Annotated in this window: 41 protein-coding genes, 1 pseudogene and 1 CRISPR repeat array (2 of these 43 running past the window's edge); of the genes and pseudogenes, 28 read left to right on the top strand and 14 right to left on the bottom strand. The window is 45.5% G+C overall.

All coding sequences use genetic code 11. From position 1 onward, the window contains the following. The 5 genes in view from kdpB to AC5YB3_RS05910 are tightly spaced (at most 49 nt apart) and all read left to right on the top strand, a layout consistent with a single transcriptional unit that may run on beyond the window. A protein-coding gene (gene kdpB, locus AC5YB3_RS05930) for a potassium-transporting ATPase subunit KdpB (RefSeq protein ID WP_169459007.1) crosses the window boundary here: on the top strand, positions 1 to 156 show its final stretch. Its footprint begins 1,863 nt before the window's first position; the window shows 156 of its 2,019 coding nt (coding positions 1,864–2,019); the start codon falls outside the window, past its left edge; it ends in the stop codon at positions 154 to 156. A 9-nt stretch (positions 157 to 165) separates the two neighbouring features. Continuing rightward, positions 166 to 765, top strand: coding sequence for a potassium-transporting ATPase subunit KdpC (kdpC, locus tag AC5YB3_RS05925; RefSeq protein WP_413472580.1), 600 nt, complete (start codon positions 166 to 168; stop codon positions 763 to 765). Positions 766 to 799: 34 nt separating this feature from the next. After that, on the top strand, positions 800 to 1,561 hold the full coding sequence (locus tag AC5YB3_RS05920) for a TorF family putative porin (RefSeq protein ID WP_263166409.1): 762 nt from the start codon (positions 800 to 802) through the stop codon (positions 1,559 to 1,561). A 2-nt stretch (positions 1,562 to 1,563) separates the two neighbouring features. Further along, on the top strand, positions 1,564 to 4,224 hold the full coding sequence (locus AC5YB3_RS05915; protein ID WP_494526744.1) for an ATP-binding protein: 2,661 nt from the start codon (positions 1,564 to 1,566) through the stop codon (positions 4,222 to 4,224). Between the two features lie 49 nt (positions 4,225 to 4,273). Next, a complete protein-coding gene (locus AC5YB3_RS05910; RefSeq protein ID WP_169459003.1) occupies positions 4,274 to 4,957 on the top strand; it encodes a response regulator in 684 nt (227 codons plus the stop codon). Positions 4,958 to 5,015: 58 nt separating this feature from the next. Here AC5YB3_RS05910 and AC5YB3_RS05905 read toward each other — a convergent pair. Both AC5YB3_RS05905 and AC5YB3_RS05900 read right to left on the bottom strand, forming a co-directional pair. Further along, positions 5,016 to 5,165: pseudogene (locus AC5YB3_RS05905) on the bottom strand (transposase); the annotation flags it as partial. A gap of 94 nt (positions 5,166 to 5,259) precedes the next feature. After that, positions 5,260 to 5,607 (bottom strand): helix-turn-helix domain-containing protein, encoded by a 348-nt coding sequence (locus AC5YB3_RS05900; RefSeq protein ID WP_494526743.1) that lies wholly within the window; start codon positions 5,605 to 5,607, stop codon positions 5,260 to 5,262. Positions 5,608 to 7,257: 1,650 nt separating this feature from the next. Between AC5YB3_RS05900 and cas1f the strand changes: the two genes are divergently transcribed. The 14 genes from cas1f (at position 7,258) to deoD (ending at position 29,985) form a co-directional block, all read left to right on the top strand. Next, complete coding sequence (cas1f, locus tag AC5YB3_RS05895; protein ID WP_494526742.1) at positions 7,258 to 8,235, top strand: type I-F CRISPR-associated endonuclease Cas1f; 978 nt, start codon at positions 7,258 to 7,260, stop codon at positions 8,233 to 8,235. A 12-nt stretch (positions 8,236 to 8,247) separates the two neighbouring features. Beyond that, positions 8,248 to 11,184, top strand: coding sequence for a CRISPR-associated endonuclease Cas3'' (locus AC5YB3_RS05890; RefSeq protein WP_494526741.1), 2,937 nt, complete (start codon positions 8,248 to 8,250; stop codon positions 11,182 to 11,184). A 3-nt stretch (positions 11,185 to 11,187) separates the two neighbouring features. After that, positions 11,188 to 12,135, top strand: coding sequence for a type I-Fv CRISPR-associated protein Cas7fv (gene cas7fv / locus AC5YB3_RS05885; protein ID WP_494526740.1), 948 nt, complete (start codon positions 11,188 to 11,190; stop codon positions 12,133 to 12,135). Positions 12,136 to 12,143: 8 nt separating this feature from the next. Beyond that, entirely contained in the window at positions 12,144 to 13,154 is a 1,011-nt protein-coding gene (gene cas5fv, locus AC5YB3_RS05880; protein WP_494526739.1) for a type I-Fv CRISPR-associated protein Cas5fv, read from the top strand. Between the two features lie 8 nt (positions 13,155 to 13,162). After that, positions 13,163 to 13,714, top strand: a complete 552-nt coding sequence (gene cas6f / locus AC5YB3_RS05875; RefSeq protein WP_494526738.1) for a type I-F CRISPR-associated endoribonuclease Cas6/Csy4 — start codon at positions 13,163 to 13,165, stop codon at positions 13,712 to 13,714. Between the two features lie 130 nt (positions 13,715 to 13,844). Continuing rightward, positions 13,845 to 19,813: a CRISPR direct-repeat array (repeat unit 28 nt; unit sequence GTTCACCGCCGCACAGGCGGCTTAGAAA). Positions 19,814 to 20,006: 193 nt separating this feature from the next. After that, the gene (prfC, locus tag AC5YB3_RS05870; protein ID WP_012089881.1) at positions 20,007 to 21,578 is read left to right on the top strand and encodes a peptide chain release factor 3; all 1,572 of its coding nucleotides are present in this window, start codon (positions 20,007 to 20,009) and stop codon (positions 21,576 to 21,578) included. 90 nt (positions 21,579 to 21,668) lie between these two features. Next, positions 21,669 to 21,872 carry a DUF5363 family protein gene (locus tag AC5YB3_RS05865; protein ID WP_494526737.1) on the top strand — a complete coding sequence of 68 codons (204 nt, stop codon included), beginning with the start codon at positions 21,669 to 21,671 and terminating at the stop codon, positions 21,870 to 21,872. Positions 21,873 to 21,882: 10 nt separating this feature from the next. Further along, positions 21,883 to 22,647 (top strand): TatD family hydrolase, encoded by a 765-nt coding sequence (locus tag AC5YB3_RS05860; protein WP_012089879.1) that lies wholly within the window; start codon positions 21,883 to 21,885, stop codon positions 22,645 to 22,647. A gap of 176 nt (positions 22,648 to 22,823) precedes the next feature. After that, positions 22,824 to 24,083, top strand: a complete 1,260-nt coding sequence (locus tag AC5YB3_RS05855) for a NupC/NupG family nucleoside CNT transporter (protein WP_006086933.1) — start codon at positions 22,824 to 22,826, stop codon at positions 24,081 to 24,083. 352 nt (positions 24,084 to 24,435) lie between these two features. Then, complete coding sequence (locus AC5YB3_RS05850; RefSeq protein WP_220775709.1) at positions 24,436 to 25,251, top strand: nucleoside-specific channel-forming Tsx family protein; 816 nt, start codon at positions 24,436 to 24,438, stop codon at positions 25,249 to 25,251. 421 nt (positions 25,252 to 25,672) lie between these two features. Further along, a complete protein-coding gene (deoC, locus tag AC5YB3_RS05845) occupies positions 25,673 to 26,443 on the top strand; it encodes a deoxyribose-phosphate aldolase (RefSeq protein WP_006086931.1) in 771 nt (256 codons plus the stop codon). 184 nt (positions 26,444 to 26,627) lie between these two features. Continuing rightward, on the top strand, positions 26,628 to 27,959 hold the full coding sequence (deoA, locus tag AC5YB3_RS05840; RefSeq protein WP_494526736.1) for a thymidine phosphorylase: 1,332 nt from the start codon (positions 26,628 to 26,630) through the stop codon (positions 27,957 to 27,959). Between the two features lie 9 nt (positions 27,960 to 27,968). After that, on the top strand, positions 27,969 to 29,183 hold the full coding sequence (locus AC5YB3_RS05835) for a phosphopentomutase (RefSeq protein WP_494526735.1): 1,215 nt from the start codon (positions 27,969 to 27,971) through the stop codon (positions 29,181 to 29,183). Between the two features lie 91 nt (positions 29,184 to 29,274). Continuing rightward, positions 29,275 to 29,985, top strand: a complete 711-nt coding sequence (gene deoD, locus AC5YB3_RS05830) for a purine-nucleoside phosphorylase (protein WP_006086929.1) — start codon at positions 29,275 to 29,277, stop codon at positions 29,983 to 29,985. 161 nt (positions 29,986 to 30,146) lie between these two features. Here the strand turns inward: deoD and AC5YB3_RS05825 are convergent, their stop codons facing one another. Next, positions 30,147 to 31,181 carry a YtjB family periplasmic protein gene (locus AC5YB3_RS05825; RefSeq protein WP_494527168.1) on the bottom strand — a complete coding sequence of 345 codons (1,035 nt, stop codon included), beginning with the start codon at positions 31,179 to 31,181 and terminating at the stop codon, positions 30,147 to 30,149. A 79-nt stretch (positions 31,182 to 31,260) separates the two neighbouring features. Here AC5YB3_RS05825 and serB point away from each other — a divergent pair, with 79 nt between their 5' ends. Together serB and AC5YB3_RS05815 are read left to right on the top strand one after the other, a co-directional pair. Beyond that, positions 31,261 to 32,241: a phosphoserine phosphatase SerB gene (serB, locus tag AC5YB3_RS05820; RefSeq protein ID WP_494526734.1), complete on the top strand. Its 981-nt coding sequence runs from the start codon at positions 31,261 to 31,263 to the stop codon at positions 32,239 to 32,241. A 128-nt stretch (positions 32,242 to 32,369) separates the two neighbouring features. Then, on the top strand, positions 32,370 to 33,365 hold the full coding sequence (locus AC5YB3_RS05815) for an alpha/beta fold hydrolase (RefSeq protein WP_037391385.1): 996 nt from the start codon (positions 32,370 to 32,372) through the stop codon (positions 33,363 to 33,365). On the opposite strand, the gene AC5YB3_RS05810 is transcribed toward AC5YB3_RS05815, so the two are convergent. After that, the gene (locus tag AC5YB3_RS05810; RefSeq protein ID WP_006086925.1) at positions 33,362 to 35,743 is read right to left on the bottom strand and encodes a PilZ domain-containing protein; all 2,382 of its coding nucleotides are present in this window, start codon (positions 35,741 to 35,743) and stop codon (positions 33,362 to 33,364) included. The two genes, AC5YB3_RS05815 and AC5YB3_RS05810, sit on opposite strands and share 4 nt — an antisense overlap. A 100-nt stretch (positions 35,744 to 35,843) precedes the next feature. Between AC5YB3_RS05810 and radA the strand changes: the two genes are divergently transcribed. After that, positions 35,844 to 37,208 carry a DNA repair protein RadA gene (gene radA, locus AC5YB3_RS05805; protein WP_006082696.1) on the top strand — a complete coding sequence of 455 codons (1,365 nt, stop codon included), beginning with the start codon at positions 35,844 to 35,846 and terminating at the stop codon, positions 37,206 to 37,208. A gap of 167 nt (positions 37,209 to 37,375) precedes the next feature. Here the strand turns inward: radA and AC5YB3_RS05800 are convergent, their stop codons facing one another. After that, a complete protein-coding gene (locus AC5YB3_RS05800; protein ID WP_006086924.1) occupies positions 37,376 to 37,747 on the bottom strand; it encodes a PilZ domain-containing protein in 372 nt (123 codons plus the stop codon). A 199-nt stretch (positions 37,748 to 37,946) separates the two neighbouring features. On the opposite strand from AC5YB3_RS05800, the gene torR reads away from it, so the two are divergent. Next, positions 37,947 to 38,657, top strand: a complete 711-nt coding sequence (gene torR, locus AC5YB3_RS05795) for a two-component system response regulator TorR (protein WP_012587046.1) — start codon at positions 37,947 to 37,949, stop codon at positions 38,655 to 38,657. On the opposite strand, the gene torT is transcribed toward torR, so the two are convergent. Then, the gene (gene torT / locus AC5YB3_RS05790; RefSeq protein ID WP_226059606.1) at positions 38,641 to 39,732 is read right to left on the bottom strand and encodes a TMAO reductase system periplasmic protein TorT; all 1,092 of its coding nucleotides are present in this window, start codon (positions 39,730 to 39,732) and stop codon (positions 38,641 to 38,643) included. The two genes, torR and torT, sit on opposite strands and share 17 nt — an antisense overlap. Positions 39,733 to 39,790: 58 nt before the next feature. On the opposite strand from torT, the gene torS reads away from it, so the two are divergent. Next, positions 39,791 to 42,883, top strand: a complete 3,093-nt coding sequence (gene torS, locus AC5YB3_RS05785; protein WP_494526733.1) for a TMAO reductase system sensor histidine kinase/response regulator TorS — start codon at positions 39,791 to 39,793, stop codon at positions 42,881 to 42,883. A 61-nt stretch (positions 42,884 to 42,944) separates the two neighbouring features. Here torS and torD read toward each other — a convergent pair whose 3' ends face one another. From torD to torE, 4 genes are all read right to left on the bottom strand, one after another. Beyond that, positions 42,945 to 43,574: a molecular chaperone TorD gene (gene torD, locus AC5YB3_RS05780; protein WP_494526732.1), complete on the bottom strand. Its 630-nt coding sequence runs from the start codon at positions 43,572 to 43,574 to the stop codon at positions 42,945 to 42,947. Between the two features lie 90 nt (positions 43,575 to 43,664). Further along, a complete protein-coding gene (gene torA, locus AC5YB3_RS05775; protein WP_107404001.1) occupies positions 43,665 to 46,154 on the bottom strand; it encodes a trimethylamine-N-oxide reductase TorA in 2,490 nt (829 codons plus the stop codon). Positions 46,155 to 46,169: 15 nt separating this feature from the next. Then, entirely contained in the window at positions 46,170 to 47,348 is a 1,179-nt protein-coding gene (gene torC / locus AC5YB3_RS05770) for a pentaheme c-type cytochrome TorC (protein WP_494526731.1), read from the bottom strand. 43 nt (positions 47,349 to 47,391) lie between these two features. Continuing rightward, entirely contained in the window at positions 47,392 to 47,568 is a 177-nt protein-coding gene (gene torE, locus AC5YB3_RS05765; RefSeq protein ID WP_006082688.1) for a trimethylamine N-oxide reductase system protein TorE, read from the bottom strand. A gap of 525 nt (positions 47,569 to 48,093) precedes the next feature. On the opposite strand from torE, the gene AC5YB3_RS05760 reads away from it, so the two are divergent. After that, positions 48,094 to 49,446 (top strand): NCS2 family permease, encoded by a 1,353-nt coding sequence (locus AC5YB3_RS05760; RefSeq protein WP_063882613.1) that lies wholly within the window; start codon positions 48,094 to 48,096, stop codon positions 49,444 to 49,446. Positions 49,447 to 49,525: 79 nt separating this feature from the next. Here the strand turns inward: AC5YB3_RS05760 and AC5YB3_RS05755 are convergent, their stop codons facing one another. The 3 genes from AC5YB3_RS05755 to AC5YB3_RS05745 all read right to left on the bottom strand — a co-directional run bounded on the left by AC5YB3_RS05755 (position 49,526) and on the right by AC5YB3_RS05745 (position 53,037). Further along, the gene (locus AC5YB3_RS05755; protein WP_006082686.1) at positions 49,526 to 49,957 is read right to left on the bottom strand and encodes a CBS domain-containing protein; all 432 of its coding nucleotides are present in this window, start codon (positions 49,955 to 49,957) and stop codon (positions 49,526 to 49,528) included. 115 nt (positions 49,958 to 50,072) lie between these two features. After that, positions 50,073 to 51,848, bottom strand: coding sequence for a bifunctional ornithine lipid synthase OlsF (gene olsF / locus AC5YB3_RS05750; protein WP_459178796.1), 1,776 nt, complete (start codon positions 51,846 to 51,848; stop codon positions 50,073 to 50,075). Positions 51,849 to 51,978: 130 nt separating this feature from the next. Further along, positions 51,979 to 53,037 carry a UDP-2,3-diacylglucosamine diphosphatase gene (locus AC5YB3_RS05745; RefSeq protein ID WP_494526730.1) on the bottom strand — a complete coding sequence of 353 codons (1,059 nt, stop codon included), beginning with the start codon at positions 53,035 to 53,037 and terminating at the stop codon, positions 51,979 to 51,981. A 546-nt stretch (positions 53,038 to 53,583) separates the two neighbouring features. Between AC5YB3_RS05745 and AC5YB3_RS05740 the strand changes: the two genes are divergently transcribed. Both AC5YB3_RS05740 and AC5YB3_RS05735 read left to right on the top strand, forming a co-directional pair. Continuing rightward, positions 53,584 to 53,916 (top strand): hypothetical protein, encoded by a 333-nt coding sequence (locus tag AC5YB3_RS05740; protein ID WP_494526729.1) that lies wholly within the window; start codon positions 53,584 to 53,586, stop codon positions 53,914 to 53,916. A 2-nt stretch (positions 53,917 to 53,918) separates the two neighbouring features. Further along, complete coding sequence (locus AC5YB3_RS05735) at positions 53,919 to 54,875, top strand: IS1595-like element ISSod11 family transposase (protein ID WP_494525734.1); 957 nt, start codon at positions 53,919 to 53,921, stop codon at positions 54,873 to 54,875. 690 nt (positions 54,876 to 55,565) lie between these two features. Here the strand turns inward: AC5YB3_RS05735 and AC5YB3_RS05730 are convergent. Next, the gene (locus AC5YB3_RS05730; protein ID WP_494525734.1) at positions 55,566 to 56,522 is read right to left on the bottom strand and encodes an IS1595-like element ISSod11 family transposase; all 957 of its coding nucleotides are present in this window, start codon (positions 56,520 to 56,522) and stop codon (positions 55,566 to 55,568) included. 483 nt (positions 56,523 to 57,005) lie between these two features. Here AC5YB3_RS05730 and AC5YB3_RS05725 point away from each other — a divergent pair, with 483 nt between their 5' ends. Further along, positions 57,006 to 57,671: the 5' portion of a transposase gene (locus AC5YB3_RS05725; RefSeq protein ID WP_494526728.1), read on the top strand. 369 nt of this gene lie beyond the right edge of the window; 666 of the gene's 1,035 nt are visible here — the first part of the coding sequence; the start codon lies at positions 57,006 to 57,008; its stop codon lies off the right edge, out of view.

The following is a 57,671-nucleotide window of genomic DNA, read 5'->3' as shown; positions in this document are numbered from 1 at the left end:
GCCTTAATTCCATTGGCATTAAAAGGCATCAAGCTCAGACCTATAAGTGCAGAAAAATTACTGCGAAATAACATGCTGATTTATGGCTTGGGTGGGGTGATTTTACCCTTTGTCGGCATTAAAGCGCTCGACTCAATCATTGCACTTATGCTCTAGGAGACAGTAATGAATTCAATCGTATATCCCACTAAAACCCAACATGTTGTTATGGGATTGAGAGCCAGTCTCGCCCTATTATTTGTGTGCGGTGTTGTTTACACCGGCACTGTGACTCAGCTCGGTGGCGCTTTATTTCCCGTACAAGCTAAGGGCAGTGTGATCCACAGGGATAATGTCGCGATGGGTTCTGAGTTCATCGCTCAGCCCTTTGTTAATCCAGCCTATTTTTATAGTCGGCCGAGCGCTGTCGGTTACGATCCAATGGGGACAGGTGGTAGTAACCTTGCGCCGAGTAACCCGGCGTTACGTGAACGTGTGATGGCAACGAGCCAAGAAATTCAAGCCAGAGAATCCGTTCAGGCCGCAGATATTCCTGTGGATTTACTCGCCACATCGGGGGCGGGACTGGATCCTCATATTTCACCCGCTGCAGCCAAACTGCAAGTCGCACGCGTGGCTAAGGCTCGACAGTTAGCCGAACCACAAGTGTTGACCTTAGTGGCGCAATTTATTGAACCACCGCAGTGGGGCATTTTTGGGCAAGAGCGCGTCAATGTGCTCAAGCTCAACCTCGCTCTTGACCAGATTGCTAAACACGCTCAATAAAACAATATTCTACTGAATTTAAGGATAAATTTTTATGTTACCGATTAAGTCTGCTCCTTGTTCGCGCCTCTGTGCGGGTGTGATGATGGCATTATCTTCACTATCTATGGGCGCGCTTGCCAGCACTGAGACTCATGGGGGCAATGCCTCTTGGCAGAGTCAAGGAAGTGTGATGCTCATCAGTGATTATGCGTTTCGCGGTATTTCTCAAACTGATGAAGGACCTGCAGTTCAAGCAGGGTATACCTTAAGTCATGATTCTGGCTGGTATGGCTCGCTTTGGGGCAGTAACATCGAATTTGGGGATGGAAGTTTAGAACTCGACTTGTCCGCTGGTTGGGCTAAGGATTGGGATAATGGCTTAACAACGGACCTAGGCGTGATACGTTACCAATACTCGCAGGACGATACCGACCTGAGTTATAACGAAATTTATGCTGTGGTAAGCTACGCCGATGCTAAGTTAGGGCTGGTTTATTCTCCTGATTATTTTGGCGAGAATGTGGACGATTTTCAGTATGTTTACGCCAGTTATGAGCCGCAACTGTTCTCTAACGTAAGCCTAGTACTGCATCTTGGGAGCAATTTTTTTGCTTCTCAGCAAGATATGGCATTGTTTTTAGGTTCTATGGCCGCAAGCAATAGCCACTATTTAGATTGGCGAGTTGGGCTGAACCTCAATATGACTGAGCAGGATGTGTTGAGTGTCGGTTATGTCGATACGGATTTATCGCAGAGTCAGTGCCAGTCCCTGTGTGATGCGCGCTGGATAGTGAGTCTTTCAAGGAGTTTCTAATCGTGGTACCAATCAGTCAAACACAGCAAGCCAATGCGCTCTTAAGTCAGATACAGCAAAATGATAAAGGTAAACTGACGGTTTTTCTTGGGGCGGCACCTGGCGTAGGCAAGACTTATGCAATGCTCAGTGCTGCAAGGGAAATAGCTCAACAAGGTGTAGATTTGCTGGTTGGACTGGTTGAAACCCATGGTCGTGCCGATACCGAGGCTATGTTAGCGGGTTTTGAGGTATTGGCGCGTAAACCCATTGATTATCATAATAATCGTTTAACGGAATTTGATTTAGATGCGGCGCTGCTTCGCAAGCCGAAGCTCATCTTGGTCGATGAATTGGCCCATACGAATATCCCCGGTAGCCGCCATAAACGGCGCTACCAAGATGTCGCTGAATTATTAGCTGCAGGAATAGATGTCTATACCACAGTTAATATTCAGCATTTGGTCAGTTTGAATGATCTGGTGTTGCAGATTACTCAAGTGCGGGTACGGGAGACCGTACCTGATCGCTTCCTTGATGAAGCCCATGAAATTATATTTGTCGATTTACCGCCATCAACACTCATCGAACGCTTGCAGCAAGGCAAAGTTTATCTGCCGGAGTATGCTCGCTCAGCCTTGGATGCTTTTTTTTCGGTATCGAATTTGACGGCTCTGCGCGAACTGGCAATGAAAAAAGTCATAGAGCGAGTCGATGCAAAACTGATTTGTGAGCTCGATGCAAAAGCGCAGGGAACCGATTTTGTTCTTAAAGACAGATTGTTGGTTTTAGTGAGCAATAACAGTGATCATCAATACTTGATCCGCATTGGTCGGCAGATTGCTGAGCGGCGGCAAATTCCATGGTTAGTGCTGTGGGTTGATACCGGCAAAGCGCTGGGGCTTTATCAGAGAAAAAGGCTAAATGAGGCCTTTGCCTTAGCTAAAGAACTTGGTGCGCAGACCGAAGTATTACGCGGCACAAGCAGTTATCAGGCCATTTTACCTTACGTTGCACTACATCGAATTAACACTGTATTGGTCGGCGCAGGCGTGAAGCGCACTTATCCTTGGTGGCGTAAGCGACTCTATCAACGTTTGATCGAATCTGGTTTGCCTGTTGAAGTAAGTGTATATCACGCCCCCGACAACCAAGTACAAGTACGAGATCCCATTACGCCTAAAGCCAGTTTCGGTGATTTACGTGGGCATCTCCTAGGGCTCATAGGTGTTGTCGCTATTTTTCCGATTGTGGCATTTTTAGATGCCTGGCTCAGCAATGGCAATCTCGTGCTCTTGTATGTTTTCTTGATAGTTGGTATTGGCTTAACCTATGGAGCTAGGCCCGCTATGGCAACTGCGGTGTGGTCATTTTTTAGTTTTAATTTCTTTCTTACAGACCCCAAATTTACATTTAATGTTAATAGCCAAGATGACATCGCCACCTTAATTTTTTTAGTTTGTATAGGGCTCATCAGTGGTCCTGCAGCCTCCAGAATTAGACATCAGTTTATTTTATTACGTGAATCAAATCGTTATGCAGAAACGTTAAAGGATGTTGCCCAAGAATTATCAGTTGCTGATGATGAAAAAGCCCTTTGGCAAGCGATAGGGCGCAAGATTGCGGCTTCAGTTAATGCCGATTGTTATATTGTCCTACAACATAAAGATGGTCAGCGGTCCTATTTACCCATACTTAATACGCCATTCAATGATCTCGATTTAGCCGCCATTGATTGGACGTTACGGCATGGGCAGGCAGCGGGGCGTTTGAGTGATACCTTGAGTGCTTCGGGTGTGAGTGTGTTCCCTATTGAACTTGAAGGGACGACGATTGGCGCGGCGATTTTAGATTGGCAACCCACAGTCAACGAACTCAGTCCGTTTGATCGAGAGCTTATTCTGGCCATGTTACAGCAAGGCGCAAATACTTGGCGGCGTATTCAGTTGGTGTCAGATTTAGAATCTGCACGGGTAAAAACTGAGATAGAGCAATTACGTTCAGCATTATTATCGTCAGTATCCCACGATCTAAAATCGCCACTCTCAGCCATGATGGGGGCAGCGGAGAGCCTCAAGTTACTGAATAAGCAATTGCTAGAATCTGACCGCAACGAGTTACTCGATACTATCTTGCAGGAAAGTCGGCGTTTAGACAGTTATATTCAAAATTTACTCGATATGACTCGCCTTGGTCATGGCACTTTGAGTATTGAGCGTGATTGGGTTTCGGCAGATGACATTATTGGCAGTGTACTCGGTAGACTCAAACGCTATTTTCCTCGGGCTATCGTTGAATACCACAGGGAAAAAGAACCACCACTCCTATTTGTCCATGCGGCGCTAATTGAACAAGGATTATTTAACATTCTTGAAAATGCTGTTCGATTTTCACCACCAGAAGAGCCTATTAGTATTGAATTATCCATCTCAAATCATCGCTGTTGTATTGCAATAGAAGACAGAGGGCCGGGGATCCCTGCAAGTCATAGGGATCAAATTTTCGATATGTTTTATGTGGTTGCCGATGGAGATCAGAAGAAACAGAACACGGGTATGGGGCTGGCTATTTGTAAAGGCATGATAGCTGCACACGGCGGGAGTGTTCGCGTTACCGATTGCCTACAGGGGCAAGGCACTCGTTTTGAAGTTGAATTGCCGTTAGACTATCCCGTTCCTGGCTAATCATTTTTAGCCAAAATATGTTTAATAAACCACAGAATGGACTAGATACGTGGCAATAAAAATCGTGGTTATCGATGATGAGACCCAAATTCGCCGTATGTTGCGTATAGCCCTCACTAGTGAAGGCTATGACGTTACTGAAGCAGAAAATGGTCAGCAAGGACTTGCAGCTGTTGCTCGCCAGCAACCTGAATTAGTCATTTTGGATTTAGGCTTGCCGGATATGGAAGGCCATCAAGTGCTGCAAGAGTTGCGGGGGTGGTCCGACGTTGCTGTGATTGTATTGTCGGTTCGCAATCAAGATAGAGAAAAAGTGGCTGCATTAGATGCAGGCGCACAGGATTACGTGACCAAACCCTTTAGTGTTGAAGAGTTACTGGCTAGGGTGCGGGCGATTTTAAGGGATCATATCAAACCTGAAAAACTCCCTATATTAGATGACGGTAAATTACAGATTGATTTAAGTCGTCGGTTAGTAAAAGTTGATAACCAAGTTGTCGAACTCACACCGAAGGAATATGCAGTATTGTCTAAACTGGCCTCATCACCCAATTGTGTGGTTACTCAGACTCAATTGCTTAAGGAGATATGGGGGCCAGGTCATATAGAGGATACTCATTACTTGAGAATTGTGGTCAGCCACTTAAGGCAAAAGCTAGGCGACTCTCCCAGCGAGCCCAAATATGTACGAACTGAGCCTGGAGTTGGCTATCGTTTATATGTCGATCTATAAATAATTCCCGATAAACACATTATTCTTACTAACATAGAACTGCAAACAATTGTCTATTTTTTAACTGTCTCACCCATTTACCCATAGTGGACTTACCTACGTTCATCGCCTTTGCAGCTTCGATGATGTTATGGTTTTTATCGAGGACTAATTGGGCTGCTTCAAGTTTGAATTCAGCACTAAATGTTTTTCTGGTTGTCGATCTCATGTGTTCACCTAAAGTCATCTACGAGGCAATAATATCACCTCTATTTAGGTGGCCAAAATTAGTGTGCCACTATACTCTACTGATTCAGCTGGTTTCATAGATTTTCTTCTTTATCATCAACTGAATGTAAGACCTTTTCCCAAGATGTGCCTGTCTCAGTCGTTAAATTGTTAGGCGAATGACGGTCAATTTCTGGATCTGAAGTTGCTTGGTTAATGAGTGCTTTTACTGCACTTATGTGCTGTTTAGGAACGATCATCATTTCAAGATTTAATCCTTCCAAGACTCTTAGTAATGTCGATAAGCGAGTATCACTGCCACTTTCTATTCGTTGGTATTGTTGCTGTGACATACCAATGTTCAGCAGCATGTCTTTCTGACTTAGTGCCAATTTTTCTCGGTAGTGCTTGAGTTCTGCGGCTAATTCACTGAGGTGCTTCATGGTGTTGGCTCGGTTATCTTTTACTCATAAACATCATATTAGTTGTTATTCGCTGTTAATTACAACTAATACGATGTTATTTTATATAAATACAATCAATTTGTTGTTTATGTGTATGAATACAGCATATTCGTTGTATATGTGGCGTTGATGTTGTATTGGCTTTTGTCACAGATGAGGCGGTTGTCGTGGGCTACGTTATAGCCGCGCTGGAGAGTGTGTGATTAGGCCTGCTTTGCTGTGTATGAGAGACCGTTATTTAATATTGGCAATGTTATTTATTTGTTGTTTTAAGGCGGTAATATTTGTTTATAGTAAACCAATTTGATTTGCTTACACTTCAATGCGGCCTAGATAATCCCTAGATAGCCTCAAAAAGTTGGGAGCACTCAAACCCATGCAGCAGTAAGGCTACAGGCGAGTCGTTGCATCAACCCTAGAGGAGGATGCAACGACTCGCTTTTGTTGCTTTTGTGTTAACGCTTGAGGGGCGTAAAGGGTAGGGCAAAAGGTGAGTTTTTTGGCAGTTCTGGGTGAATTGATGGCGCCCAAATGGATCCTTCTATTCGGCTCACGGTTTCGGTCGTTGCCTCATCCTGCTTGGGTGCTATCCGCTCGCCGTTTTTGGTCATTAAAAGCAGGCAAAGTGGGATGATCTGCACACTGTTTCTGAGTGATTGAACGCGTTTTTAGGCTCATGCTGCCTTAGTTTGAATTGTTACTGATATGTTTCTATTCAATGGGTGTTGTTCAGTGTGTTGCACCAATATGGTTCAACCGTTTTTTGATGCGGCCTAGATAATCCCTAGATAGCCTCAAAAAGTTGGGAGCACTCTAGCCCAAGCAGCAGTAGGGCTACAGACGAGTCATTGCATCAACCCTAAGGAAGGATGCAATAGCGTGTGTTTGTTGCCTCAGTGTTAAATGTTGACGATAGGGTGAAGAGGGTAAAAGCCAAGGTTTTAAACGGTTTTAGACGGTTTTACGTGAACAGTAGCTGTCTAGGCCTAGGCTTACTTTAGCCGAGTGCCAGGCTCGTTCTCTTTACCTATATTAGTCATCCTGCATGTATGGGAATGGAGCGATGATCATGTGAAATTATGATGAATTTAGATTTTCAGATGGGCGGATTTTGTGTCTCGCCGATGCTCACGGTTTGATTGAAGCCGAACGCGACACCTTATGATGATGAGAATCACTCTCAACTCAGTGTAGATGCGAACTATTATCATCACGGGTCCTTCTGGCGCGGTTGATTGCGGGGGCAGCGACACGCAGTGCTTCACTACATATGAGGATTTTAGAGGGCTTGGTTGTTGTTTTATTAACGGGCTTTTATGGGGGCGTTCATAATTTTGAACGCTATATATAATGTTGATTTTATTTGCTTATTGTTCTTGTTTTCTCAGGAGTCCAAAAAATTGGTGTGCTCGGATATACCAACTTCGACAGATCGATTTTGTGATCCTTTGATCCTTTCTTAATTATTGATTTTAGTTCTGACAATGTATGTTTTTTTGAGGTTGTTGCTGATATGTGAGCGATGTATCGATTGCTGCATAGGGAATCAAACGGTTCTAAGTTATTATTGCTTGAATAAGGACGATAGCTTTGATTAGTTAAAGCTTTTCATTCCACATGGAGGTATTTATGGACGATCTTTCTCCCTCGGATTTAAAAACGATACTTCATTCTAAACGAGCTAATGTTTATTACCTCGAATACTGTCGAGTGATGCAGAAAGACGGTCGTGTGCTTTACTTAACCGAAGCAAAAAACGAAAACCAATATTTCAATATCCCCATCGCCAATACCACTGTCCTGTTATTAGGCAATGGCACGTCCATCACTCAAGCTGCCATGCGAATGCTGGCGCAGGCTGGAGTGTTAGTCGGATTTTGTGGTGGTGGCGGCACGCCACTTTATATGACCTGCGAAGTGGAATGGCTGACGCCCCAGAGTGAATACCGGCCCACTGAATATTTGCACGGTTGGATGCAATTTTGGTTCGATGATGAAAAACGATTACTCGCCGCGAAAACCTTCCAGCAAGCCCGCATCCAATTTATCGAGCAAGTTTGGCAGAGGGATCGCGAACTCAAAACGGAAGGCTTTATTTTTAAGGATCCGGCAATCCAAGCCGCGCTTGAGACTTTTCATGCCCGCACAAAGGTGGCAACCAAACAGTCCGACCTGCTATTGACCGAAGCCCAGTTAACCAAAGTGCTATACAAGTACGCCGCCAATAATACCCAACTCAAAGATTTTACCCGTCAACACCAAAGCACAGACATCGCTAATGACTTTTTAAACCACGGCAATTATTTAGCCTATGGACTTGCAGCTAGTTGCCTCTGGGTGTTGGGTATTCCACATGGTTTTGCCGTGATGCACGGGAAAACTCGCCGCGGAGCATTAGTGTTTGATGTCGCTGATCTCATCAAAGACGCCATAGTGTTGCCGTGGGCTTTTGTTTGCGCCAAAGAGAACGCCACTGAACAAGAATTTCGTCAGCAAGTATTGCAGGCATTTACCGATCATAAAGCATTAGATTTTATGTTTAATACGGTTAAAGCCGTTGCACTCCAAGACTACAGTGCTGAGCAAATTGCAGCCCAAGGCTTATAAGGTACAGCAGCTATGATGGTGACTTTTATCAGTCAGTGCGAGAAAAATGCCCTGAAAAAGACCCGCCGCGTGCTTGATGCTTTCGCCAATCGTATAGGTGATAACACTTGGCAAACTCTGATCACCGAAGATGGGCTATTAACTGTTAAAAAAATGCTGCGCCAAACCGCCAGTAAAAGCACCGCCGTGAGTTGCCACTGGATCCGCTCACGTTCAAGAACTCAGCTGTTGTGGGTGGTGGGTAACAGGTCGAAATTTAATGCCCAGGGCATAGTGCCGGTTAATAATACAGTGAAAGAGGTTTTTATGGATGTTGTAACAGACAAACCCAAGCAAGGTGTGTTGTATGCCAACACCCAACTACAGCCGCTGAGTGAGCATTTATTTGCGGTCGGCTTTGTAGCCGAGCTACTGCACCGTCAGTTATTTCCAGACAATACACAGTTTTCAATTGCGAATTTTATTGCAGGTTGTTTGCATGACTTAGGAAAAATTGACCCCAAGTTTCAGGAGTGGGTGACTAATCCCAAAAAGAGGGGCTTAATTGCCGAAGATGGACAACACATTGATGATGCTAAATTTAGCTTTGATAAACATCCAAGGCATAATGAAGTGTCACTGCTACTTTATCAATTGCTTGATAGTACAGAACTTAAATTACTAAACCCAAGTAATAAACGCTCAGTAAAGCATGCGGTGTACTGGCATCATGCTAAGCCATTTCGTAAAGAAAAGAATGGTTTTGATACCTATAAAGACATCAGCAAAAAGCTAGTGGCAAATCAAAAAGAGATAGGTCTATCTGATATTGTCGCTCAAGCTCAAACACTGCTTAGGCAGGTTATCGGAATCGATAAAAAGTATCGTGAGTTAACAAATAGTCTTCTTGAAAAAGCTTTCTTAGCTGAAGTTGAACGGGATCAAGAAGCTAATCTGCCTGATGCTCCTGCCTTACCCAGTTACAAAGAATATGAATTTGAAGAGTCGGTATCGGCCAATAGCACCAATGTTAAAGTCAATGCGCTAAACAACATTGTACGTGCTTGTTTGATCTCAGCTGATCGTACCGTATCGGCATTGAGTGCAGCAGAATTACACACTGCCATTTTTGAGCGGCAGTTAGATGAAATAGTTACCAAGCTATTTGAAGTGGAAACGACACTTAGTTCTGATATTGACACTTGCCTAAATGCTTTCTTTCCTACGAGTGAGCGCAGTCAAAAACAAAGGGATATTGCCAAGCAGCTGACCACCTCCGAAGATGTTGCTGTTCTGGCAGGGGCTGCTGGCTGTGGCAAAACCAAAATCGCATTGGAGTGGGCTAAATTGCAGGGTGCAAAACGGATTATTTGGGTTTGCCCTCGGGTACAAGTCTGCCAAGGTTTGTTTTACGAGCTGACGTCAGAGCAATACCTCCCCAATAGCACAATTGAAATTAATACAGGTGAATTTAAATTCCATAATCAATGGGATAACCCTATTCCTGATGATGAAAACTTTTCAGGCGATATAGTGATCACCACCATAGACCAAATTCTTGGCTCAGTGATCAGTCACACGAAAGCTAATACACTTATCGATTTTTTAAATGTGCATGTAGTGTTTGATGAGTTCCATGAATACGTCAACATGCCAGCTTTTAATTTGCTGTTTGCTGAACTCATAGCGGCAAAAAAAATGCAAAAAGATCAAGCTAAGACATTATTAGTGTCGGCAACACCTCATTATGTCTTTGTAGAAGATTTACTCGGTATTCACCCTGACGATATTAAAGTCATGCCATCATTTAACCCAAGCCAGTATCAACTCGATTTTAAAATCTTTGATGATACTAATCTAAGCAATATAAACCCGCTATTTGCACAACAGAGTGGCTGTACTTTTGTTATCAGTAACATGGCGCTGACGGCGCAAAACAGTTTTATTGTAAATCAGCACAACGAGAATGCGGTGTTATTACATTCCAAATTTATTAAAAGTGATAAACGTAAATGGTTTGGTGAAGTGTACGAGGCTTACAAGCGCGATGGTACTCGCAAATATGAAGTGCTACGCAGTGGTCCGATTGTACAAGCGTCGCTTAATATCAGTTGTGATTATATGGTGGCCGAAATCACCAGTGCTGAAGATTGTTTACAGCGTTTGGGTCGTTTAGATCGTTTTGGTGAAAATAGTCAGGTGAATACCTATACCTTAGCTGTGCCTGAAACAATCGCCAATGGCAAAGGTAAGGGGCCAGCAGCTGGCTTTCTATCAAAAATGTATACATTGAGTTCTGTTCGGGCTTGGTATCAGTTTTTACATAGTGAATTGGTAGACAATACCTTTACTTTGCCAGAGATTTATCAACTTTATTTCACCTTTCATCACACCGAGCGTAATCGGGGGGTTATTGCAAGTGACTTAGTGGCCGCCCTCAAAAATAGTGTGCAACAAATCAAAGCGAAAATTGTTGATCCCATTACTGCTTCACCAAAGAACAACAAAGATAAAAAACGCACCAAGATCAGCAAAGGATCACTGCGCGGTGATAATCGCTTTGTACAATTAGCTGTGGTGGATTTAAGTCAAGCTGAGCCGAAATATATTGAAGCCTACGCTTATTCGATTCCAGTGGATGATGATAGTAATATCGACAATCTCACATACGCCATCAAAGCTATTTGTGGTTATGATCAAAGCGATAAAGATTTACTATCCCACATGTTTAAAAAACATCACAACATTATGGGCGGCACGGGTAAGGCGTTCACTGATAAGATTTTACTCAACGAAGCGCGCGACCCAGAGTCACCGATTTATTTGAGTTATACCACTAATGATTTACTGCAAGTGGGTGGCGAAAGTGCTCGTCATCCTCATGCTATTTATTACGCCGTGTGCGACAAACAAGCCATCGGTGCTATGTCCATTAAACAAATTAATCAAACCACTGAAGATGAGGAATAAATCATGCAAAAAGTAACGGGAATTAAAAGTGTTGATTTTAAAATTAAAGCATTAGGTCATGGCGTAGTGAATTGGAATGGGCCTACAACCTTAACCGGTGATGATGGTAAAACGGTTGATAATCATACCTTGCCAAAATTGCGTGGTTACACAAACTTGACCGGTAAAGTGAAAGATGAAACGGGCTATAAATATAAAAAACAAGCAACTGACATTAATTTTAAAGAAACGCCACTGTATATAAGTCAAAATTGCATTCGCCATCATTTATTTCGTGAACAAGCATTCGATTTACATTATGCAAGTGACAAAAACCTCAAAAATGTCCTAGCTTCAATTACAGGGTTGATCCGTGGTTACGTAGTACCCTCAAGTCAATGCAAGCGCACCAGTCCACTATTGTTGGAAGATTTTGTTGATCAATTGGGTAACGGCAACTTTGAACAATATGGGCAAGCTGGCGCACGTGACAGCTCATCATTCTTTTCCAAAACCACTTTTGGAGATACAGAATACATTTCCTATGGCTCTATTAGTATTGAACAGTTGCAGTTTATATCGTTGGATAAGAAGTTTGATCGTGCTGCAATGGTTATCAAAGAAGGAGAGGGGGAGGTTATTGCCGCTGAACTACAGAATTATATTCAGTCACTTAACCCCAGCTTAAATCCACAAGCCATTTTTCATTCAAACTACGTCAGAAGAGGCACTATATTCGAAGAGGGAGAATGCGGCATTTTACTCAATGATGATGCAGTAAAAGCCTTGATTGCTGAAACATTAGAACGCTTAGCTAATTTGTCTATTCGCCAAGCTAAAGGTTATATGTACGTGGATGACATCACGGTGGATTACAACGACAGCCATAAAATGATGCGTATCAAGCGTGATGAGTCAGAAATCATCAATGAGCAGCATGCACCATTTGCACAGTATTTTTATGCAAAATAGGAGGTTGCATGAAAATAATCATAGAATATGACTCTTGCTGGCGTAATGCCTTTTTAGGTGGTTCAAATAATGAACCTGTACCGAAAAAAGGCCGCGAATTTTTAGGCTCAATGACGAGCTTAAAAAAAGAAGGCAATTTTAAGGTGTGTGAAAATACCTTAGATACCGTAATGGGAGTACTAAATCGTTTAATTGGCGACCAACGAAAGCTTTATCAGGCGCGCAGTAAAATGTACGAATCCGCTTATTACTTCGAAGCACTGGAAGATAAAGTCAGCTTTATAGATAAGCCGCAGTTGACCAATGAAATATCATTTATTCGTAATATGAATGGCAGTACGGATCAGAATGCATTTACTGGAATGATCAAAGTGTCTGATCCTGTTTTTACCTCTGAATATTCACAGCAATTTTGGGGCGTTTTGGATCTCGATTTCACTCAGCTCTGTGATTTTATTATTAAGCAATCACAAGTTGTAGGATCTATTGAGTTAAACCCGTTAAGTATTATCAATCGCTTGGAGAGCCTTAATCAGGAAAAAGCACAAGAAAATAGTGATGATTTAGCCCAAGTATTAAAGGTACTAAATGAATACTTTCCTGATATTGAATATTTAAATAATAAAGGTTTGATCACACCTATCAGCATTTATTGCTCGGCGCTTTACCTTCAGCTTGCCCGCTTAGAAACTAGCTTTAATATGACCACAGCTAAAACGAAAGCAGGGGGGATTAGTGGAATTTCCAAACGAGGTTTCACTAAAAAAGACTTCATGGACCGATATACAACGGGACCCAAAAAAACAATTTGGGGTAATCCTTTTATCAAAAAAGAAAAGATAAAAGGGCAAGGTGAAGTGACTTCCATGATGACCAAAGCCAGTGGTCAATTGGAAATTAGTATCGATGTGGATCGAGATAAAGCCCAAGAAATCAAAAGCTTGATTGAAAATGCTGGCGTATCAAGCTTTTACCTTGGGAAAAAAGGTCTGGCTTATGTATCAAACATTCGAATTTAGGAGGAATTATGAACTCATATATTGATATACGGCTTAAGCCAGATGCCGAAATGCGGGAGGCTGAGCTCAGTAGTAAAGTATTTACTAAATTTCACAAAGCGTTAGTGACGCTCAATAGCCATAAAATTGGTATTAGCTTTCCGCAAATGAAATTAAGCTTAGGGCAGTTATTTCGCATTCATGGTGATGCGAGTTTATTGCATGATTTACAAGGCCTGGATTGGTTAGGCCCTTTGGCAGGATATTGTCAGGTTACTGCTGTTTCTGCCGTGCCTGATGACGTGCAATATCGTATTGTTTCCGTTAAACGCAGTAATTTAAGTAAAGCAAAATTGAAGCGTTTAATTGCCAGAGGCAGCATAGATAAAGACGGAGAGAAACGGTACAAGGTAAAAATGCTCGGCCAAGGATTTGATAATCCATATCTTGATCTGTTTAGTAGTTCAACAGGGCAGGTATATCGTAAATTCTTTGAATTTAGCGACATTCAAGCTCACCCCCTTGATGGTGAGTTTGATAGTTATGGTCTTAGCAAAACCGCTACAGTACCTTGGTTTTAACCCTTTATTTTCGCTCTTTAAAAAATTATTTGTAAAACAATGGGTTATACCAGGTGGTTTTTCAATAGGTAAAAAAGTAAATTTTTACCTATCTGCCTGTTGTAACTTATTTTTTTGAAGATATTCTATTGTTCACCGCCGCACAGGCGGCTTAGAAAAATACCCTTTTCAGACATGCGAATGCCGATAAGTTCACCGCCGCACAGGCGGCTTAGAAAGTTAAATCCAATATTTCCGTAAACTCTCATAGGTTCACCGCCGCACAGGCGGCTTAGAAATCAAACAGTGACTTTGTTATCCCTTTAGTGACGTTCACCGCCGCACAGGCGGCTTAGAAAGTAGAGGAAAGATCTCAGATATCTACAAGACAGTTCACCGCCGCACAGGCGGCTTAGAAATTTCATCTAAAACAGGGTTCATTCGATAACCTGTTCACCGCCGCACAGGCGGCTTAGAAATTAATGGTGCAGAAAAGCATTGGAACGGAAACGTTCACCGCCGCACAGGCGGCTTAGAAATTGAAGTGTCAAGCGACGTACGGCTGGCGATCGTTCACCGCCGCACAGGCGGCTTAGAAAATCATTAGGACGGAATTTCACCGTAATTCGATGTTCACCGCCGCACAGGCGGCTTAGAAAATAATGGCGCTATACATCTGGTCTAACTGGTTGTTCACCGCCGCACAGGCGGCTTAGAAAGGCTGGCCCATACTCACAAAGGCATATTTAAGGTTCACCGCCGCACAGGCGGCTTAGAAATTTGTCGCAAATTTCTTGCGAACCCGCCGACCGTTCACCGCCGCACAGGCGGCTTAGAAATTCAGGGGTGATCTCATAGTTCAAGGTGAGCTGTTCACCGCCGCACAGGCGGCTTAGAAAATTTGCAGAAATTCAAAATTTAACAAGAAGTGGTTCACCGCCGCACAGGCGGCTTAGAAATAAACCCGTTTACCCACTTAGGCAAAGTTTTAGTTCACCGCCGCACAGGCGGCTTAGAAAATTAAGGCCGCAGGCGCGGCACATGGAAAGGAGTTCACCGCCGCACAGGCGGCTTAGAAATGTTACTGAAAAAGGTGAAGGCGAACTGACTAGTTCACCGCCGCACAGGCGGCTTAGAAATGCACTAATTACAACGGCGAGTGTGTAATCTAGTTCACCGCCGCACAGGCGGCTTAGAAATTGATTGGTAGTTCACTGTGCTTAGGGCGATAGTTCACCGCCGCACAGGCGGCTTAGAAATGTTAAGCAAGAAGAAACCAAGGATTAAGCATGTTCACCGCCGCACAGGCGGCTTAGAAATTGAATCTGGAAAGCTATACGATGTGTCGATTGTTCACCGCCGCACAGGCGGCTTAGAAACCCTTGTTCCACCAAGAAAAACATAAGCAGCAGTTCACCGCCGCACAGGCGGCTTAGAAAATTGATAAGTATGGGGTAGATAACGTTGATATGTTCACCGCCGCACAGGCGGCTTAGAAATTAGTCGATTGCATTTTACGCAATTACCGTTAGTTCACCGCCGCACAGGCGGCTTAGAAAGTGTTCGATTGTCAACACCGCTACCAAATTAAGTTCACCGCCGCACAGGCGGCTTAGAAATCTGCTTTACCTGCCTCTGCAGAGGTACGCTTGTTCACCGCCGCACAGGCGGCTTAGAAATCCGAAAGAGGGTGACACTTCATTCGATATTAGTTCACCGCCGCACAGGCGGCTTAGAAATTAATCAGTTAATTTGATAACTCAATATGCAAGTTCACCGCCGCGCAGGCGGCTTAGAAAAGAAGACAACAAACTACGTATCTATTGCAACAGTTCACCGCCGCACAGGCGGCTTAGAAATAATAGAATAAGTACTTGATGCAGCATGAAATGTTCACCGCCGCACAGGCGGCTTAGAAATGTATCCGAGGGCTTGCTGATCTCTGCTACTGGTTCACCGCCGCACAGGCGGCTTAGAAATCAAATCACAGGCAAGCACTCCACTGAAACGTGTTCACCGCCGCACAGGCGGCTTAGAAATATAGGTCCTAAATCGAACCGTTCAAATGAGAGTTCACCGCCGCACAGGCGGCTTAGAAATGAGGAGAATTTGCACTGTGCGATACGCAACAGTTCACCGCCGCACAGGCGGCTTAGAAATTTAAGCCCCGAAAGCTCCGCACCGCTGGCTGGTTCACCGCCGCACAGGCGGCTTAGAAATGACAATCCCATGGCTAATAACGACTGCTTGAGTTCACCGCCGCACAGGCGGCTTAGAAACTGAGCACCTACGCCCTTGACCACGCCGTCGAGTTCACCGCCGCACAGGCGGCTTAGAAATGGCCTACCGATTGCAGGCGGGCTATTAGACAGTTCACCGCCGCACAGGCGGCTTAGAAATTATCTGTCGCAGGGCCAGGAGGCAAAAACTTGTTCACCGCCGCACAGGCGGCTTAGAAATATTGGAGAAAGAAGCCAATGCCTGAAGTTGAGTTCACCGCCGCACAGGCGGCTTAGAAATTGGGTTATTATGTGACCTAATCACAATGAGAGTTCACCGCCGCACAGGCGGCTTAGAAATGATGATGTGGACACAGAGCAAGAAGATCACGGTTCACCGCCGCACAGGCGGCTTAGAAATTAACTTGATCAAGGCGCTTATTCATGTACTGGTTCACCGCCGCACAGGCGGCTTAGAAATTTATAACGACTCAAAAACTTAGCGTTTCCTTGTTCACCGCCGCACAGGCGGCTTAGAAACAGATAATCTGCCAGCGCTTTTTGCTGGTCTGTGTTCACCGCCGCACAGGCGGCTTAGAAAGCTACAGTCGGGCGGTATGCTTGATATGCCGAGTTCACCGCCGCACAGGCGGCTTAGAAATGTTAATTAAGGTTTGGATTGACTCAGCTAACGTTCACCGCCGCACAGGCGGCTTAGAAATTTTACTTTCGAATGGGTAATTTCTGAGTTCAGTTCACCGCCGCACAGGCGGCTTAGAAAACGCTCGCCAAGTTCAATAAAGCGATATGTATGTTCACCGCCGCACAGGCGGCTTAGAAATTGGTATCATGTCCACTGCATCGATACTTACTGTTCACCGCCGCACAGGCGGCTTAGAAACTTAAGCATGCTTATCTAGTGCCCCGTAAAAAGTTCACCGCCGCACAGGCGGCTTAGAAATGTGCTGTTAAATCCAACGCGGCCGCGCAATAGTTCACCGCCGCACAGGCGGCTTAGAAATAAAGAAGCATTTACAGTTCCAATGCTGAGAGGTTCACCGCCGCACAGGCGGCTTAGAAATATATTTACCGGTGATAGCTCTTTCTTGTCGAGTTCACCGCCGCACAGGCGGCTTAGAAATATCAGGATTGGTTGCATTAGTTGTTCATCAAGTTCACCGCCGCACAGGCGGCTTAGAAATTTAAGTTCTGCAAGTGTCGCGCTGGTTTTTTGTTCACCGCCGCACAGGCGGCTTAGAAAACTAAGCGCGTTCGCTTCAAATGGCGATGATTGTTCACCGCCGCACAGGCGGCTTAGAAATTTTTCGCTTTGGAGACAGAGCATTTGAAACAGTTCACCGCCGCACAGGCGGCTTAGAAAATTTTAGTGTTCGAGTGGTTCATAAATGACTTGTTCACCGCCGCACAGGCGGCTTAGAAAGTGATAGGTTTTTTTAATATAGTGTTCGTCGTGTTCACCGCCGCACAGGCGGCTTAGAAAGGTAGTGTCACTGTAGTAAACAAAGTCACCGAGTTCACCGCCGCACAGGCGGCTTAGAAATGAGACATTAAACGAGTATTACGCAGATGTGAGTTCACCGCCGCACAGGCGGCTTAGAAATAACGTTGAAAACTTCTATCTCGAAATCAACGGTTCACCGCCGCACAGGCGGCTTAGAAATTGGACGCCAAAAACTTTTTGATTGCAATTCAGTTCACCGCCGCACAGGCGGCTTAGAAAATGTACTCAGTTGCACACGCTGGACGTGAGCGGTTCACCGCCGCACAGGCGGCTTAGAAAATTTGGCCAGTGTCGAGTCAGCTCGCATGGGTGTTCACCGCCGCACAGGCGGCTTAGAAAATTGATTACATTATAAAGCGCCAGAGAACTTGGTTCACCGCCGCACAGGCGGCTTAGAAAATTAACACTGGGCTTTTTATTTGTCATTCTCAGTTCACCGCCGCACAGGCGGCTTAGAAAATCTTCATACCTATCACTGATTAGTGGTTGCAGTTCACCGCCGCACAGGCGGCTTAGAAAGTATAGTATTGAAGTAAGACCCGTACTGCTGTGTTCACCGCCGCACAGGCGGCTTAGAAATGTTACCTGCAAAACGCTTTATGACGATGGACGTTCACCGCCGCACAGGCGGCTTAGAAAGCTAACATTCGGGAAGTTTGTAGGTACAGGGAGTTCACCGCCGCACAGGCGGCTTAGAAACACTCCAACACATGGTACCATCATAAACCAATGTTCACCGCCGCACAGGCGGCTTAGAAAAGTGCAGTCGTTAACGGATTGCGTTGACTGAAGTTCACCGCCGCACAGGCGGCTTAGAAAAGTTAGGGAACAGGTATGCAGTCACTACCGAAGTTCACCGCCGCACAGGCGGCTTAGAAAGCTATAGCGCTGGTCTGTGATTCCAAAGTGGTGTTCACCGCCGCACAGGCGGCTTAGAAATATCAAGGTCAGCAGTTTGCTAGCGGTGTCTCGTTCACCGCCGCACAGGCGGCTTAGAAATGTTAATAGCACTCTGTAGGTGCATTGTCATGGTTCACCGCCGCACAGGCGGCTTAGAAATGTTAATAGCACTCTGTAGGTGCATTGTCATGGTTCACCGCCGCACAGGCGGCTTAGAAATTTCCTCAACGCTGGCAGTATGTGAAACCATAGTTCACCGCCGCACAGGCGGCTTAGAAATTGGTTTCAGCGTCGCCCTAGGACGCACGAACAGTTCACCGCCGCACAGGCGGCTTAGAAATTGAAAACTTAAAGACTCGTATCGCTGAAAAAGTTCACCGCCGCACAGGCGGCTTAGAAAACGTATTAGCAAACTTTCTGGCGTATCTGTCAGTTCACCGCCGCACAGGCGGCTTAGAAATAAATTGTAATGCCACAGCGTTTAACCACGTAGTTCACCGCCGCACAGGCGGCTTAGAAAGATGTTACCACCACTGTAAACGCGATGATGAAGTTCACCGCCGCACAGGCGGCTTAGAAATCCGGCAGTTCTTCCACTTCGCCAGTTCGCCGGTTCACCGCCGCACAGGCGGCTTAGAAATTAAGCCAAGTTTTGAACGGTTTATACAAAGCGTTCACCGCCGCACAGGCGGCTTAGAAAAGCGTTCAACAACATCAAAACAGTCCGACTTAGTTCACCGCCGCACAGGCGGCTTAGAAAACTGAAAGATTGACACGCTGTTTTATAGTTGAGTTCACCGCCGCACAGGCGGCTTAGAAAAACTACAGCAAGTCACCGCATTTTTACTCGCGGTTCACCGCCGCACAGGCGGCTTAGAAAGTGCTTAGATACCCGTACCGCTTCAGCTTGCAGTTCACCGCCGCACAGGCGGCTTAGAAAAAATGTCTCGGTGATGGAGGACAGAAATTCACGTTCACCGCCGCACAGGCGGCTTAGAAATATCTGAAAAAGAAGCGCGAATGCGTCAAACGGTTCACCGCCGCACAGGCGGCTTAGAAACCGATATAAACGTCCTCTGGCGCGTCAGGCCAGTTCACCGCCGCACAGGCGGCTTAGAAATATTCGGCAGGAACTAGCAGATAATTTATACGGTTCACCGCCGCACAGGCGGCTTAGAAACAAAAGGCATACTAGTTAGCCACTCTGGTCAAGTTCACCGCCGCACAGGCGGCTTAGAAATTATTGGTCACAAAAACACGCAATTGCGTTTTTTCACCGCCGCACAGGCGGCTTAGAAAAGTGGAAATGCTTATCTGAGCGGGTGATCGCCGTTCACCGCCGCACAGGCGGCTTAGAAAAGTTCTTCACTGGCCTCGTCATCGATAGACCAGTTCACCGCCGCACAGGCGGCTTAGAAATCGTTAAAATCTTCAAACGGATCGAACGCTTCGTTCACCGCCGCACAGGCAGCTCAGAGATTCATCAGTATGCGATTGTTCAATGCCATACAGGCTGTTCATAAAATCTATGACAAGCTGATTTTTGAGCGCGATTTTAACTGAATGATTCTGCTATACTCCGCGCCAAGATATCAAATGACAAATCATTATTTTAGTTTTGTGTACAAACGTGTGTACAAACTGATTGAACAACGAGTAAGACTTAATAAATATGTCTATAGAAATCAATAAGCGACGCACTTTTGCTATTATATCGCACCCCGACGCGGGTAAAACAACCATTACCGAAAAAGTGCTGTTATTCGGAAACGCTTTGCAAAAAGCGGGAACGGTTAAAGGCAAAAAATCGGGTCAGCATGCTAAGTCTGACTGGATGGAAATGGAGAAGGACCGTGGTATTTCGATTACTACGTCTGTGATGCAGTTTCCCTATGGTGGCGCCCTCGTTAACCTACTCGACACGCCTGGTCACGAAGACTTCTCTGAAGATACCTATCGTACACTGACCGCTGTTGACTCTTGTCTGATGGTCATCGACTCTGCTAAAGGTGTTGAAGAGCGTACTATTAAGTTGATGGAAGTGACACGTCTGCGCGATACGCCGATCGTGACTTTTATGAACAAACTCGACCGTGATATCCGCGATCCTATCGATCTGATGGATGAAGTCGAAAGCGTGCTGAATATTGCCTGTGCACCTATTACTTGGCCTATTGGCAGCGGTAAAGAGTTCAAAGGTATTTACCATATTCTGCGTGATGAAGTGGTCTTGTATCAAGGCGGTATGGGACACACTATTCAAGAGCGTCGTGTAATTAAAGGCATTAATAATCCTGATCTTGAGAAAGCGATTGGCAGTTACGCTGCTGATTTGCGCGATGAGATGGAATTAGTGCGCGGCGCGTCGCATGAATTTGACCATGCAGCTTTCTTGAAAGGCGAGTTGACGCCAGTGTTCTTCGGTACAGCGTTAGGTAACTTTGGTGTGGACCATATTCTTGACGGCATCGTCGAGTGGGCGCCTAAGCCATTACCGCGCGAAAGCGATACACGCGTTATCATGCCTGATGAAGAAAAATTCACCGGTTTCGTGTTCAAGATCCAAGCAAACATGGATCCCAAACACCGTGACCGTGTCGCCTTTATGCGTGTGTGTTCAGGCCGTTACGAGCAAGGCATGAAAATGCACCATGTGCGTATTGGTAAAGATGTTAACGTTAGCGATGCATTGACCTTTATGGCGGGCGATCGTGAGCGTGCCGAGGAAGCTTACCCTGGTGATATCATTGGTTTACATAACCATGGCACTATCCGTATTGGCGATACTTTTACCCAAGGCGAAAAATTCCGTTTCACTGGTGTCCCTAACTTCGCCCCTGAAATGTTCCGCCGTATTCGTCTGCGCGATCCGCTTAAGCAAAAGCAGCTGTTAAAAGGCTTAGTACAGTTGTCTGAAGAAGGCGCTGTGCAAGTATTCCGCCCAATCGATACTAACGATTTAATTGTTGGCGCCGTGGGTGTGCTGCAGTTTGAAGTGGTTGTTGGTCGTCTTAAGAGCGAATATAACGTTGAAGCCATTTACGAAGGTATTAGTGTTTCGACCGCTCGCTGGGTTTATTGTAAGGATGAGCGTAAGCTTGAAGAGTTCCGCCGCAAGTGTAGCCAAAACTTAGCACTCGATGGTGGTGACAACTTAACCTATATTGCGCCAACTATGGTCAACCTGAATCTTTCGATGGAAAGGTATCCTGATATTGAGTTTGCAAAAACTCGCGAGCACTAATTAGGTTCGGTTTAGAATAGTTGTTGAAATGGCGGTGAATTCACCGCCATTTTTGTATCTAATGAAATCTAAAAACGGTTCTGGATGTGAATGATGGCGAATTGGATCACAAAAACATGGCAGGCTTATATTCAGTGGTGCGACCGTATGGGGCTGACACCTGAAAATCGTCGTTGTTGTATGCCACGCCTTGAAGATCCGCCATTAGCGGTAAAATGCGCTAAAGCGTCTACGGCTGACGAAACTGCATTGCCGCCCGAAGCGCATGCAAACGGCAAATCAACCGTAGAGTGAGGTATTTGCAGTGATTGATACCCACGCACATCTAGATTTTGCCGAGTTTGATCTTGACCGCGATGCTGTGGTGCAGCGAATGCGCAGTGTTGGGGTTAATAATCTGATTATTCCTGGCGTGTCCCCCCAACACTGGCACAAACAGCTCGCTGTTGCCGAACAATATCAAACCTATTTTGCCCTTGGCATCCATCCTTGGTTTTGCCCAGAGGATGTTGATGCAGCGATCTTAGCATTAACATCTAAAGTTGCCGCGTTGCTCGAATGTCCTCGTTTTGTTGCTATTGGTGAATGTGGCTTAGATAAGCTTTATTCCTCAACATGGCCACAGCAGTTAGCGTTTTTTGAGGCGCAACTGACGTTAGCTAAATCCGTTAATCTGCCGGTGATTATTCATAGTGTGAAGGCACATCCCGAGGTTTTGGCCTGTTTAAAAAAGTATCAATTGCCTAGAGGCGGTGTGATACATGCTTTTTCTGGCAGTGTTGAGATTGCACAGGAATATATCAAGTTAGGTTTTAAGCTGGGAATTGGTGGTTTGATTATGAATCCCAATGCCAAAAAATTACTCAAAACTGTCACCGAACTTCCGCTCGAACACCTCATACTTGAGACTGATTCCCCGGCGATGACGCCGATAAATGTTGCAGAAAAACGTAACCAACCCGCTAACCTTGTTCTTTTTATAGACAAAATCGCCGCTTTGCAAAAAAAATCAAGTGTTCTAATATCAGAACACTTGATGTCGAATGCAGTGCAACTGTTTGACCTTTAGCTGTTTTTAAATAAACAGGTGTAGGTCGCACTAGCATTCTCCACTAAGCGATTGAAATTAAACTCCAAAAATATGATCAAAACGACGATTTTCGACTTGGGCTCGGGTATAATCTGACTCGGAAATAGGTTGATTAACAACATAATTAAAAAGTGTTAACAATAGGGTGATGGTTAATGAATATATTGATGAGTTTAGTAGGGGTGGTCACCCTACTTGCGATAGGTTTTCTCCTATCGAATAACAAAAAAGCAATTAATTTACGTACAGTGGGTGGCGCTTTAGCTATCCAGGCCGCTTTCGGTGGTTTTGTACTGTACGTTCCTGTTGGTAAAGACATTCTGAAAGGTATGTCTGATGCAGTTTCTAGCGTTATTGGTTACGCACAAAACGGTATCGGTTTCCTGTTCGGTGATTTAGCTAACTTTAAACTTGGCTTCATCTTCGCAGTTAACGTGTTACCCGTTATTGTGTTCTTCTCTTCATTGATTGCTGTGCTTTATTACTTAGGCATCATGCAGTGGGTTATCCGTATTATCGGTGGCGCGCTACAAAAAGCATTAGGTACAAGCCGTACAGAATCAATGTCAGCAACAGCTAACATCTTCGTGGGTCAAACTGAAGCGCCATTAGTGGTTCGTCCATTCATTCCAACTATGACGCAGTCTGAACTGTTTGCGATCATGGTGGGTGGTTTGGCGTCAATTGCGGGTTCAGTTTTGGCTGGTTACGCGCAGATGGGTGTACCTATCGAGTACTTAGTTGCCGCATCATTCATGGCAGCACCAGGTGGTCTATTAATGGCTAAACTGATGCACCCTGAAACTGAAGTTGCTAAGAATGACATGAGCGATTTGCCAGAAGATCCTGACAAACCAGCTAACGTGTTAGATGCAGCTGCAGCAGGTGCTTCATCTGGTATGCACTTAGCACTAAACGTAGGTGCTATGCTGTTAGCCTTCGTTGGTTTGATCGCTATGATCAACGGTATCATTGGTGGTATCGGTGGTTGGGTAGGCATGCCTCAGTTAACACTTGAGCTGATCCTTGGCTATGTGTTCATGCCGTTAGCATTCCTTATCGGTGTGCCTTGGAATGAAGCATTAGTAGCTGGTTCTTTCATCGGTCAAAAGATCGTAGTTAACGAGTTTGTTGCTTACTTAAACTTTGCTCCATACCTGAAAGACATCGCTGATGGCGGTATGGTAGTAGCTGAAACGGGTCTAGCAATGACTGACAGAACCAAAGCGATTATCTCCTTTGCTCTGTGTGGTTTCGCTAACTTGTCTTCAATCGCGATTCTGCTTGGTGGTTTAGGTGCTATGGCTCCTACTCGTCGCCATGACTTAGCTACAATGGGTATTCGTGCGGTTATCGCCGGCTCTTTAGCTAACTTAATGAGTGCGACACTTGCTGGTCTGTTCTTAGCTATGTAAGTTATTGAGCGGCAGTCGGGGGAAACCCCACTAACTGGGTCCTGACCATGCAGGGCGGGACCTAAGTTAATTCAACCATTTTCCAGTAGTGATTCCTGTAGTGAATAGTTTCTCCAATTTAAAAACACAGAATGCAACTGAGATGTAGCTGTCATTCTGTCTTAAATGTTGTAGTTCCACGGTTAAGTTAATTAATCGTAATGCAGAAGTCGCGACTTTGTTCACAATTAAGAATTTTGTGTTTGTGATTTTACGCTAGATTATTGAGATTTTTTTTAATCTAGGTAGAATGCGAGCGCCACAAAAAGAACGCTACCCTCGATGGTAGTAAACAAGATAAATGGGGTTGATGATGAAAAACGTTAAAACTTTAGCTTTAGCTGCTACAGCAGTAGCTGCAATCTCTGGCAACGCATTTGCCGCTGATCGTACAGACCTTCACGGTAGCGATTATAAATGGTACCAATTCAATTATATGTATGCTTTGAAGGAAAAACCACGTTCGCCAGATGCTCATTCAGGTCATGATTACCTAGAAATGGAGTTTGGCGGTCGTTCAGGTATTTTTGATCTTTATGGTTATGTAGATCTATTTAACCCAACAGAAAGAGACTCAAGCGATAAATCAAACTCTGATAAAATGTTCATGAAATTTGCTCCTCGTGTATCAATTGATGCATTGACTGGCAAAGATTTATCTTTTGGTCCTGTAAAGGAAGTTTACTTCTCTACTCTATTTAACTGGGGTGGTGGACATGGTGACTTTAATCCTAATGCTTCTTTCTGGGGTGTTGGTGCTGATGTTGAAATCCCTTGGTTAGGCAAAACAGGTATGAACCTGTACGGTCTTTATGATTTGAATAAAAAAGATTGGAATGGTTATCAATTCTCTGCTAACTGGTTCAAACCTTTCTACTTCTTCGATAACAAGAGCTTCCTATCTTTCCAAGGTTATGTTGATTATCAATTTGGCGCAGATAAAGAGTACCATGGTGGAGAGCAAGCAACTAATGGCGGTGCAACATTCTTAGGCCTATATTGGCACTCAGATCGCTATGCTCTTGGTTATGGTTTAAAAGCATATAAAGAAGTCTATTTAATTCCAGATACTGATGGTTTTGAGTCTAGTGGTATCAGTCACTATTTCTCAGCTACTTACAAGTTCTAATCTCTTGTAATACTAGTTGCTTGTTGGAGCCGCATTATGCGGCTCCATCTTTGTTTTACCATGAGTCTTTATCTAAGCCTATTAGGCTAACAAGTGGGTTTATATAAAGGTTTGTGTTTTTCTCGCGCTAAAATGGATTTTTCGCGGAAAAGTAGGAGCAAGATTTTATTCGTATCCTCTCTTCCGGTCTTCAAGGATTCAAGTCGTGGTCACTTATAAGTTATTTTAAGTGTCAGGATGCCTATTGCTCTTTATGACTTAGGCAAGATTGAATACCTACAACAAGGTAGTTTGTATAAGCAAATTACCCGGCACCGCCTGAAGGCCCGGCCATAAAAATAATCAAAATAATGCCACCTCTTAAGCGTTGCTTTTATGCGACTGATTTCTATTCATTTAATTTTTATTTTGGAGAGCTATTATGACTGATTTAAAAAAAGCAGCACAACGCGCCATCGAGTTAATGGACTTAACGACTTTGAATGATGACGACACAGATCAAAAAGTGATAGACCTGTGCCACAAAGCGAAAACGGCTGCGGGCAATACTGCCGCTATCTGCATTTACCCACGTTTCATCCCAATTGCACGTAAGACACTCGATGAAATCGGTGCTGAAGATATCCAAATCGCCACTGTGACTAATTTCCCCCATGGCAACGATGACATTGCCATTGCTGTACTCGAAACCCGCGCTGCCGTTGCCTATGGTGCCGACGAAGTTGACGTGGTATTCCCATACCGCGCGCTGATGGAAGGTAATGAAACGATTGGTTTTGAATTAGTCAAAGCCTGTAAAGAAGCCTGTGGTGAAGTCTTGTTAAAAGTCATCATCGAATCTGGCGTGTTAGCCGATCCTGCGCTTATCCGCCGTGCATCTGAGCTTTCAATCGATGCGGGTGCTGACTTTATTAAAACCTCTACGGGTAAAGTGCCTGTAAACGCCACACTCGAAGCGGCTGAAATCATGCTGACAGTGATCAGCGAAAAGAATACCCAAGTAGGCTTCAAGCCTGCCGGTGGTGTGCGTGATGCTGCCCAAGCGGCTGAGTTCCTCGGTGTTGCAGAGCGTATTTTAGGGGCTGACTGGGTTTCACCACGTACCTTTAGATTTGGTGCTTCAAGCCTATTAAACAGCTTGCTGCACACACTAGAACTGGCTGATGCGCCTAAGCCAACTCAAGGCTATTAATCGCAAACTGTCGCTGATTAATACTATCAGCGTATAGCGAGCCTAATTAAGTGTGACCTAAATCTATTTGGCAAACTCAAAACTTCGATAGTATGAACTTGTAATATTGCTACAGTTTTGATGTTTCATTGCAAAGATAAGCACTAGCGACAGGGTTGTTAGTGTCTATCTTGGAGGCAGTATCATGTTTCTAGCTCAAGAGATTATTCGTAAAAAACGTAATGGTTTAGCGCTAAGTTCCGAAGAGATACAGTTCTTTGTTCAAGGTATCACCACCAACTCCGTATCTGAAGGTCAGATCGCCGCATTAGGCATGGCGGTGTATTTTAATGACATGAATATGGATGAAAGAATCGCTTTAACGACAGCAATGCGTGATTCTGGCACTGTGCTTAATTGGCAATCATTGGGACTCAACGGTCCTGTCATCGACAAACACAGCACTGGTGGTGTCGGCGATGTGATTAGTCTCATGCTTGGTCCTATGGCTGCGGCTTGTGGCGGTTATGTGCCTATGATTTCTGGGCGCGGCCTAGGTCATACTGGCGGTACACTCGATAAGTTTGATGCCATTCCGGGTTACCAAACTGAGCCTTCAAGTGAATTGTTCCGCAAAGTGGTGAAAGAAGTCGGGGTGGCGATTATTGGCCAAACGGGCGATCTCGTTCCTGCCGATAAACGCTTCTATTCTATTCGCGATAATACCGCCACCGTTGAATCCATTTCTCTCATCACAGCATCGATCCTGTCTAAGAAATTAGCCTGTAATTTAGATGCGTTGGCGATGGACGTGAAAGTCGGTAGCGGCGCTTTTATGCCAACCTATGAGGCATCGGAAGAATTAGCTCGCAGTATTGCCGCTGTTGCAAATGGCGCGGGTACTAAAACGACGGCTTTGCTTACCGATATGAATCAAGTGCTTGCATCTTGTGCAGGTAACGCGGTTGAAGTGAAAGAAGCCATAGACTTTTTAACGGGTGCTTACCGTAACCCGCGTTTATATGAAGTCACTATGGGTCTTTGTGCTGAGATGCTGCTCCTTGGCGGTCTTGCAAGCAATGAAGCCGATGCTCGCGCTAAACTGAATCGTGTACTCGATAATGGTCGCGCTGCAGAACTCTTTGGCAAGATGGTGTCGGGTCTTGGTGGTCCGGTTGATTTTGTTGAAAACTACAGTAAATACCTACCGCAGTCACAAATTATTCGTCCGGTTTTTGCCGATATGCAAGGTTATGCCTACAGCATGGATACCCGTGAGTTAGGTTTAGCGGTTGTGACCTTAGGTGGCGGCCGCCGTAAGCCCGGTGATGCACTAGACTATAGTGTTGGCTTAACTCAAGTGTGTGCTTTAGGCGATAAAGTAGATTCATCGACGCCGATTGCCGTTATCTATGCACAGTCTGAAGCCGCCTTTGCTGAAGCAGAACTTGCGGTGAAAAAAGCGATTCACATTGGTGAAACCGCTCCAGAAAAAACACCTGAGATCTATGCCTATATTCGTGCATCGGATCTTTAAGGAAGAATTATGAAACGTACCATTATTATGATGTTGGACTCCTTTGGAGTCGGTGCTTCTGCTGATGCAGCAAGCTTTGGTGATGTCGGTTCCGATACCTTTGGCCATATTGCTAAAGCATGTGCTGAAGGCAAAGCCGATATTGGCCGTGAAGGTCCGCTGAAATTACCTAACTTAGCGCGCTTAGGTTTAGGCCATGCGGCGATGGAAAGTACGGGCGCCTTTGCCCCAGGTTTTGGTGACAATGTTGAGCTGATTGGTGCTTATGGTCATGCTCAAGAGTTAAGTTCGGGTAAAGATACCCCGAGCGGTCACTGGGAGATGGCGGGCGTGCCCGTACTATTCGAATGGGGCTACTTTAGCGAGCACCAAAATTCTTTCCCTAAAGAACTGACGGATAAGATTTTAGCCCGTGCGGGTCTGGATGGATTCTTAGGTAATTGTCATACTTCTGGCACAACTATTTTAGAAGAGTTAGGCGAAGAGCATATGCGCTCTGGCATGCCTATTTTCTATACCTCAGCCGATTCTGTGTTTCAAATCGCCTGCCATGAAGAAACCTTCGGTTTAGACAATCTTTATCGTCTTTGCGAAATAACCCGTGAAGAGTTAGAACCTTACAATATAGGTCGCGTTATTGCCCGTCCATTTGATGGTACTGGCCCAAGTGACTTTGCCCGTACTGGCAATCGTAAGGATTATTCGCTCGCGCCACCTGCAAAAACCGTATTAGATAAGCTGAATGAAGCGGGCGGTGAAGTGGTGAGTGTGGGCAAGATTGCCGACATTTATGCTTACTGCGGTATCACTAAAAAAGTGAAGGCGAACGGCTTAGAAGCGCTTTTCGATGCGACCTTAGCCGAAGTGAAATCTGCGGGTGATAACACTATAGTGTTTACTAACTTCGTGGATTTTGACTCTCACTATGGTCATCGCCGTGATGTGGCAGGCTACGCTAAAGGGTTGGAATATTTCGATGCCCGTTTGCCTGAAATGCTCGCATTATTGGGTGAAGACGATCTGCTGATTTTAACGGCGGATCACGGTTGCGATCCAACATGGCAAGGCACGGATCATACCCGTGAATATGTGCCAGTATTAGCCTTTGGCGCTGGATTGAAAGCAGGTTCTCTGGGGCGTCGTAAGAGCTTTGCCGATATCGGCCAGTCTATTGCGAGCCACTTTAAGCTCGAACCTATGGCCTATGGTGAATCTTTCCTTTAGGCAAATTAGCATTTATTTCGATTTGGCGGCTGACATTTGCCGCCAGTAAACAAAGACTTAAGTCTTAATAAAATAAACAGGGGTTATTTCGATGGCAACACCACACATTAATGCTGTAGAGGGCGCATTCGCTGAGACAATGCTGTTTCCAGGCGATCCATTACGTGCAAAATATATTGCTGAAACATTCTTAGAAAATGTTGAGCAAGTGACTGATGTTCGAAACATGCTAGGTTTTACTGGTACTTACAAAGGTAAGCGTATTTCAGTTATGGGTTCTGGCATGGGTATTCCTTCATGCTCTATCTATGCAACTGAATTAATTCGTGATTATGGCGTTAAGAACCTGATCCGTGTGGGTACTTGTGGTGCGATTAGCACTGACGTTAAAGTACGTGACGTGATCATCGGTATGGGTGCATGTACTGACTCAGCGGTTAACCGTTTACGTTTTAAAGGCCAAGATTTTGCTGCTATCGCTAACTATGAGCTGATGAATGCGGTTATCGAATCTGCGAAAGTTCGTGGCACTAAAGTTCGCGTAGGTAATATTTTCTCTGCGGACCTGTTCTACACTCCTGATCCACAAATGTTTGACGTGATGGAGAAGATGGGTGTATTAGGCGTAGAAATGGAAGCGGCTGGTTTGTACGGCGTTGCCCATGAGTTTGGTGCGCGTGCCCTGTGCGTTGTGACTGTATCTGATCATATCCGCACCGGTGAAAAGACTTCTGCAGAAGAACGTCAAACCACATTCAATGACATGATCATCATGACATTAGAAGCGGCGATTACACTGTAACTGTGTAAGAGTGTGCTACTGGAAAAAGGGTTCGCATTGCGGACCCTTTTTTTATGCCAATTCTTAGCGGCTTTTCTATTCGACTTTGTTATTTATGGCTTATCTAGAACCTAGCTATCAATAGATGAGTTGTCCTATCTTCCTATCTATTGATATAGAGATTAACCGGTTGAATCTGTGTCGAGATCGCTTGGCTCGCTGGGTGTTTTTGGCGTCGAGGTTTCGGTCGTAACGGCTGTTGCTTTAGCCGCGTGTTTTACCTGACGGACACTTTTAACCTTAGGTTTAACCTTTACAGGTGCCGCTTGTTCCGCATCGTTTGCCGCGTTTTCAACTGCTGTATTATCCTGTAATTCCAATGATTTTTCTGACGTTTTTTCGGCTTTAGTTTGCATGCTTTCCTGCGCGAGCTTATCAACACGAGTCTTTGTCACTGCTTTTGGCGCCTTAGTGGGCTTAGTCGCTTTCTCTTGTGGGTTATCAGTGGTCGATACCGCTTGATCTTTGGTTAGCTCTTGCGCCAAACCATCATTAACACTTTCTGATGGCTCTTCAGTTGAGGATCGTTTCTTAGGTTTTTTCGGCGCTTGACGCAACTTAACCCGAAAGCGGCGGCGGTCAAAATCGGCGCGTTTGAAAGACAAAGAGCGTGAAAGCAACATACCAATCAAGCCTGCAACCAGCAGCATGATTTGTTGTTGTTCCATGTTTAAGTTGTGGGCTTCTTTGATTTCGTTGAAAAACAGCTTGGTATCGAGCCTGACTTCGACATAACCTAGATTTTTCCCTTCTTGGATCACAGGCTCAACATAGGGAGGATATTTGCTTAGTAGCAAATTCATTTCTTCTGAGTCAGGGTCTACAACATCCTTAGTGATACTTTGGGCGAAAGATAACCGCATGCCTTGGTCGCTGAAGATAGCCGCAGACATCACCTTAGGATCTTCCACTAAAGCACTGGCGAGCCATTGCAACTGCTCATCATTTTGCAGTTGTAGCGCGGGCGCTGCACCATAAGCGGTTTGCTGTACCAGTAATCTGGCCATCTTTTGAGTTTGGGACTTTAGAAGCAGCTGACCTTGTAGTAGGCTTGTCTGCCACAATTGTACTAAGCCGAATATCAAGGCGAAGGCGGCGGCAATTTGGATCAGTCTACTGATTTTATGGCTTTTCTTTAGCCCTTTAAGATATAACACTTTGACCCTTAAAATGTAGAGCGCTTGCCTAATCATAATTGATTCTGAGTGAGCCCGATAGTTGGAGAATTTAAGTCCGATGGAAAGCTTGAACCAAGATGCGCTTTTTTTGTGGTTAGTCTCTGACCATTCCCCAAGGTTTGAACGCCAAGGGCAAGTGTTTGAACGTTATCAAGAGTCAGCAAACCGCGCTGGTGTTTCGCGTTTGCGGATTATCTATCAAGATACGTTAGCGCAGGCAGCGATATCGGCCTGGATTGCGGCATTGCCTTCGTCTGACGTTATCGGTATTGCCCATATCAAACGCCAAGTTGGCTTACATTGCATCGAGTTGGCGCTGGTGAATGTGCCTTCTCAGGCACAGTTAGCGGCGTTCCCTCAGTCTTTGGCTGAACTGCATGTGCTCCATGTTGATTTGCCTCGCTTGAATCATCCCGGCTTATTAGTGATGGACATGGATTCCACGGCGATTCAGATTGAATGCATTGATGAATTAGCGGCCATGGCGGGCGTTGGCGAGCGCGTGGCGGCGATTACTGAACGTGCTATGCAAGGCGAGCTGGATTTTGAACAGAGTCTGCGTCAGCGCGTGGCGCAGCTTAAGGGCGCTGATGCCAGTATTATCACGACTTTGTGCGATAACTTGCCTGTAATGCCAGGGCTTGAGCCCATGCTTTTGGAGCTTAAATCCCATGGCTGGCGCTTAGTGGTGGCATCTGGCGGTTTTACCCCTTTTGTGGGCCATTTAAAGCAGCTGCTAAGCCTAGATGCGGCCTTTGCTAATGAGTTAGTCATCACTGATGGCAAACTCGCGGGTGAAGTGACGGGTAAAGTCGTGGATGCGCAGTTTAAAGCGGATGTGGTTGAGTGTTGCAGTGAGCAGTGGGACATTCAAAAAGGTCAAAGAGTCGCTATCGGCGATGGCGCGAATGATATCCCTATGGTGATGGCGGCGGATTTTGGTATCGCTTTCCATGCCAAACCTAAGCTGGCAGCCGCGGCGGATGCGAATATTCGCCATCTTGACCTGCGCGTTTTACCTTATCTGTTGCAAATCTAGGTTATTCATTTATTTGAAATTTGAGTCGAGATGAAAGTCTAGGTAAGGGCTGAGTTAGAGTAATGACTCTTGTCTTTTATCGATGAACTGGTAGTTTAGGGAGATTGATAAACTACCAGTGACTTATTTTGACTCAGCTCGCCCAAGGCTCAACATCACCCATTTCACAGTCTTCAATCTACCTGCCATACCGCGATGGACAGCTGCATCTACGGCAGTTATTACCGTCGGTGCCTGATTTTTCTAAAACGCCTATTCTCATGCTCCATGGCGCCATGTCTAATGGTCGGGTGTTCTATAGCCAAAATGGCCGTGGCCTAGGTTGTTTTTTGGCTAAGGCGGGATTTGTGGTGTATGTGTTGGATACCGCTGGCAGAGGGCTCAGCTTGCCGAAAATCGATCGCGATTTTACCTTAGGACAAGGTGAAGTGATCCGTGAGCAATTACCTTTAGTGCAGCAGGCCATTCTCGATTTACATCAAAAAGCTTGTCAAGAACAAGCGGCTCAAGATGATCGCAAAGCCGTGGCGCCTTCGCAGGTGCATTGGTGCGCCCATTCATGGGGCGGGGTGTTAATGGTGAGCAGTCTGGCCCGTTATCCTGAGTTACAACAAAGCGTTCGTTCACTGCTTACTTTCGGTAGCAAGCGGACGATTCGGGTTAAGTCCTTCAAAAAATGGTTGATGGTCGATGTCTTTTGGAATCGTCTAGCGCCAGGCTTAGCAATGGGCCAAGGTTATCTTGCTGCCGATAAGCTGCGTATTGGTATGGACAATGAAAGCCGCGCCTCATTAGTTCAAAGTATTGATTGGGTGCGGGGTGATTGGATTGATCACGACGATGGATTTGATTATGCGAAAGCGGCAACATTCGCTAATTGGCCTCTAGCTTGGTTTATCTCAGGGCAGAGCGATACTGTGCTTGGGCATCCAGAAGATGTGGCTGATATGGTCGCAGAGTGCGGCTTTAAACGGGTGAAATCAACGCTTCTTTCTAAGGATAATGGTTTTAAACATGATTATGGTCATGCCGATATGCTGACGCATATAGATGCTAGCAGTGATCATTTTCCTAAGATTAGGGATTGGTATTTAAGTTTTGATCTGGCGGTATTAAACAATTAAGACTGTTTTTTATGGATTGCAGGGTATCTTAGTTCAACCTCTTGGGTAATATCTAACAGTTCACCGACACCAATTATCCGCCATAACTGTTCTTCTAATTGTTTAGCTTTATGGTTTGCATGAATATTAATGTATTCCAATTCGCGACGCAGATAACTCATGTCTGGCTTCTCAGTCGCACCTCGGTAAACGCGTAGGGCGAGGAATCGGCCTAACGCTTTGCTCTGATTGATAAAGGTTATCTGAGCATCCACATCACCGACTTCTGTGGCTGAAGTGCATTTCAAAAAGATTTTGCCACGAGATTGACGTATCAACTGGACAAACACTTCAATGAAATCCATATCTTGCTGGGGTTTCATCTGGCGAATAGGTTCGAGGATATCCCGCTTAAAGAATCCATCCTTTAGCAGCGGTGCTAAATTATATTGCAGAGTATCTGACGTGCCTGCGGCAAAAATATCGCTGATCTCATCCTGTTGTGTACCTACGCCTAAACACGCGACTTGGGCCGATTTTGTCGTTTTTTCAACAAAGTAGGGCACAGAATGCAAATCATGCATCAGAATATTTTTTAAACCATCGGCAAGTTCATTCGCTTCACTATTGTTCTCAGTCAGTTGTTCTAACTTTTCCTTATTATGGGCAATCAGTTTATTTAAAAACTCGACCCCCACATGGGGTGTATGGCCCATGACTGCGGTTAAATGCAGTGTTACACCATTCTTACGGGTGCGCACTAAACGGTAAGGGAGATTATCTAACTGTGTTTTACCCGCAATGGTTTGTAGTTTAGGGAAGCTTAACAGTAGCGGTTTATTCGATGAGAACTCTGTCGGATTGTCTAAGGTTAATTGCATGCCACGGCTAGAAATATCTAAAGTAATGCCCGTGGCTTTTAGCTTGTCTTGCGTCACGTTGACTAAGGTTTTAAAGGCGAAACGAGCCTCTTGGCGTCGCTCGCTAAATTGCATGGAAACTAACTTAATTTGATTGGTGGTTAATCGTTGTTGACCAAAGGTTTTAAGGGCATTGGCATTACTGTTGTCTTGCCAGGCTTTGTAATGCCCTCTGGCATCTTCATTACTGATATCGATGAGCTGCAGTAAATGACTAAACTGCGATAACTGCTGTTCAACCAGTGGGCTGAATTTAGCCTCATCGCCCGGCAGGGTTGCGCGGCGATAGCCCTTATCATGATAAATTTTATCTTGGGTTACTTTAAAGATCCGCCAGCTAGGTTTGGTCGATGCAAAGCCTAGGAATAAAGGCATCATGCCCTTAGCTTTAAGCTCCGCTAAGGTGGCAGAGTAAAAATATAAGCAGCCTTGGGCATTATAGGTAAAGCTAAAAAATAGCCCGTGGTCGGGATTTTCTGGATGACTCAGCAATGCCGATACTCGGCTTGGGGTCAGCATGGCTGGTAATTGGCTGACATCATTCTCATCTTGAAAATAATGCACTATCTGTTGGTTGTCACGGCTGAGTAGCATGTGACTCAAACCTTGGGTTTGAGTATTGAAATACAAAGGTAAGTGAGGCAGGTGGGGTAAATAATGGCGTTCAAATCCGAGTCCTGTTGCACTCACAATCACATCATTGACATCTACCTTGTAACGCAGTTTATAGCCGCGGATTAAATTGCCGAGCATTTCACTTAAGGCTTCGCTGCCACCAAGGCGTTTGAGTCTTAGCCAAATATATTCGCCATTGGTTTGGCTATCGACAATCTGATAATCCACTCCTAGCTGGAGATCGGGATAGTAAAACTCTTCGCTGAGTTCCAGTAACTTAACTTTGAGTGGTTGGTCGAGATCGAAGGGATGATTGGCTGCAAGACGAATACGGGCGCCGCCGATAGATAAATCTGCCGTGATCCCTGGCACTTCACCGCGACCCGTTTGTGATGCCGCAATGCGAATACTGTAATTCATCCGTTCTTCGGCACGGTTGAAATAGCTGCCTAATACCACGCCGGGCACCATAAAAGGTTCAGGTTCGGCGGCTTCAACTTGAGTCACACCTTGACGTAATTTTACCCGACGCTGTTGGTGAGCATTGAGCACATACTCATACACACCTAAGGTATATTGGTTGCGAAACAGTGACATGGCCTCATGCATACTGTTTTTAGCGGGCTCGTCTAAAAAATGTCGCTGTTGGCCTAACATGACTTCAGTACAAGTAAGCTCAGATTTATCCCTGAGATCGATAATTCGAGTGCAAGGCGAAGCCAAACGACTCAATTCCATTTTCACAAGAAAACGGGTCGAATTGGTTTCATCTATCGTCAGCTGCTGGAAAATCTCTTGGAAGTTAGGTTCCATGAGTAACGGCTTGAGCTGTTCGATGAGTGCACTATGGTTATCTAAACTCATGTAGGGTTCTTTTTAATGCTTATTTTGTATTGGACTGTTAGTCTTATGTCGGCAGTATTCATCGTTACTTAAATTGATTTTATACAGATTTTAATGAGTTATGGCAAAGAATAAAACAGCGTACGTGTGTAATGAGTGTGGACAAGACTTCCCCCGTTGGCAAGGGCAATGCAGTGCTTGTCAGGAATGGAATACGATTACTGAGGTCAGGCTCGGTGCGGCCTCTCCTGGGCGCAGTACTAAGTTTGTCGGTTATGCCGGTGCGAGCAGTAATGAAGTGAAGACATTAGATCAAATCGATCTCAATGCTCTGCCACGAATATTGAGCCATTTCGGGGAGTTAGACCGAGTGCTCGGTGGCGGGATAGTGCCAGGTTCAGCCATTTTGATTGGCGGACATCCTGGTGCGGGTAAGAGTACGCTTTTATTGCAAACTCTGTGTCATCTGGCAGAGCAAATGCCTGCACTGTATGTCACGGGTGAAGAGTCCTTGCAGCAAGTGGCCATGCGTGCCCATCGCCTTGGTTTACCAACCAATAAACTGCGGATGTTGTCTGAAACCAGCGTTGAGCAAATTTGCGAAGTTGCCCTAAAAGAATTGCCCAAAGTCATAGTAGTCGATTCGATTCAAGTGATGCACATGAGCGATGTGGCATCGAGCCCAGGTAGTGTGTCGCAGGTGCGCGAATCCGCTTCTTACTTAACGCGTTTTGCGAAGGAAAATGGCATTGCCGTGATTATGGTCGGCCATGTAACCAAAGATGGCAGTCTGGCAGGGCCTAAGGTATTGGAGCATTGTATTGACTGTTCAGTGATGTTCGAAGGCGATAGTGATAGTCGTTACCGCACCTTGCGTTCCCACAAAAACCGGTTTGGCGCCATCAATGAGTTAGGTGTATTTGCCATGACAGAGCGCGGCTTAAAAGAAGTCGCCAATCCTTCGGCAATTTTCCTTTCCCGTGGTGAAGAAGAATCTTCTGGCTCGCTTGTTATGGTGGTTTGGGAAGGTACGCGGCCGCTACTTGTGGAGCTGCAGGTGCTGGTGGATAACTCGGCCATGTCTAACCCGCGCCGCGTGGCTGTGGGTATGGATGCTAACCGTTTAGCCATGTTACTTGCTGTGATGCATCGTCACGGCGGTTTACAGATGTCAGATCAGGACGTATTTGTGAACGTGGTGGGCGGCGTGAAAGTGACAGAAACCAGTGCCGACTTAACCTTGTTACTTGCTATGGTGTCGAGTTTTCGCGGGGATATTTTACCCAGCGATTTAGTAGCCTTTGGTGAAGTGGGGCTATCGGGTGAAATTCGTCCTGTGCCTAATGGCCAAGAGCGATTAATCGAAGCCGCTAAACATGGTTTTAAGCGCGCCATCGTGCCAAAGGCCAATGTGCCGAAAAAGCCTCCTGCGGGGATGGAAGTCGTGGGTGTGTCTAAGTTATCTGAAGCGCTAGAAGCGATTTAGTCATTAGGCCGAGTAAAATGAGAGGCTAGCTAAATTTAGGCGCTAGCTAACACTTAGATGCTAGCTAACACTTAGATGCTAGCTAGCATTAAACGCTCTCAAGCGAGATGAACGCCAGTAAGCAAAACAGCGCCATTAGGCGCTGTTTGTGTTTGTGAGCGAGTGTCTTAATCTGCGATATTGTGTTTTTCGATAAACAACATAAGTTCGCGATTCAGCAAGGAAGCATCACCTAAGTTAAGCTCCACCATACGTTTTAGGTGGCTGATGCTGTCGACGTCGATGAAGTTACACTTCAAGCCTAATTGGGCATTTTTTTGATGGACCAACTCAGTTTCCATACGGATCTCAATATCAGATTCGGGCAAGATAAAACTGAGGGTAATAGCATCACCCGAGTGGATAAAATTTTGCGGCTCTTCGACCAAAGCGCCATTTAGACTCAAATCGAGAATGGTCGTCTCCCACTGTGCAACACCTTGTTGTAGATGTGCATTCGTGGCAAATAGAATCCGCGAAAACTTGCGCCTTTCGTCCATACCCAATCCTTTTTCTTTCATAGTCAGCTAAGTGTAGTCCCATCAGTGTCCCTAAGCATATGTCATATTGATGTGACTGTAAAAGCAGAGCAATTTTTTGTTCAATAAAGCTACCGAGATCGCATATTTAACCTTTCACGCATATGCAAATATGAAAAAGTATGAATAATTCACGTAAGTAAAATAAGAGAAATTGAAAATGACTTATAGTGTGCTCGTTGTCGATGATGAAGCGGTTATTCGTGCGCGATTGAAGGGATATTTTGAAAAGGAAGGTTATCGCGTCGTTGAAGCTGCCGATGGCGAGCAAATGTGGTACGAATTTAATCGCCAACATATCGATTTGATCATGCTAGATATCAATTTGCCCGGTGTCGATGGTTTGAGCCTGACCCGTGAGCTGCGCAGTCGCTCCCATGTGGGTATCATTCTGGTGTCTGGACGGGATGAATCTATCGACAAAATCGTTGGTCTCGAAATGGGCGCCGATGATTATGTAACTAAACCTTTCGAACTGAGGGAGTTGCTGGTTAGGGTAAAAAACCTTCTATGGCGGATTTCCCTTGTGAAGCAAGCTGAGTTGGCGGTCGCCGAAGAATTATCTCAACCGGACGATGTGATCAGTTTCGAAGGTTATCAACTCGAACTTAACAGCCGCAAATTACGCCATGGCGATGCGTTGATCAAACTCACCAAAGCGGAATTCGAGCTACTGGCAGCATTTGCCCTGCATCCGCAGCAAGTCTTATCCCGCGAGCGTTTAATGCAGCAAACCAGCCACCGTAATCTGGATGTCAATGACAGAACGATCGATGTGATCATTCGCCGTCTTCGCAATAAACTCGACACTGAATTGTTTGTCACTATTCATGGCGAAGGCTATTTATTTGCCGCTAAAGTGGACGATTAATGGAGTTAGGTCGCACTTGGTACAGAGGGTAAAAGTCGGCTTCCGCTAGGCTGAAATCTAATTGGGACAAAGTGTTAGAGGATGATGTTCGCTTGATGATCGCTGGGCCTATATCGCCAAATGCCTTAGCGCCTTCGAGTTGTTTCACTGTGACATCAATTGCGAGTTTCCCCTGTAACACGACTAAATCATCATTGCTGTAGATGACTTTTTCCCGTTTTAGCCCACGTAAAATAGCGGGGGACAAGTAACTGCTTACTAGCTTGACTCTGTTACTTAATCCCTTTTGTTTCAAAGTACTAATGGCGGCTTCAATCGCCACTGCGCTGCCGAGAATATAATCCGGCTGCTGAGCTTTTAGCAGCATCTGCAACTGGTCACGATACAAATTGCGATTATTATCGGCGTGCTGAATTGCACTAATCTTGACTTGGCTCCCTTCAAGCGCCTGACGTATACCTTGCTCAACTAAATCTGTGCCACCTACGTTTTCTGGTCCGGCCAAGAGTGCCAAATTTGCCGTTTGATGTGGATGTTGTGCTGCAGCATCGGCTTTGATGAAGTTACCCGCCAGTAACCCCATTTGATACCAGTTCACGCCAATATGGGTTTGGACTCGGTCGCTATTGAGTTTATTGACTAGGGCTAACACGGGTTTAGTGAGCGGTGTTGTAAATTGGGCGAGTAAATCTGGGCTGACTGAGCCGAGCAAGATGGCATCATAGTCGCCTTGCATACAGCTTTGGAGCTGTGCCAGTTGTTTATCTTTATGGTAATAACTGCCTGCTTCGAAGAGATCGAGTGAGACGCCAAGGGTTTTGGCATGTTGGATCAGTCCATAATCAATGCCAATCCAGTAGGCATCTTTAAGGTGTGGTACTAGGGCGCAGATCCGCCAAGGCTTTTGAGCTTTTGTCAGCGGTAAGTAGTTTAATGTCTGGGATTGCTGGATTTTGACATTGAATGGCGTGCGCTGCTCTAATGGCCAAGTGAGGTTTTCACTTGTCGCATAGCCTGAAAACACGAGGCCAAATGTGGCGAGTGTGAATAATCGTTGCCAATATTTTCGCATCATCCCGTATTATCCGCTAAGCATAATCTTGGATGGCATTGTAACAGTTTAAGGAAGATGTGTGGCTCCTTTATCTTTATCGCGAACCAGTTTAACCGGTCGATTAATGCTCGCCTTCAGTGTGTTAGGCGTATTGCTGATGCTGCTTGTTAGCTTAGGTAGCTTGAGTCTACATTGGCTAAAACAGGCCGATAGTTACTTGTACGAAGAGTCACTCCCCGCATCCCAAGCGGCGAGGCAGCTAGTGCAAGCTTCTAATGCCTTGTCCGATGGTGTGCAGCAGTTAGGGCGGGTAGAAGATGAGCGTCAACGGGAGTTTATTGGTCGTAAACTGAGCCTTGAAAGTGTCAATATGTTTAATGGCATCAAAACCTTAACTATATTGGATGTTAACGAAGGCCAAAATCTTAACCAGCTGGCCGAACAAATCATCAGCCAATTAACCTCACTGGGCAAAAGTGTGGGTAGGCGTTTGACCATGGGCGATGAACTGCAGCTTAAGGCCCATGATTTGTCCATCGCCGCAGGACATGCCTCCGAATTACTTCAATCTGAGCTCGCCGTCGTGAATTCTGCCATCTTGGCGAAGTTGAGTCAGGCCTATCCTGATATGGCAGGCGCGAAGCGCAGCGGCCGATTACTCGACGATGTGATTGAGGGCGAACTTGATATTCAAGAGCAACTCAATCGTGCCCTTAAGTTAGTTCATCAAATTGCCTTGTTAAGTCAGTTATTTGAATCCTCCGAATTGCAGTCAGAATTGCAATTAAGTGTGCCGAATTTGCTGGCGACGTTTGCAAGCACGAATCCTTCCCCGAGTTTTACGCTTCCTGAGCCTGAGATGGCGACGGCAATGGACAGGGCGCTTGCCCATAAGACGGATTCAGCGCTTGCTTCGAGTGACATTAATATCGATTTGATGGCACTCGATAATGTGCCCGAGATAATTCGCGATCCGGGGCGTTTGCAGGCGTTAAAAACCGAATTAGCAGTGTTGGCGCACACACCGCAAATCATTAAATTACAGCGGGAATTAAGCCAAACACTGCAGCAGCAACAGCGTCAGCAGCAAGAGTTAGCCGAAAAACTCTATGGACTTAATACGCTGGTGGATAGAGCCCTAAATCAACAGCAACAACAGGCTGAATTAGCACGTAGTGATTATCTACACCAATTGTCCCTTGCTAGGCTTGGGCTTTGGGGCACAGGTGCCTTGATGTTTGTGGTAATTGGCTTTGTGATCTATCGAGTCATTTATCGCGGTATCGCCCTTAGGTTAAATCAGGCGACCGAGGCTATGTCCCGCTTGAGCTTAGGTGACACGGACGTGAGTTTAGAGGCCCACGGTGATGATGAACTGACTGCGATGGCAAATGCTATTGAAGCCTTCAAGCGTAAAACTGCCCATAATCTTAAATTACAGGCTGATTTACGTCAGGTGGCAGATGAGTTGACCGAGCATAAAAAGGCGTTGGAGCAAACGGTTGCTGCCCGTACGCAGGAGCTGGCCGATACCAATAATCGCCTCGATGCCGAAGCCAAGGGCCATGCTAAAGCAAGGCAAATAGCTGAAGAGGCTAGTCAGGCAAAATCCCAATTCCTTGCGACCATGAGCCACGAAATTCGTACGCCTCTCAACGGTTTACTCGGTACATTAACTTTGCTCGGTCACAGTGATCTACCGCCAGCGCAGCAGCAAATGTTAGCGCTATCGCAATATAGCGGCACTTTATTACAAACCGTGTTGAACGATATTTTGGATTTTTCGCGCCTTGAACAAGGGAAACTCACCCACGAGCCAAGGCCAACCGATATCAATACTTTGCTCGATGAAGTGCTGGCGATCATGGTTGCGGGTGCAAATTTAGCTGGGCTCAGCCTCAAAATGAACAAGCCTAAGTTACCAAGCTGCATCAATATCGATGGGCCTAAGTTGCGCCAAGTATTGTTCAACTTAATCGGCAATGGCATTAAATTTACGCAAGAGGGCTGCGTGACGCTAACTGTTGGTCTGCAAGGCACCCAATTGTCCTTTGTCGTACAGGACACGGGCGTTGGTATTGTGCCTGCGGCACTTGATAAACTTTTTGTGCCCTACAGTGCTTTACCTAATCAAGGTCGCAGTCGCGGCACGGGTTTAGGGCTCGCCATTTGTAAGCAATTGGTTGAGTTAATGGATGCTAGCGGCCGCGGGATTTGGGTTAAAAGTCAGCCAGGAAAAGGCAGTGAGTTTGGTTTTGAACTCGCCTTTAATGAATGCGATATGACCTATGCCAAAGCGGTAAAAGAGAGGGTGTTAGTGCCAGCTCGCCAAGTGCTGGTGGTAGAAGACAATAAAGTGAATGCTATGGTGGCGCAGGGATTTTTAGCGCACTTAGGTCACAAGTCAGTGCTTGCTATCAGCTGCCAGCAGGCGCTTGAATTTGTTGAGTCTAGCGGCGTGGTTTTCGATGCTGTGATGCTGGATATTCAGCTCAGTGATGGCTCTGGAATTGATTTATTGCCGCAGTTAAAAATGTTGATCGCCAACCCTAATGTGAAGTTTGCCGCCTTTACCGCCCAAATGCAGAGCGAGGATTTACAGCATTACCGCGAGGTAGGATTTGATGCTGTATTGGCTAAGCCTCTAAGTCTACAAACCCTTACAGAATGGCTTGGCGTTGCGGTTTCTCCCTTGTCGGCATCCATTTCATCATCGACCGTGAATGACCTGTTATCTGCGCCGCCTCAAGTCACAACGGAAGCTAAGATTACAACGACAATAGCGGATGTCGATGATGAGCCGTTATTAGATCTCAAACAGTTAGCGCAGGATAAGGACGTACTAGGTAGCGAAGCTATGATGTCTATGTTTGACCTTTTTAGCGATTCGAGCCTTGAACAGCTTGCCAAGCTCTCGGTAGCGAATCCCAAGGAAGAGGTCGCCAAATTGCTGCACGGGCTTAAGGGCAGCAGTGCCAGTATGGGGCTGATAGCGTTAGCTAAATTATGTAAGGAGTTAGAGCTGGCGCTAAAAGCCAGTGCAAATAAAGACAGTGTAGATAAAGCCAGTGCAAATAACGCGTTGGAGCTTAGTGAATTTCAACGCCTTGAGTCTTGCAGGCAGGCATCCATTGCCGCCTTGAGCCAATGGTTAGGTATACAAAACGAGTAAACTCGTCTGCTCATCAACCTATTGGATAGCGTTAGTCTAAAGATAAGTCGCTCTAGAACGTTTAGCTAATCACCGCCACAGCGGGTTCAAGCTGTGCGATATCTTGCTTAACCCACGCTAAGGTGAGTGTGGCAACGGCACTATAAAAACCGTTTTTGTCGCATTGAGTGAGTTGGTTAATAAATTTTGCTAACCAGGAGTCGACGCAGGTTTGCAAAAAGCTTAATTGGACACTGTCTTCACTGTGACAACATAAGTGCGCCATATAGGCGAGCATTACGGCCAAATGGTCGGCGGGCTCAGGGAAATGACTCTGCACCTGCAGTTTGCTCTGGTGTAAAAATTCACTCATCTGCTGATGTTGCTGACCAAATAGCAGAGGTTCATCTTCGCCACTTAAATACAGGCTAGCATAGGGTGAAGCGCTGTGTTTGGTACCAACGAGAAATAAGCCGCAGTAATCCGCCGCGAGTTCGAGTAACGCTTCATCATCTTTTATCCCATTGAGCGTGCTGCGAATTTTATCCACTGACTGAGTGAGCTTAGCCTCTAGGCTAAGCTGTTCCCAGAATTGCTGCGCCGCTTCGCTGGTGAGTTCTTTAAGTCTTTGCTCGTCAACTTCGCGGGCGAACAGTGATGATAACAGCTGATAAACCAAGGCTCTGGCGTGGTTGATATCGACTTGACTCATTGTATATTCCTCAACACGCCCTAGTTTTGGCGCTAAGATTGGATGCTGAGACGCGCCGCGTTCGGCGCATCCAGCGTTTCGGTTCTAAGGTTAGATTTCGACTTCGATAGGGCCATCGAAGGAGCTGACCTTAGGCACTTTGCCTTGGTATTTCTCAAACTCGACTAAGCAAGTATAGGCTGAGCAAGCTTGGGCAAGTTTAGAGGTGCCTATGTCTAAAGTGAGGGTGTTAGGATCGCCATAACTGCACAGGGCGCCGACTTCTGCCCCACCTTCAGTGCTACCATCTTTACCTACTGGCCCATACCATGCGCCTTCGTGAATCCGCACAATACCAGTAGGGAAGTTGTCCGATATCACAGCACCTGCCAACAGTTGGCCACGGTCGTTAAAGACTCGCACTATATCGCCATCTTTGATGCCGCGCGCTTTTGCGTCGACAGGGCTGATATACACAGGCTCACGGCCATTGACTGCGTAGGTCTCGCGGTATTCTCGCGACTCACACATTTGCGAGTGTAAGCGCTTGTCTGGGTGGCATGACTGCAACCAAATCGGATGCTTGTCAGAGCCAGGGCCGCCATGGCTACGCTCGGTTTTCTCCATCCAAGTTGGGTGACCTTTACAGTCATCGTAACCGAATTGATCAATCTTACGGCTAAAGATTTCAATCAAACCTGAAGGCGTGCCTAGTGGATTGATTTCAGGATCGTTTCTAAAGTCTGCATGGCGCGTCCAGACTTCACCGTCACCAAAATGCACATAACCTTGTTTCCAGAAAGTCGCAAAGTCAGGCATCTCAAACTTGCCCGCGTTGGCGGCTTTACATTCGTTATAGAGGGTTTCTAACCACTCCATTTCGCCCATGTTACGGGTGTATTCTTTCTCTTTGCCGAGTACGGCGGCAAAGCGAGTGAAAATTTCAAAATCCGACAAGCTATCAAACAGTGGCTCAACCATCTTTTGCATGGCTAAAATACCGCGGTTAGCATAAGCGCCGTACACGTCGATATCGTTGCGCTCATAGGTAGTACAAGCGGGCAGTACGATATCCGAGAAGCGGCAAGTTGCCGTCCAGTTCACATCAACAGTGACCACACACTCAAGCTTATGGAAGGCTTGCTTCATACGGTTTCTGTCTTGGTGATGGTTCCAAGGATTATTACCCGAGAAAATCATCATCTTGATATCGGGATAAACCACTTTCGAGCCGTTAGCATCAATGGTTTTACCGGGTTCGAGAATCGCATCAATCCAGCGGGCAACCGGAATTGTGCTACTCGCGCCCTTGAAGTCTGAGCTATCAAATAGTGGCTTTTGATTTTCGTCCAAGTTACGGGGGAAAGCACCTGGCGCCGCGGCACCCGATGAAGGCACGCCGATACTCGAGTAGTGGTGACCATAACTGATGCCACCACCGGGTAGCCCGATTTGGCCGATCATGGTCGCCAGTACCGCCGCCATCCAATAGGGTTGTTCGCCGTGTTGCTGGCGCTGGATGCACCAACCCATCATGAACTGAGTGCGACCCTTCACTAAGGTTTTGGCTAAATCGCGGATAACATGGGCTTCAACACCACAGATAGGCGCGGCCCATTCTGGGGTTTTGGCTACGCCATCTTTAGTACCCATCACATAGGGCACAAACTCTTCAAAACCTAAGCTGTAGCCTTGGATAAATTTATCGTCGTAGAGCTTTTTGCTGATCATCTCGTGGGCGATGGCCAGCATTAAGGTCACATCTGTCTGTGGGTTAACGTAGAGTTGCTCACAGCCCAAATAGGCTTGGGTCTTAGTCACCACAGGGTCGATACTGATAACGCGGATCTTGCCTTGCTTCACTTTCTCTTTTAACTGCGCAAGATAAGCAAAAGATTCATGGGTTTCCGCATTCCAACCCACTTGCAGGTTCTTGTACGGATCGTTCGACCACAGCACGATAGTGTCGCTGTGTTCTAAGATCAGCGGCCATGAAGTGCCTTGGGCATACACTTCGGTTGAACCTAACACATAGGGCAGAATCGTTTGGCCTGCACCTGTGGAGTAGTCGCCGATTTTCTTCACATAGTTGCCGTGCATCCCCACCGCGCGTTGCATATGACTCGTGCTGGAATGCAGTTGACCCGTGGCGCGCCAACCGGTTTGACCCGCATGCAGACCTGATGGACCGTATTGGGTTTGGACTTCATCTAATGAATGCTTAAACAGTGTTAATGCCTTGTCCCACGTTACACGAACAAAGCGGAAATCACCCCGTTGATGGGTATTACTCTTATGACCTTTGAGTAAAAAATCTAAGCGCACCATAGGGTAACGTACACGCGATGGATTGTAGACCATGCCGCGGATGCCGTTAATCATATCCGTTGGATACTTATCTAAGTCGAAGGGTTTCACTTCGGCAATGACGCCGTTTTTGCGCTTCATTTTAAAGGCGCCGAAGTGTGAACCTGTGGTTAGCCATTCATCTTCATTGATGCCCGCTTTGGCTAAGGCATTTAAGGGCGCTAACACTGAGCTGCCACCTAAGACAACGAAAGAGGATGAGGCGATACCCTTTAAAAAGTCTCTTCTGTTCATGGTATTACTCCCGAATTAGTGCTCTTTTTTCACAAAAGTTGACGAATGTTCCTGCAGATATTTCTGCACTAGCGCTTGGGTGTCTTGGTCCATATTCACGAAGGCCAACATGCCTTGGAACATTCCCGGCCAAGTATTGGCGTCAAAGTGCGCCTCATCGGGTTGGGTATGGCAAACACTGCAGCTGGAGCGGAAGGTATCGCGGGCATAACCCCAAAGTGGTTGCAGCTCGGTCAGCAGATAATCCTTATCGGTCCAGATTTTTGCTTCGATACGCTGCCATTTAAGGCCTGTCATAGGATCTTCTTTTTCTTCAAAGGTTTGGATCACACCTTCGGTTTCGGCTGCGTCTTTGGTTAACTGTGCCGACAGAATGTTCACGCCAAAGTCCATGTAGATCACGCGGCCAGCACCAATCTTTTTACGCCAGCCATCGATGCCGATCTTGATGCGTTTGCCTTGGGTTTCGAGCACTTTGACTTTCGTTGCTACGTTGAGCGTGCCAGCTTCCACATCGCCTTTATCAGTGAAGAATAAGGGTTTAGTCAGGGCGCTATAGTAAGTTTGATTTGTTTCAACTGAGCTAACACCCGATCCGACTTCTGCAATCAGTTCTGGTGCGCGGGCAGTGCCCATTTCTGGTAAGTGGTGGGCAATACCTTTATGGCAATCGATACAGCTTTGGTCGATTTCTGCGGCGCGTTTCATCTGTTTTTGTGCCAGCGGTGACATGGCTTCCCATTTCATCGAGTTGTAGTTGTGGCAGTTTTTGCAGGCTAAGGAGTTGTCGCGGTCGAAACGTTTCCATTCACGGCTCGCCATTTCTAAGCGTTTGGCTTCGAATTTTTCAGGGGTGTTGACTGTGTTAAATAACCAGCCCCATACGTCGTGGGAGGCTTCCATCTTACGGGCGATTTTACGGCTCCAGTTATGGGGCACGTGGCAATCGGGGCAGGTGGCGCGAACGCCAGAATGATTCGACCAATGCACAGTTTCCTGCAGCTCTTGGTAGGGTTTGCTTTCCATACTGTGGCAGCTAATACAAAAAGCTTCGGTATTGGTGGCTTCGAGTGCAGTGTTAAATCCGCCCCAGAAGATGATACCCATGATAAAAGCGCTGATGCTGACGGCGCCTAAGGTCAGCGCTTTGGTGGGTTTGTTCAGTGTGCGCCAGAGGTTGGTTAACCACTTCATAATCGCGTCCTCAAAAAGTAACTATATGTTAAATAGATATAAATTAGTGGCCGACAACGCCGCCGAAGGCTTGGATCATCCAAATGATGAAGCCGTAAATACTGATCCCTGCGATAGTGAGCGCGGGGAAGAGTAAAAAGATGATGAACCCGAGCGCTTTTAATTCATTTTTGCGCGTGGATTTCTCTGATGTAGGTGTTTGTATGTTTGGCTTTGTCATTGGGGTCGACTCCGATCGAAAGCGATTTTTGATAGGAGTACTATAGAGGGGAGATATGAATGGACTTGCATGCTGTGATGAATGGGGTTTGACAATATATGAAAGATTATGAAAACTTTTTAAGGGCGTAAACTTAGCGCTGCTCTGGCAGACTTTGGTGGTGATTAATGTGAGTTCAATGGGCAGTTATTGCCGAGGGTAGGGCGGTTTTTTGAACAACTGATTTCGGCTTTTGCCGCTAATTTTTTATCGAAGTGCAGGTGATGTCTTAGCTATCTTTGGGAGATTCCAGTATCATCCGCGGCCAACAACGGCTGCGTCTACATGATTAATGGCTTTTTAATCATCGCGAAGCATCACTGCTTGCAGATCATGGATTTTTCCCACAGTAGGAAAATGATGTGGATCTCTCACCCAAGTCTGATGGATTTGGGGCTCTAATCTGCCGCAGCCAGCGTCGCCAATTGCGTTTTAGGGTAATTGGTACCGACCCCATTTTAAGAGATCACAAGGTATAACAACATTATGTCTGAGCAATTGAGTTCAACAGCCGTACCCTCTGGTTCGTTTCTGGACCGTTATTTTTCTATTCAACAACGTGGCAGCACAGTTCGCCAAGAAGTGATTGCGGGATTGACGACTTTCCTCGCTATGGTCTACTCAGTGATTGTGGTGCCAAACATGTTAGGCCAAGCGGGATTTGATCCTGGTGCCGTGTTTATCGCCACCTGTTTAATTGCTTCATTTGGTTCTTTGCTCATGGGTTTATGGGCAAATTTACCTATGGCGATTGGCTGCGCGATTTCGCTCACCGCCTTTACTGCCTTTAGCTTAGTGCTCGGTCAGGGCATGTCGATTCCGGTTACCTTAGGTGCGATTTTCCTAATGGGCGTGACTTTCACGCTTGTGAGCGTGACGGGTATTCGTCAGTGGGTGCTGGCTAATTTACCTAAGGGCATTGCCCACGGTACTGGCATAGGTATCGGCTTGTTTTTACTCTTGATTGCGACTAACAGCGTGCAATTGATTGTGGCTAATAGCGCAGGCTTACCGGTGAAGTTGGGCGACATTAACAGCCTACCTGTTATTGCTACTATTCTAGGTTTAGCGGCAACTATTGGTTTAGAGCGCCGTGGTGTACCTGGCGGTATTCTGTTGGTGATTATCGCGTTATCGGTATTTGGTTTAGTGTTCGATCCGAGCGTGAAATACCAAGGTTTGTTTGCCTTGCCTGATTTAACCTCAGAGCATTCACTGATTGGTCAGCTTGATATCATGGGCGCCTTTAATCCTGTGGTATTGCCTATCGTATTAGCGTTAGTGATGACGGCAATTTTCGATGCGACCGGCACTATCCGTGCTGTGGCTGGCCAAGCGAATTTGCTCGATAAAGACGACAATATTGTCGGCGGCGGCAGAGCCTTAACCTCAGACTCGGTCAGCAGCATGGTGGCGGGTTTAGTGGGCGGCGCACCAGCGGCTGTGTATATCGAGTCGGCGGCGGGTACTGCGGCGGGCGGTAAGACAGGTTTAACTGCGACGATCGTTGGCGTACTGTTTTTATTGATGATGTTTTTAGCGCCATTAAGCTATTTAGTGCCAGCCTATGCGACAGCACCTGCTTTGATGTACGTGGGTTTGTTGATGCTGAGTAACGTAGCAAAACTTGATTTTGACGATAAAGTCGATGCCATGGCAGGCTTAACCTGCGCTGTGTTTATCATCTTAAGTTGTAATATCGTCACAGGTATTATGCTGGGCTTCGTGACTCTGGTTGTCGGCCGTATTTGTAGCGGCGAATGGCGCAAACTGAAAGTAGGCGTGCTCGCCATTACCTTAGGTTTAGTGGTGTTTTATATGGGTGGTTGGGCGATTTAAGCGACATTAATTTATTAAGAATTCGTTAAGCTCAATCATTCGATCATCACTGAAAACAGAAGCGAGTGCAGTCTTAGGATTAGCACTCGCTTTGATTTTGTGCCCGGTATTCACAATAGGCCCGCAGTAAGTCTTTCCAAGTGACAATTCCAACCAATTTACCGTCTTCTAACACCGGCAAGCAGCCTATATCATTGTCTAACAAAATACGCGTTGCCGTGTCTAAATTGATGTGGGGCGCAACGGTAACCGGATTACGGGTCATCACTTGATGCACACGTTTTTGCAGGGTTTCTAAATCTCTTGCGGTTTCGGCGCTACTGCCCAAGTTGGGGCTAATGGCACGCAGCAGATCCCGCTCCGATAACACGCCTTCAAGTTGATACTCATCGACGACCAACAAGTGATGAAAGCTCGCTTGGTCGAAGATTTCCTTCGCCACAGTTAATCGGTCGTCCATTTCAACCGTGACGACTCGGGTACTCATAATATCGGCGATAATGATCGGCATGATGATCCCCTGATAAGCTTGCGCATCCTAGGATGCGCTCTGTTAATGCGCTGCATTACAGTTACTTATAACAGAGTGGTGCATGTTTAGCCAACACCCATTACAAAGTTTTAACTCAAAGATCTTGGACCTCTGGCTCATCATCCGCTGTGATTGGCATCCGCTCCGATTCGGGCAAGTGCGCGCCTATGTAGCGTTGATACTTTTTGCCTTTCAGTTTGTGGGTGTCCACCAGCACTAAGCCATCGATACAATCGCCAAAGTCGGCGTCGATACCAAAGGCGAGAAACTTAACACCATCAGCCTTACACAGCTCACCATATTGCTTATAAAGAGTCGGCACGGCGGCGCCCATACTCGCGAGTACTTGTTTGAGTTGCTTGAAGTTGCTCTGATAATCCTCGGAGAAATACAAATCATCTAACTTGGCTTTTTGGGATTTGGATAAACCAAAGGGCGACATGGAAACCGCCATCTGCTGCGCAGGCGCAAATTCCCGCGAGTAAAAGTGTACGAGCATTTCTCTGGCACTGCCGGGCAGTTGATTGCTGATAGACACTGGGCCAAATAGGTAACGGTATTCAGGGTGTTTGGCGAGATAAGCGCCTATGCCAAACCACAGATAATCTAAGCTGCGTTTGCCCCAATATTTAGGCTGTACAAAACTGCGGCCAAGCTCTAAACCTTGCTTCACGAAGGGCATAAAGCTGTCGGCGTATTGAAACAGCGATTGGCTGTAGAGGGCGTTTTCGCCGTATTTTTCTAAGACTTTGTCGCCACTGGCAAAACGGTAGGCGCCGACAATTTCAAATTGCTCTTTATCCCACAGCACTAAGTGCTGGTAGTAGGAATCGTATTTGTCGATATCGCGGCGTTTGCCCGACCCCTCACCCACGGCGCGAAAGGCGATTTCCCTCAGGCGACCAATTTCCCGCATGATGGGATTGCTGTCGTGGTGCTGGTATAGATAAATCAACTTGTTATCTTGCGTTTCCCCGAGCAGTTCGCATTGCTGTAGCGCCGCTTGCAGTTCGCGGCGCGATTCAGGGTGGGCGATAGCACTTTGGGTAATAAACAGCGGATCTTTATCTTTGCCGATACGATACAAGTGATTTTTAAGCAGTTTTATCTTGGTCTTGAGCGGAAAGTCCATCGAGCGCACGGCTTCATTGGGAATAAGCTCGCCAATGCGGATCGGCATATTGCGTTTGGCCTGTTTGAACATTTCCTTCACCAACAGCAGTGTGGCAAGTGGCTTGTAAATCATGGATGCGCCGTAGAAGGTCGCAGAGTTTTTGGCATCTAAAAATATCGGTAGTAAGGGCGCATTGCAGGAAATCGCCATTTTTAAAAAGCCAGAGTGCCACTGAGTATCTCGCACGCCGTTAGGGCGAAGGCGCGAAACTTCGCCCGACGGGAAAATCAGCACAGCGCCTTCGTTACGCAGGTGCTGGTGGATTTTTTCTAAATGCTGTTTCGGTGTGCCGCCCGTCATATTGCGCACTGGCAGTAAGATTGAGTGCAGCGGTTCCAGCGCCATCAAGAGTTCGTTGGCGACGACTTTGATATCAGGGCGAATTTCGCTGATGAGTTTGATCAGCGCTAAGCCATCGAGTGAACCTATGGGATGGTTGGCGAAGATCACCACTCGGCCTTCACAGGGAATATTTGCTATCTCATTGGCGGGTACGGTAAAGCTAAAGTCGAAACTCGCCAGCACTTGCTCGACAAAGTCCACGCCCTGTAAATAGGCATATTGATTGGCGATATCGTTGCATTGTTTTTCATTGAGCAGGTAACGCAGCATGGCCTTGGCGGGTTTAGCGAGCCAAGGTTTGTCGTTGATAGAAGGCAGATTTTGTTCAACCATATTATCAACGGTAAAAATCATGCTCTTCGCCTTAAGCGCTGGTGGCTGCACAGCATGGTTATTATGGTTAAGGTTGCTGTTTAGCGTCTGGTCATTGTGTTCCATAGCGTTATCTGATTGATGATTCATGTTATTTATTTGATTCATAGTGTTAGGCAACATCCCTTGGGCGAGTTTCGCCGGTATTTGTGTTTGGCATTTGCTGCGCTGCCGTTTTTTGTTGTTTGTTTTTGTGCGCCTCAGGCGGCTGTTGCACTAACGCTATGCTGCTGAGAATATCGAGATTGAGCGTTTGTTCATTCCAGCGACACAGCTGTAATTCACCGTTAAGGGTTTCTGTGATTAAGCTACAGTTTTCGACCCAGTCACCGTCGTTGGCGTAGATGATCTGCCGCTGCTCAGGCGTACTTTGGGGCGTGCAGTATTGTGCTGCTCTGGGGTGAGTCGAGAGTTCTGGCTGATGGATATGGCCGCAGATCACGCCGTCAACATCGAAATGCTGGGCATAGTTGAGCACCGCTTGGCGATAATGTCCGATAGCGGCTTGAGCCTTACCCACTTTGGATTTGATGTAACTTGCCAGTGACCAATAGGGATAACCTAAGCGTTCCCGAAGGCTGTGGAGATTGCGATTAAGGAACAGCAATAAGTCATATAAATGGTCGCCCAATATGGCGTAGAAGCGACCGACACACACATCGGCATCAAACTGATCCCCGTGGAGCATCAACAATTTATGGCCGCCAATCCCGTGGTGAATATGTTGGCGGGCAATTTTGATATTCCACAGGCTTAGCTCGGCATAGGGTTTGATCAGTTCGTCGTGGTTGCCCGGCAGATAAATCACTTGTGTGCCGTTTTGTGCCAGTTCAATGAATTTTTGTAGCACCTTATTGTGGCTATCGGGCCAATGCAGCTTACGTTTCAGCGCCCATAAATCGACTATGTCACCGACTAGATACAAGTGCTGACAACGCGCGGTTTCAAGCAAACTGAGCAGGTAGTCGGCCTTGCAATCTTTACAGCCTAAATGGATATCCGATAGCCAAAGGGCGTTAACTGTGGTGGTGTGGCTGTTCGTCGCATTGATTAAGCTGGAAATGGTTGGCGTTGAGAAGGAGACGGTGTTAATAGTGGATGGCTTATTGTGGGGATGGTTGAGTATGTGGCTAAGCGTGCGCTCAAGCCCTTTGTAGTTGGCTCCAGTCATCTGATTTTCACCCTATGCGGCTGTTGACTGCCTTAGAGAGTAGTCACGTGCTTTGACTGAATGATGAAGCTTAAGTGACATGCAGATGACAACAAGGTGGTTTAGCTTAGATTTAACCTGCCAAGATTCACATCAGGATACTGTTAGAGCCGATAGGTTGATTTAACTTACTTCTGCCCCAAGGCAAGTTAACTTTGTTGTCAGTTTGCAGCATGAATTGTCATTGTTTCCCCTGTGACTCGCCATAAACTCGTCCCTGAGGGCTCGACGACGGCATCCATGCCGCCAACGGTCACAGTTGCAACAATGCCAATCTTAATTAACACTTCTGCTGTTCGTTTAGCTAAAAAGCTATTGCCCCAAAGCTTGCCAGAGAAGCCTTCCGTTCTCGCCTAGCACCTCACCAACTTGACCTAAATTTTGTACTGCGACTGAGTGTTCAGAGAGGGTCTTCTTCCTTGCTCGTTTCATGGTTTAAAGTTACGCTACCATCAAAATGTCTCCAGAAACGATTTTGATTTCATCCTTAAGGTAAAGGGAAGTATCGTGTTAATTGATTATACAAAGTACACAGTGGACGAATTGTTGGATGTTAATGAAAATATTAATAAAGATAAGTATCCGGAAAGGTATAAACAATTATGTGATGAAATCCAACGTAGAAAAGATAGAGGGGAGTTCATAAAAAAGGAACATACGTTCGAAGATCTTCGAGACAATGAGGAAGATGATATCATTATCGAATTTTCATCTAATGGTTCAGTTATCGTTCGAACAATATTTCTTGTTGGCTTTTTCATTGTAAATGTTTTGGTTTTAGCTCTCTTATTGTTTAAATACAAGGGCTATCCATTTAGCACCACCAGTGTCAATATGTAGTAATGAAAACTTCATCGTATCTATTAAAAGCTGGCGTCGATTACCCTACAAATTGGGACGAATTTGTTGATTGGTTTCATGATGAACAATCTTGCACCAGCTACCTTTATGCACTTCGTTGGCCAAACGGATTCATTTGTCCAAGCTGTTCGAGCCATCAATCACCTTATCAGTTAAGTAATGGCAAGTTAAAATGTCATGCTTGCCGTTCTCAATGTTCAGTAACATCAAGTACACTTTTTGACAAAACAAGAACCCCCATGAAAAGTTGGTTTGCAGCTGTTTGGTTTTTTACAAATCAAAAGAATGGGGTCAGCGCTCTTGGAGTCCAAAGGCTATTAGGTCTTGGGAGTTATCAAACAGCTTGGTCTTTAATGCACAAGTTAAGATATGCCATGGTTGATCCTGAAAGAGATAAACTGTCCGGCATCGTAGAAGTTGACGAAACATTAATAGGTGGTGTCATTCCAAAATCATCTATTAAAAATCAACAGGGTAAACGTAAAGCTGTAGTTTTGGTGGCTGTTGAGCTGCTATCACCCTCTGGATTTGGGCGAATACGTTTAAGGCAAGTAGAAAGTGCAACTAAAGAACATATCCATCAATTCATTCAAGATGTAATAGAACCTGATAGCACAATTTGTAGTGATGGTTCTCAAGCATACAAACAAATAGACAAAAAAGGATATAAGCATAATCGGATAGTGCATTTAGGTTCATCTGTACCTGCACATGAAACAATGGCTGGGGTACATCGAGTCTCATCATTATGTAAAAGATGGCTTTTAGGTACGTATCAAGGCGCGGTAAAGGCTAAGCAACTTGATTATTATTTAGACGAGTTTACATTTCGCTTCAACAGAAGAAATTCAGATTCACGGGGATTATTATTCTACAGGTTGCTTGAACAAGCTGTGCGCTCTAAGCCAATAACGTACCAATCAATTAAAAATCGATAACCACAATATATAGTGGTTGGTTGTGCTAAGTGGATAGCCCTTTTAAATACACAGTGACTGATATATCAAAAGTACATAAGTATTCGACAATAATTGATTCTGTAGAATGCCGAAGAGAAGAAGTGACTTATAGCAAGTCAGATAGAGTCGATACGTACTTCCATCTAAATATCGTGTCATTCCCAGATTTGTTTACTGCCGATAGGATTAGCGAAATAAAGTGTAGAATGCTGGCAAGAGAATTGAATATTGGTACAAGGGTTTCAATCTGGCATGAAGATGGCTTAATTTTTCAATTAAAGTCTGATACTGAAATACTTCTATCATATCAATACATGAGACCCAATATTCAAGCAGTTCAAACCAGTGATTCTAGTTATTATTTGTTTGGTTTATTTATATTTTGGATTATGTTTTTTAAATCTCTAGTTAATGCATTCTTCCCAGGGACATTTACCAAAGACAAGTAGCTTTAGACGTATAAAAAGAGTGGGCTTCTCACGGTACATTTACAGCCCAAGCTTGCCCCAAAGCTTGCTAGCATTCATTTAGTGAGTCGAAAACGGACGAATAAATTGCCCTACAAAATCTCATCTATTTAACGAATGTTTGGCCCTACCGTAAAGCGACATAACAATGTATGGGTATAAGGGCTATCCACTTAGCACAACCAACCACTATATATTGTGGTTATCGATTTTTAATTGATTGGTACGTTATTGGCTTAGAGCGCACAGCTTGTTCAAGCAACCTGTAGAATAATAATCCCCGTGAATCTGAATTTCTTCTGTTGAAGCGAAATGTAAACTCGTCTAAATAATAATCAAGTTGCTTAGCCTTTACCGCGCCTTGATACGTACCTAAAAGCCATCTTTTACATAATGATGAGACTCGATGTACCCCAGCCATTGTTTCATGTGCAGGTACAGATGAACCTAAATGCACTATCCGATTATGCTTATATCCTTTTTTGTCTATTTGTTTGTATGCTTGAGAACCATCACTACAAATTGTGCTATCAGGTTCTATTACATCTTGAATGAATTGATGGATATGTTCTTTAGTTGCACTTTCTACTTGCCTTAAACGTATTCGCCCAAATCCAGAGGGTGATAGCAGCTCAACAGCCACCAAAACTACAGCTTTACGTTTACCCTGTTGATTTTTAATAGATGATTTTGGAATGACACCACCTATTAATGTTTCGTCAACTTCTACGATGCCGGACAGTTTATCTCTTTCAGGATCAACCATGGCATATCTTAACTTGTGCATTAAAGACCAAGCTGTTTGATAACTCCCAAGACCTAATAGCCTTTGGACTCCAAGAGCGCTGACCCCATTCTTTTGATTTGTAAAAAACCAAACAGCTGCAAACCAACTTTTCATGGGGGTTCTTGTTTTGTCAAAAAGTGTACTTGATGTTACTGAACATTGAGAACGGCAAGCATGACATTTTAACTTGCCATTACTTAACTGATAAGGTGATTGATGGCTCGAACAGCTTGGACAAATGAATCCGTTTGGCCAACGAAGTGCATAAAGGTAGCTGGTGCAAGATTGTTCATCATGAAACCAATCAACAAATTCGTCCCAATTTGTAGGGTAATCGACGCCAGCTTTTAATAGATACGATGAAGTTTTCATTACTACATATTGACACTGGTGGTGCTAAATGGATAGCCCTTATGGGTATACAGTCGTATTTAAATTTAGATGCTTTTGAGTGTTTTACACTCATTAGTTTGCGCGTTTATCCAGCCTAAAATTAACAAAACCCTTTAAAATTAATTGCATATACTTTTCCAAAATTAGTTAATAGGTTTGGAAACGCGCATGCGCACTAATAAAATGTTGAACTAAGCCGCTGCGCGGAGCCTAAAGCGAACCACTGCTCCACACTTACTCCTAGGGATAACCCCTCACCTAGGAGGTCTACCATGTCATCACTTCTGCAACAATTCCATGATGAGATTCGTTTACGTGGTTACTCGGCCCGTACACGCAGTGCTTATCTGAAGAATAAAGGGGACAGCCGAAGAATAAAGGGGACAGCCATATCTTTTTGTGTTTTTTAGCACCTTCAACTAGGCTTTACATTACCTTGATTTTGTCTGTGTGGAGTTTGCAATGACTTCGGCCAGAAGACAGCTAATTGATGCTAATGCGACGCCCTTCTATCATGTGATAAATCGCTGTGTTCGAAGGGCTTTTTTGTGCGGTGAGGATAAACTCACGGGTCGCAGTTACGAGCATCGACGCGGCTGGATTGTTGATAAAATAAAGGTATTATCTGCGATTTTCTGCATTGATATTTACGCCTATGCGGTGATGAGTAATCACTATCATTTAGTACTTAAAATTGATGTCGACAAGGCCAAATCGCTAACGCAAAAAGATATTATTAATCGCTGGTGTCAAATCACTAAAGGCCATGCTGTCGCCACTAAGTATATGAATGGTGATGCTTTAATCGACGGTGAAGTGATGTTACTTGATGCGTTACTCGCCGAGTGGCATGAGCGACTGAGCAGTATCTCTTGGTTTATGCGCTGTTTAAATGAAGAAATTGCCCGTAAGGCCAATCGTGAAGATGAATGTAAAGGCGCTTTTTGGGAAGGCCGCTTTAAGTCGCAAGCCTTGTTAGATGAGCAAGCTCTGCTGGCGTGTATGATGTATGTCGATTTAAATCCTATTCGAGCGGGTATCGCCGACTCTTTGCAATCCTCTGATTTTACATCGATTCAGGAGCGAATTAACTCGCTAGATTCACCCAATCGCCCATTAACCATCTCA

It is taken from the genome of Shewanella sp. 1311, from assembly GCF_059338235.1.
This window is presented reverse-complemented; position numbering and strand designations above follow the sequence as displayed.

Coding starts and splice junctions, on each gene's coding strand:
- torR (WP_012587046.1), top strand. CDS start 37,947: ATGACTTATAGTGTGCTCGTTGTCGATGATGAAGCGGTTATTCGTGCG.
- AC5YB3_RS05855 (WP_006086933.1), top strand. CDS start 22,824: ATGAATATATTGATGAGTTTAGTAGGGGTGGTCACCCTACTTGCGATA.
- cas7fv (WP_494526740.1), top strand. CDS start 11,188: ATGCAAAAAGTAACGGGAATTAAAAGTGTTGATTTTAAAATTAAAGCA.
- prfC (WP_012089881.1), top strand. CDS start 20,007: ATGTCTATAGAAATCAATAAGCGACGCACTTTTGCTATTATATCGCAC.
- olsF (WP_459178796.1), bottom strand. CDS start 51,848: ATGATTTTTACCGTTGATAATATGGTTGAACAAAATCTGCCTTCTATC.
- AC5YB3_RS05730 (WP_494525734.1), bottom strand. CDS start 56,522: ATGAAAACTTCATCGTATCTATTAAAAGCTGGCGTCGATTACCCTACA.
- cas5fv (WP_494526739.1), top strand. CDS start 12,144: ATGAAAATAATCATAGAATATGACTCTTGCTGGCGTAATGCCTTTTTA.
- AC5YB3_RS05760 (WP_063882613.1), top strand. CDS start 48,094: ATGTCTGAGCAATTGAGTTCAACAGCCGTACCCTCTGGTTCGTTTCTG.
- AC5YB3_RS05810 (WP_006086925.1), bottom strand. CDS start 35,743: ATGAGTTTAGATAACCATAGTGCACTCATCGAACAGCTCAAGCCGTTA.
- torD (WP_494526732.1), bottom strand. CDS start 43,574: ATGAGTCAAGTCGATATCAACCACGCCAGAGCCTTGGTTTATCAGCTG.
- deoD (WP_006086929.1), top strand. CDS start 29,275: ATGGCAACACCACACATTAATGCTGTAGAGGGCGCATTCGCTGAGACA.
- AC5YB3_RS05800 (WP_006086924.1), bottom strand. CDS start 37,747: ATGGACGAAAGGCGCAAGTTTTCGCGGATTCTATTTGCCACGAATGCA.
- serB (WP_494526734.1), top strand. CDS start 31,261: ATGGAAAGCTTGAACCAAGATGCGCTTTTTTTGTGGTTAGTCTCTGAC.
- deoA (WP_494526736.1), top strand. CDS start 26,628: ATGTTTCTAGCTCAAGAGATTATTCGTAAAAAACGTAATGGTTTAGCG.
- kdpC (WP_413472580.1), top strand. CDS start 166: ATGAATTCAATCGTATATCCCACTAAAACCCAACATGTTGTTATGGGA.
- AC5YB3_RS05900 (WP_494526743.1), bottom strand. CDS start 5,607: ATGAAGCACCTCAGTGAATTAGCCGCAGAACTCAAGCACTACCGAGAA.
- cas6f (WP_494526738.1), top strand. CDS start 13,163: ATGAACTCATATATTGATATACGGCTTAAGCCAGATGCCGAAATGCGG.
- deoC (WP_006086931.1), top strand. CDS start 25,673: ATGACTGATTTAAAAAAAGCAGCACAACGCGCCATCGAGTTAATGGAC.
- AC5YB3_RS05735 (WP_494525734.1), top strand. CDS start 53,919: ATGAAAACTTCATCGTATCTATTAAAAGCTGGCGTCGATTACCCTACA.
- torA (WP_107404001.1), bottom strand. CDS start 46,154: ATGAACAGAAGAGACTTTTTAAAGGGTATCGCCTCATCCTCTTTCGTT.
- AC5YB3_RS05835 (WP_494526735.1), top strand. CDS start 27,969: ATGAAACGTACCATTATTATGATGTTGGACTCCTTTGGAGTCGGTGCT.
- torE (WP_006082688.1), bottom strand. CDS start 47,568: ATGACAAAGCCAAACATACAAACACCTACATCAGAGAAATCCACGCGC.
- torT (WP_226059606.1), bottom strand. CDS start 39,732: ATGATGCGAAAATATTGGCAACGATTATTCACACTCGCCACATTTGGC.
- radA (WP_006082696.1), top strand. CDS start 35,844: ATGGCAAAGAATAAAACAGCGTACGTGTGTAATGAGTGTGGACAAGAC.
- AC5YB3_RS05890 (WP_494526741.1), top strand. CDS start 8,248: ATGATGGTGACTTTTATCAGTCAGTGCGAGAAAAATGCCCTGAAAAAG.
- AC5YB3_RS05920 (WP_263166409.1), top strand. CDS start 800: ATGTTACCGATTAAGTCTGCTCCTTGTTCGCGCCTCTGTGCGGGTGTG.
- AC5YB3_RS05850 (WP_220775709.1), top strand. CDS start 24,436: ATGAAAAACGTTAAAACTTTAGCTTTAGCTGCTACAGCAGTAGCTGCA.
- cas1f (WP_494526742.1), top strand. CDS start 7,258: ATGGACGATCTTTCTCCCTCGGATTTAAAAACGATACTTCATTCTAAA.
- AC5YB3_RS05865 (WP_494526737.1), top strand. CDS start 21,669: ATGATGGCGAATTGGATCACAAAAACATGGCAGGCTTATATTCAGTGG.
- torC (WP_494526731.1), bottom strand. CDS start 47,348: ATGAAGTGGTTAACCAACCTCTGGCGCACACTGAACAAACCCACCAAA.
- AC5YB3_RS05745 (WP_494526730.1), bottom strand. CDS start 53,037: ATGACTGGAGCCAACTACAAAGGGCTTGAGCGCACGCTTAGCCACATA.
- AC5YB3_RS05755 (WP_006082686.1), bottom strand. CDS start 49,957: ATGCCGATCATTATCGCCGATATTATGAGTACCCGAGTCGTCACGGTT.